At 63.2% G+C, this 57,671-nt stretch carries 55 protein-coding genes and 1 pseudogene (2 of these 56 cut by a window edge); 30 read left to right on the forward strand and 26 right to left on the reverse strand.

The annotated features are described in order from the left end of the window. The 3 genes from ACQPYR_RS22550 to ACQPYR_RS22560 form a co-directional block, all read right to left on the reverse strand. A protein-coding gene (locus tag ACQPYR_RS22550; RefSeq protein WP_433620932.1) for a hypothetical protein crosses the window boundary here: on the reverse strand, window positions 1-5 show its beginning. Its footprint begins 904 nt before the window's first position; the window shows 5 of its 909 coding nt (coding positions 1-5); its start codon is at window positions 3-5; its stop codon lies beyond the left edge, outside the window. A gap of 119 nt (window positions 6-124) precedes the next feature. Next, complete coding sequence (locus ACQPYR_RS22555; protein ID WP_433620933.1) at window positions 125-868, reverse strand: hypothetical protein; 744 nt, start codon at window positions 866-868, stop codon at window positions 125-127. 767 nt (window positions 869-1,635) lie between these two features. Next, a complete protein-coding gene (locus tag ACQPYR_RS22560) occupies window positions 1,636-2,040 on the reverse strand; it encodes a hypothetical protein (protein ID WP_433620934.1) in 405 nt (134 codons plus the stop codon). A 336-nt stretch (window positions 2,041-2,376) separates the two neighbouring features. Here ACQPYR_RS22560 and ACQPYR_RS22565 point away from each other — a divergent pair, with 336 nt between their 5' ends. Beyond that, window positions 2,377-3,072, forward strand: a complete 696-nt coding sequence (locus ACQPYR_RS22565) for a hypothetical protein (protein ID WP_433620935.1) — start codon at window positions 2,377-2,379, stop codon at window positions 3,070-3,072. Window positions 3,073-3,644: 572 nt separating this feature from the next. Here the strand turns inward: ACQPYR_RS22565 and ACQPYR_RS22570 are convergent. Beyond that, window positions 3,645-4,046, reverse strand: coding sequence for a VOC family protein (locus tag ACQPYR_RS22570; RefSeq protein ID WP_433620936.1), 402 nt, complete (start codon window positions 4,044-4,046; stop codon window positions 3,645-3,647). Between the two features lie 218 nt (window positions 4,047-4,264). Between ACQPYR_RS22570 and ACQPYR_RS22575 the strand changes: the two genes are divergently transcribed. Next, window positions 4,265-4,486 (forward strand): hypothetical protein, encoded by a 222-nt coding sequence (locus tag ACQPYR_RS22575; RefSeq protein WP_433620937.1) that lies wholly within the window; start codon window positions 4,265-4,267, stop codon window positions 4,484-4,486. 186 nt (window positions 4,487-4,672) lie between these two features. On the opposite strand, the gene ACQPYR_RS22580 is transcribed toward ACQPYR_RS22575, so the two are convergent. From ACQPYR_RS22580 to ACQPYR_RS22595, 4 genes are all read right to left on the reverse strand, one after another. Then, on the reverse strand, window positions 4,673-5,206 hold the full coding sequence (locus ACQPYR_RS22580; RefSeq protein WP_433620938.1) for a hypothetical protein: 534 nt from the start codon (window positions 5,204-5,206) through the stop codon (window positions 4,673-4,675). Between the two features lie 161 nt (window positions 5,207-5,367). After that, window positions 5,368-6,855 carry an N-6 DNA methylase gene (locus ACQPYR_RS22585; protein ID WP_433620939.1) on the reverse strand — a complete coding sequence of 496 codons (1,488 nt, stop codon included), beginning with the start codon at window positions 6,853-6,855 and terminating at the stop codon, window positions 5,368-5,370. Then, the gene (locus tag ACQPYR_RS22590; protein ID WP_433620940.1) at window positions 6,839-8,113 is read right to left on the reverse strand and encodes a hypothetical protein; all 1,275 of its coding nucleotides are present in this window, start codon (window positions 8,111-8,113) and stop codon (window positions 6,839-6,841) included. Before ACQPYR_RS22590 ends, ACQPYR_RS22585 begins: the two co-directional genes overlap by 17 nt. Then, window positions 8,110-10,863 (reverse strand): DEAD/DEAH box helicase family protein, encoded by a 2,754-nt coding sequence (locus ACQPYR_RS22595; protein ID WP_433620941.1) that lies wholly within the window; start codon window positions 10,861-10,863, stop codon window positions 8,110-8,112. The genes ACQPYR_RS22590 and ACQPYR_RS22595 overlap by 4 nt, the downstream gene beginning before the upstream one ends. 442 nt (window positions 10,864-11,305) lie before the next feature. Here ACQPYR_RS22595 and ACQPYR_RS22600 point away from each other — a divergent pair, with 442 nt between their 5' ends. The 5 genes from ACQPYR_RS22600 to ACQPYR_RS22620 all read left to right on the forward strand — a co-directional run bounded on the left by ACQPYR_RS22600 (window position 11,306) and on the right by ACQPYR_RS22620 (window position 18,462). Next, window positions 11,306-11,701 carry an SseB family protein gene (locus ACQPYR_RS22600; RefSeq protein ID WP_433620942.1) on the forward strand — a complete coding sequence of 132 codons (396 nt, stop codon included), beginning with the start codon at window positions 11,306-11,308 and terminating at the stop codon, window positions 11,699-11,701. Beyond that, on the forward strand, window positions 11,701-12,294 hold the full coding sequence (locus ACQPYR_RS22605; protein ID WP_433620943.1) for a type VII secretion target: 594 nt from the start codon (window positions 11,701-11,703) through the stop codon (window positions 12,292-12,294). The genes ACQPYR_RS22600 and ACQPYR_RS22605 overlap by 1 nt, the downstream gene beginning before the upstream one ends. A gap of 2 nt (window positions 12,295-12,296) precedes the next feature. Further along, window positions 12,297-17,666: a putative T7SS-secreted protein gene (locus ACQPYR_RS22610; RefSeq protein ID WP_433620944.1), complete on the forward strand. Its 5,370-nt coding sequence runs from the start codon at window positions 12,297-12,299 to the stop codon at window positions 17,664-17,666. Beyond that, the gene (locus tag ACQPYR_RS22615; protein WP_433620945.1) at window positions 17,663-18,079 is read left to right on the forward strand and encodes a hypothetical protein; all 417 of its coding nucleotides are present in this window, start codon (window positions 17,663-17,665) and stop codon (window positions 18,077-18,079) included. Before ACQPYR_RS22610 ends, ACQPYR_RS22615 begins: the two co-directional genes overlap by 4 nt. 98 nt (window positions 18,080-18,177) lie before the next feature. After that, window positions 18,178-18,462 carry a hypothetical protein gene (locus ACQPYR_RS22620; protein WP_433620946.1) on the forward strand — a complete coding sequence of 95 codons (285 nt, stop codon included), beginning with the start codon at window positions 18,178-18,180 and terminating at the stop codon, window positions 18,460-18,462. Window positions 18,463-18,548: 86 nt separating this feature from the next. Here the strand turns inward: ACQPYR_RS22620 and ACQPYR_RS22625 are convergent, their stop codons facing one another. From ACQPYR_RS22625 to ACQPYR_RS22635, 3 genes are all read right to left on the reverse strand, one after another. Continuing rightward, entirely contained in the window at window positions 18,549-18,749 is a 201-nt protein-coding gene (locus ACQPYR_RS22625; protein ID WP_433620947.1) for a hypothetical protein, read from the reverse strand. Between the two features lie 134 nt (window positions 18,750-18,883). Further along, window positions 18,884-19,807 (reverse strand): SUMF1/EgtB/PvdO family nonheme iron enzyme, encoded by a 924-nt coding sequence (locus tag ACQPYR_RS22630; protein WP_433620948.1) that lies wholly within the window; start codon window positions 19,805-19,807, stop codon window positions 18,884-18,886. Between the two features lie 65 nt (window positions 19,808-19,872). Further along, window positions 19,873-20,652: an aminotransferase class IV family protein gene (locus tag ACQPYR_RS22635; protein ID WP_433620949.1), complete on the reverse strand. Its 780-nt coding sequence runs from the start codon at window positions 20,650-20,652 to the stop codon at window positions 19,873-19,875. A 198-nt stretch (window positions 20,653-20,850) separates the two neighbouring features. Between ACQPYR_RS22635 and ACQPYR_RS22640 the strand changes: the two genes are divergently transcribed. From ACQPYR_RS22640 to ACQPYR_RS22710, 15 genes are all read left to right on the forward strand, one after another. Then, entirely contained in the window at window positions 20,851-21,189 is a 339-nt protein-coding gene (locus ACQPYR_RS22640; protein WP_433620950.1) for a hypothetical protein, read from the forward strand. A 7-nt stretch (window positions 21,190-21,196) separates the two neighbouring features. Then, complete coding sequence (locus ACQPYR_RS22645) at window positions 21,197-21,403, forward strand: hypothetical protein (RefSeq protein ID WP_433620951.1); 207 nt, start codon at window positions 21,197-21,199, stop codon at window positions 21,401-21,403. Window positions 21,404-21,423: 20 nt separating this feature from the next. Further along, window positions 21,424-21,675, forward strand: a complete 252-nt coding sequence (locus tag ACQPYR_RS22650) for a hypothetical protein (RefSeq protein WP_433620952.1) — start codon at window positions 21,424-21,426, stop codon at window positions 21,673-21,675. A 246-nt stretch (window positions 21,676-21,921) separates the two neighbouring features. Next, entirely contained in the window at window positions 21,922-23,043 is a 1,122-nt protein-coding gene (locus tag ACQPYR_RS22655; protein WP_433620953.1) for a Gfo/Idh/MocA family protein, read from the forward strand. Beyond that, a complete protein-coding gene (locus tag ACQPYR_RS22660; RefSeq protein WP_433620954.1) occupies window positions 23,027-24,265 on the forward strand; it encodes a methionine adenosyltransferase in 1,239 nt (412 codons plus the stop codon). Before ACQPYR_RS22655 ends, ACQPYR_RS22660 begins: the two co-directional genes overlap by 17 nt. After that, the gene (locus tag ACQPYR_RS22665) at window positions 24,259-25,218 is read left to right on the forward strand and encodes a sugar phosphate isomerase/epimerase family protein (protein WP_433620955.1); all 960 of its coding nucleotides are present in this window, start codon (window positions 24,259-24,261) and stop codon (window positions 25,216-25,218) included. Before ACQPYR_RS22660 ends, ACQPYR_RS22665 begins: the two co-directional genes overlap by 7 nt. Beyond that, window positions 25,215-26,210, forward strand: a complete 996-nt coding sequence (locus ACQPYR_RS22670; RefSeq protein WP_433620956.1) for a Gfo/Idh/MocA family protein — start codon at window positions 25,215-25,217, stop codon at window positions 26,208-26,210. The genes ACQPYR_RS22665 and ACQPYR_RS22670 overlap by 4 nt, the downstream gene beginning before the upstream one ends. Continuing rightward, on the forward strand, window positions 26,207-27,310 hold the full coding sequence (locus tag ACQPYR_RS22675) for a Gfo/Idh/MocA family protein (RefSeq protein WP_433620957.1): 1,104 nt from the start codon (window positions 26,207-26,209) through the stop codon (window positions 27,308-27,310). Before ACQPYR_RS22670 ends, ACQPYR_RS22675 begins: the two co-directional genes overlap by 4 nt. Then, complete coding sequence (locus ACQPYR_RS22680) at window positions 27,307-28,185, forward strand: AAA family ATPase (protein ID WP_433620958.1); 879 nt, start codon at window positions 27,307-27,309, stop codon at window positions 28,183-28,185. The genes ACQPYR_RS22675 and ACQPYR_RS22680 overlap by 4 nt, the downstream gene beginning before the upstream one ends. Then, complete coding sequence (locus tag ACQPYR_RS22685) at window positions 28,182-29,267, forward strand: Gfo/Idh/MocA family protein (protein ID WP_433620959.1); 1,086 nt, start codon at window positions 28,182-28,184, stop codon at window positions 29,265-29,267. The genes ACQPYR_RS22680 and ACQPYR_RS22685 overlap by 4 nt, the downstream gene beginning before the upstream one ends. A gap of 2 nt (window positions 29,268-29,269) precedes the next feature. Next, a complete protein-coding gene (gene add, locus ACQPYR_RS22690; protein ID WP_433620960.1) occupies window positions 29,270-30,301 on the forward strand; it encodes an adenosine deaminase in 1,032 nt (343 codons plus the stop codon). After that, entirely contained in the window at window positions 30,294-30,740 is a 447-nt protein-coding gene (locus ACQPYR_RS22695; RefSeq protein WP_433620961.1) for an NUDIX domain-containing protein, read from the forward strand. The genes add and ACQPYR_RS22695 overlap by 8 nt, the downstream gene beginning before the upstream one ends. Window positions 30,741-30,919: 179 nt before the next feature. After that, window positions 30,920-31,450, forward strand: coding sequence for a hypothetical protein (locus ACQPYR_RS22700; protein ID WP_433620962.1), 531 nt, complete (start codon window positions 30,920-30,922; stop codon window positions 31,448-31,450). A 231-nt stretch (window positions 31,451-31,681) separates the two neighbouring features. Then, window positions 31,682-31,870: a hypothetical protein gene (locus tag ACQPYR_RS22705; protein WP_433620963.1), complete on the forward strand. Its 189-nt coding sequence runs from the start codon at window positions 31,682-31,684 to the stop codon at window positions 31,868-31,870. 120 nt (window positions 31,871-31,990) lie between these two features. Then, window positions 31,991-32,419 carry a hypothetical protein gene (locus ACQPYR_RS22710; RefSeq protein ID WP_433620964.1) on the forward strand — a complete coding sequence of 143 codons (429 nt, stop codon included), beginning with the start codon at window positions 31,991-31,993 and terminating at the stop codon, window positions 32,417-32,419. A 27-nt stretch (window positions 32,420-32,446) separates the two neighbouring features. Here the strand turns inward: ACQPYR_RS22710 and ACQPYR_RS22715 are convergent, their stop codons facing one another. The 4 genes from ACQPYR_RS22715 to ACQPYR_RS22730 form a co-directional block, all read right to left on the reverse strand. Then, window positions 32,447-34,198, reverse strand: a complete 1,752-nt coding sequence (locus tag ACQPYR_RS22715; RefSeq protein WP_433620965.1) for a hypothetical protein — start codon at window positions 34,196-34,198, stop codon at window positions 32,447-32,449. A 172-nt stretch (window positions 34,199-34,370) separates the two neighbouring features. Next, entirely contained in the window at window positions 34,371-34,748 is a 378-nt protein-coding gene (locus ACQPYR_RS22720) for a GFA family protein (RefSeq protein WP_433620966.1), read from the reverse strand. A gap of 311 nt (window positions 34,749-35,059) precedes the next feature. Next, the gene (locus tag ACQPYR_RS22725; RefSeq protein WP_433620967.1) at window positions 35,060-38,146 is read right to left on the reverse strand and encodes a GNAT family N-acetyltransferase; all 3,087 of its coding nucleotides are present in this window, start codon (window positions 38,144-38,146) and stop codon (window positions 35,060-35,062) included. A gap of 162 nt (window positions 38,147-38,308) precedes the next feature. Further along, window positions 38,309-38,911, reverse strand: a complete 603-nt coding sequence (locus ACQPYR_RS22730; RefSeq protein WP_433620968.1) for a GNAT family N-acetyltransferase — start codon at window positions 38,909-38,911, stop codon at window positions 38,309-38,311. A gap of 447 nt (window positions 38,912-39,358) precedes the next feature. Between ACQPYR_RS22730 and ACQPYR_RS22735 the strand changes: the two genes are divergently transcribed. After that, window positions 39,359-39,784, forward strand: a complete 426-nt coding sequence (locus ACQPYR_RS22735) for an NUDIX domain-containing protein (protein ID WP_433620969.1) — start codon at window positions 39,359-39,361, stop codon at window positions 39,782-39,784. 142 nt (window positions 39,785-39,926) lie between these two features. Here the strand turns inward: ACQPYR_RS22735 and ACQPYR_RS22740 are convergent, their stop codons facing one another. The 3 genes from ACQPYR_RS22740 to ACQPYR_RS22750 all read right to left on the reverse strand — a co-directional run bounded on the left by ACQPYR_RS22740 (window position 39,927) and on the right by ACQPYR_RS22750 (window position 42,029). Further along, window positions 39,927-40,472 carry a hypothetical protein gene (locus tag ACQPYR_RS22740; RefSeq protein ID WP_433620970.1) on the reverse strand — a complete coding sequence of 182 codons (546 nt, stop codon included), beginning with the start codon at window positions 40,470-40,472 and terminating at the stop codon, window positions 39,927-39,929. A 243-nt stretch (window positions 40,473-40,715) separates the two neighbouring features. After that, window positions 40,716-41,546, reverse strand: coding sequence for a nuclease-related domain-containing protein (locus tag ACQPYR_RS22745; protein WP_433620971.1), 831 nt, complete (start codon window positions 41,544-41,546; stop codon window positions 40,716-40,718). A 240-nt stretch (window positions 41,547-41,786) separates the two neighbouring features. Next, window positions 41,787-42,029, reverse strand: coding sequence for a hypothetical protein (locus ACQPYR_RS22750; RefSeq protein WP_433620972.1), 243 nt, complete (start codon window positions 42,027-42,029; stop codon window positions 41,787-41,789). A 288-nt stretch (window positions 42,030-42,317) separates the two neighbouring features. Here ACQPYR_RS22750 and ACQPYR_RS22755 point away from each other — a divergent pair, with 288 nt between their 5' ends. Then, window positions 42,318-43,448, forward strand: a complete 1,131-nt coding sequence (locus ACQPYR_RS22755) for a hypothetical protein (RefSeq protein ID WP_433620973.1) — start codon at window positions 42,318-42,320, stop codon at window positions 43,446-43,448. Here ACQPYR_RS22755 and istB read toward each other — a convergent pair. The 4 genes and pseudogenes from istB to ACQPYR_RS22775 form a co-directional block, all read right to left on the reverse strand. Continuing rightward, window positions 43,379-44,161, reverse strand: a complete 783-nt coding sequence (gene istB / locus ACQPYR_RS22760; RefSeq protein ID WP_433620974.1) for an IS21-like element helper ATPase IstB — start codon at window positions 44,159-44,161, stop codon at window positions 43,379-43,381. The two genes, ACQPYR_RS22755 and istB, sit on opposite strands and share 70 nt — an antisense overlap. A gap of 131 nt (window positions 44,162-44,292) precedes the next feature. Beyond that, window positions 44,293-45,807, reverse strand: a pseudogene (gene istA / locus ACQPYR_RS22765) (IS21 family transposase); the annotation flags it as partial. 160 nt (window positions 45,808-45,967) lie between these two features. Further along, window positions 45,968-46,870 (reverse strand): transposase, encoded by a 903-nt coding sequence (locus tag ACQPYR_RS22770; RefSeq protein WP_433620975.1) that lies wholly within the window; start codon window positions 46,868-46,870, stop codon window positions 45,968-45,970. Continuing rightward, window positions 46,842-47,591: an ISL3 family transposase gene (locus ACQPYR_RS22775; protein ID WP_433620976.1), complete on the reverse strand. Its 750-nt coding sequence runs from the start codon at window positions 47,589-47,591 to the stop codon at window positions 46,842-46,844. The genes ACQPYR_RS22770 and ACQPYR_RS22775 overlap by 29 nt, the downstream gene beginning before the upstream one ends. Window positions 47,592-47,737: 146 nt before the next feature. Here ACQPYR_RS22775 and ACQPYR_RS22780 point away from each other — a divergent pair, with 146 nt between their 5' ends. Both ACQPYR_RS22780 and ACQPYR_RS22785 read left to right on the forward strand, forming a co-directional pair. Then, window positions 47,738-48,631: a hypothetical protein gene (locus ACQPYR_RS22780; protein WP_433620977.1), complete on the forward strand. Its 894-nt coding sequence runs from the start codon at window positions 47,738-47,740 to the stop codon at window positions 48,629-48,631. Continuing rightward, window positions 48,628-49,227, forward strand: coding sequence for a hypothetical protein (locus ACQPYR_RS22785; RefSeq protein ID WP_433620978.1), 600 nt, complete (start codon window positions 48,628-48,630; stop codon window positions 49,225-49,227). The genes ACQPYR_RS22780 and ACQPYR_RS22785 overlap by 4 nt, the downstream gene beginning before the upstream one ends. Before the next feature lie 347 nt (window positions 49,228-49,574). Here the strand turns inward: ACQPYR_RS22785 and proS are convergent, their stop codons facing one another. From proS to ACQPYR_RS22805, 4 genes are all read right to left on the reverse strand, one after another. After that, window positions 49,575-51,014, reverse strand: a complete 1,440-nt coding sequence (gene proS / locus ACQPYR_RS22790) for a proline--tRNA ligase (protein WP_433620979.1) — start codon at window positions 51,012-51,014, stop codon at window positions 49,575-49,577. A 166-nt stretch (window positions 51,015-51,180) separates the two neighbouring features. After that, window positions 51,181-52,035 carry a hypothetical protein gene (locus ACQPYR_RS22795; protein ID WP_433620980.1) on the reverse strand — a complete coding sequence of 285 codons (855 nt, stop codon included), beginning with the start codon at window positions 52,033-52,035 and terminating at the stop codon, window positions 51,181-51,183. A gap of 400 nt (window positions 52,036-52,435) precedes the next feature. Further along, the gene (locus ACQPYR_RS22800) at window positions 52,436-52,813 is read right to left on the reverse strand and encodes a hypothetical protein (RefSeq protein WP_433620981.1); all 378 of its coding nucleotides are present in this window, start codon (window positions 52,811-52,813) and stop codon (window positions 52,436-52,438) included. A gap of 18 nt (window positions 52,814-52,831) precedes the next feature. Beyond that, window positions 52,832-53,827 carry a hypothetical protein gene (locus tag ACQPYR_RS22805; RefSeq protein WP_433620982.1) on the reverse strand — a complete coding sequence of 332 codons (996 nt, stop codon included), beginning with the start codon at window positions 53,825-53,827 and terminating at the stop codon, window positions 52,832-52,834. A 579-nt stretch (window positions 53,828-54,406) separates the two neighbouring features. Between ACQPYR_RS22805 and ACQPYR_RS22810 the strand changes: the two genes are divergently transcribed. From ACQPYR_RS22810 to ACQPYR_RS22825, 4 genes are all read left to right on the forward strand, one after another. Then, entirely contained in the window at window positions 54,407-55,762 is a 1,356-nt protein-coding gene (locus ACQPYR_RS22810; protein WP_433620983.1) for a hypothetical protein, read from the forward strand. 11 nt (window positions 55,763-55,773) lie between these two features. After that, on the forward strand, window positions 55,774-56,463 hold the full coding sequence (locus ACQPYR_RS22815; RefSeq protein WP_433620984.1) for a methyltransferase domain-containing protein: 690 nt from the start codon (window positions 55,774-55,776) through the stop codon (window positions 56,461-56,463). Next, complete coding sequence (locus ACQPYR_RS22820) at window positions 56,460-57,380, forward strand: glycosyltransferase family 2 protein (RefSeq protein WP_433620985.1); 921 nt, start codon at window positions 56,460-56,462, stop codon at window positions 57,378-57,380. The genes ACQPYR_RS22815 and ACQPYR_RS22820 overlap by 4 nt, the downstream gene beginning before the upstream one ends. A gap of 74 nt (window positions 57,381-57,454) precedes the next feature. Continuing rightward, window positions 57,455-57,671, forward strand: partial view of a valine--tRNA ligase gene (locus ACQPYR_RS22825; protein ID WP_433620986.1) — the 5' end (the start) only. Its footprint extends 2,390 nt past the window's final position; only the first 217 of its 2,607 coding nucleotides appear in the window; the start codon lies at window positions 57,455-57,457; its stop codon lies beyond the right edge, outside the window.

Raw genomic sequence — 57,671 nt, forward strand, 5'->3', positions numbered from 1 at the left:
GTCATACATCGCCTCCTGACAGCGTTGGTGCCTGACGGCGCCAAGCCGGTAGTCGCAACTCCTCGACAGGTCGTTGTCGTGATGCCGACGTGCAGGGTGCACACCAGGCGCCTGCACGGGAAGGCTACGGCGCCGACCGCGTGCCATCCGGCGAGATCAGGCCCGGAGCGATCTTGTCGATAAGGCTTTCGAACTCACCATCGGGATCGAACGGCCAACCGCAGTACCGATGGACCAGCACCAGCGCGCTCTGCACCGAACCAACAGCGAGCCTGACGAGCTTTTCCAGTTCGGCCGAGGTGACCACGTTCTGCGTGCCGAAATGGTCACCGTGGGCGAGGAAACGCCGGCGGTCACGAACCGTCGAGATCGTCGGATGAGTTTGATTCGACAGATGGACGTGGAGTCCCTCGGCGACCTCGCCGTCGATCACTCCAGACTCGGCCCGACGCAGGAAATCGAAGAACCAGACCACCGTTTGCGTCAGGCCGAGGTTCCGCTGACCGTTGATGGTCTTTGGCGCGTTGAAATCCTGCCCGACCGTGTTCGGAAACACTGCCTTGATTTCGGCGCGTATCGCCTCGAACGCCTGTCTGGCGACCTCGTACTCGAGCGACTTTCCGCTCGCGATCCGTTTGGCGGCCAGCTGGCGGTCCACAGCACTCATGTCGTGGTCGATGTAGGTGCGCGCCAACCGACTCAACGCTGGATCGGAAACCAGCCCGGTGTCGATTAACCAGCAGGCACGCGCACAGTTCTCGATCACCGACCGCGCCAGCTGCGGCGGCGCGGCGATAACCTCACCTGCTTCACAGACAGCAGCAAGGGCAGCGCAGTTGTGCACTGCCAGTTCGAGATACGCGCACACCGTTTCCAGGACGAGGAGCTCGTCTCGGAGCTTGGCATTCGCGGAGAAGACGGCGATGTCGGCAGCCGCGACGGAACCCTCGGCGGGCGTCCAGTGGTGGTCGCGAGAGATCCGCAGGAAAGCCTCGCGACAACTCCGCAGGAGCTGAGCGAGTTCGGCCATCCGGGCGCGGAACTCCGGAGGCGACGTGTGACTGTAACGCACCCTCGGACAGTACGCGGCACAACCGAGACACCCCACCGAATTTCATCCCAGTGCGGTACACCGGCACGTCCGGGCATGGGCCACGCTAGAGCGGAATCGACCGGACTGCCGACCCGATGTCTGCCTATCAACCAGCGTCGAGCGAAGCGATTAGAACCTCAGCGGCTCCTGGGCTCAAATATGCTGTCGTACAAGACTATTGGTCATTGAGGCCGTGTTTGACTGGTGGAGCGCATGTAATCGAAGGCTGCGCTATTCGCCAGCGGACGACTATGACCTGCGGCCGGTCTCGTAAGCGCTACACGGCCTACGAGTGCTTTCCAAGAAGGACTGAAACCGCTCTGCCGGTGACGTTGCGTCCGATCCAGCCGACATGCAGCTACGGTGATCAGATGCCGTACTACGACAGTGCGCTCAAGATAAAAGGGCAGCTCACCCGCACCATGGGCGGCAATCTGCCGTACGACACCGTCGAGCGTGCCCATGCTTTCGTCCGTGGCGAGAACTACGCCCTGTGTGGTCGACTGGTCGCCGATTTGGACGATGTTCGAGAGACACAGACGCTAGATTTCTGGCCGCCGGTCTGGCTTAACGACGTGGCGTGCGCTCGGCGCGAATCCGAGACGCCGTAGGGCGACCACGCTGCATCCCCTGAGGGTGACATGGGTTATGGAGAACCCGTTCGGCATGGCTGGTGTGGGCAGGTCGGTCAGGTCGTGGGTGTGGCGGCGGAAGAACGGTCCGTCCTGCTGCGGTGTGTAGCCACGTCCGGTCAGTGCCGTGCCCTCATGGCTATCGTCTTCCATCACCAGGCAGGAAACCCTCGGCCCCGGGGCGATTGTCTCGAACCAGTCCAGCACCAGCGGCAGCAGGCTGGTCACGGCTGGGTCGATGAGCAAGTCCAGTTGTCCAGGCAGTTCCATCCACGCCCATGCCAGCACCACGCCGCGTTCCTCCCATACCGACACGCGGAAACTCCGCTGTCGTGTCAGGGAGCGAGTTCCAGGCCCATGCGATGTCGCCGATATGGAAGCGACGCTCTGGTGACCAGATGCGCTGCGCCAGCGATTACAGGCAACGAAGGGCTGCGGGATCGCCGCAATCTCGTTGATCGAGCCCTCGCTCAGCCGCGCACTTTCGACGCGGGCCGTATTGACTGGGGTCTTGCCGAACCAGTGGAGCGTGGCAGTCCACCAGGCTGCGGGGGCCTGCGATACGAGTCCACTCAAGAGCGTTGACACGTAGTATCTTTCGCGCAGCGGTACTGGTCGGAGAGCAGGCAGCTCTCGAAGATGGAGGCTGGCGTGGCTACTGGATGGCTGGGACTCGATTGGGGAACCGTGCCCGCGTGGACCAGCTCCCTGTTAACGAGCGGATCGTTGCTGGTTGCAGCCACGGCGTACCGGCGCAGTGTGCTCGACAAAGAACGTGAACATGCAACCAAGCTGGGTGTATGGGTCGGCCCAGAGAACGCCGAGCGAGTCCTATTTATCGAGAACCTGGGCGATGCAGCGGTTTACGAGGTTTCCGCAAAGCCGTTTCAGTCCGGAACTCTGGAGATCGGGAACGTACCAGCAGGGAGCGCGACGAAGAAGATCTTGCCTGCAGTTGAGCCCCAGCCCACCCGCACCGTCATGGCCCAAGCGGGCGTGGGCCCCGTCGACCTGGTGCTTACCAGGGACTCTCGGGGGCGTGAGCCCCTACCAGAGCTCTCGTTTCGTGATGCCGCAGGTCGTTGGTGGCGCCGCGACGGACGTGGGAACCTACGCCCGGCAAAGGCTCGAGAAGTGCTCAACTCCACAATCGGCCTGTATGCGTTCGGTATCTGCGTAGTCGTAGTCGTGTTCGACACCGAGACTGGCCGATGGAAGCCCACACGCAAGGCCCGGCGATTCGAAGGGAAGGAGAGCCCTTGGACCCACCTTGGACGAGGCGTGGTCGAGGCCGGCACCAGGAAATCGAAGAAAAGCCTTTCGGCAGATCCGAAAACAAAAGAATAGTTCGCGTTTCGTTCCGGCTGCCGGGTCATCGCCAGCTTTGTCGCCGAGCGAAGGCTGCTTGATCAACACTTGGCCAGCCCCAAGGCCATCGCCGCCAACGCCCGGCAATCGGCTACAGGATGACGGATCTTCCCGACGAAGGAATAGCGCAGGTTTCGAATATGGCCTGCTGCCAGCCGAGTGCGGCTACACGATCTTTACCCGACCCATGCGGCCTATCTGCCAGCACGATGCATTCGACGAGCGGCTGATCCACGAGCCCGAAATAGACTGAACCGCAGCACAAGCTGGGCCGTCCAACCCAATATGACCACTGAGCCGAGTCGGCCGCCAGATGCGAGCCGCCACTGCAGTCCTGCATGCCGCGCGGAATGCGCGCCAGCGAGGAGGACCCGCCCGCCTGGATCGGAATATCTCCGGCGAGCGCAAGTCCTGAAACCTAACGAACCGTAGTTCCCGATAGCGAGAAAGCGCAACCGGGACGGATCCGGAGGGCGGCCTCGGCACGCGCATGCGGGCGCTCATGGATTTGCGGGTGCTGCATTCGGCGCGGGCCGAACCTGGTCGAAGTGTCAGTCCCAGGACGGGCGCTGTGTCAGCAGGTGAGGGAATTCGGTTTGCAGTACACAGAATTCGTTGCCCCAGGGATCTCGCAGAACCCAGAAGTCGTAGCCTCGCTCCTGTTGGTGGTCCCACCTGGCTGCGCCGAGCGCCTCGAGGCGACGAACCTCGGCCTCCACATCGTCGGTTTCGATGTCGATGTGTACCCGTTCCTTGGACACCTTGTCGTCGGGGGTCGCTTGCAGCAAGATCCGAATCTCGGAATCGGGCAAACGTAGACGCCGGTAGACCCCGCGGCTGGCGGGGTTTATCGGTTCCTCGGTCGCGTCGAGGGCGCGTCCCCAGAACGCGACTGCTTGATCGAGGTCGGTTACGTCGATGACGATGTGGCACAGTCGACTTCGATGGCTCACGGCCCGAAGCGTAGTGGGGCCCTGCGGTACTCGTCGAGAAGGACGCCGATGCTAGCCTGGGGTGAGCGGGCACCCCGTCGCCCGCCTACGGCTCGGTCCGGACTGCCGGCCGGAGGACCGGCCTGATGTCGGCTGCAGGACTGGGCGCTGGTCGGTCGCGGTCCGCATCATGGCCGTTGTTCTGGTTGTCACGACGATTGCACCGTTGGCTGTTCGGGGTGTCGGACCAGTTCGATCAATGCCCAGACCTGCTTGAAGGTGAATGTTTGGCCTTCGACAACGAACTGGCGATTGCTGCTGCGGTGCCGGGCGCCCGCCAACTGGAGAAGATCGAAGACACTATCGAAATACTCCCCGTCGAGCTCGGATATCGAACGCTGTGCATCTCGCGGCGCGGAACGTCTCGGCATACCGTTTCCGATCGGCGGTCGCAGTGGTGATGCCACCGATCCCTGCCATCGGACGTGGACATCGCGCCTGAGCACCGCATGGATGGGTGTGTCTAGGGCTCCGGCGTATTTGCTGTCGCCAGGCGTTGCGCCAACGGTGCGTGCAGATAGGAGCTAATACGGCCTCAAATCTATACTTGGCAACGGCCAGATCATCCCCGCGTGTGTGGGGCAGCATCAAGTTCGACGGATGTTTGATGCAACCGGCCGGATCTTCAGAAGATACTCCGGGATAACCACTTCCGGCCGACTCGCCATCTGGTCGAGCGCTCTTTCAATCAGCGTTGTATCGCGACTGTCGACAAACAGCAGCGGGCGACGCAGGCGGAGGGACCAGGCGCCTACTCGCTTGTCAGGGAATGCATGCAACTGTGGCACGAGCTCTGCGAGTTCCACTCCGGTGCGATACGCCGTTAGCTGATGTATCTCCATGTCGCACCCTCGGGTGAAGTCGCGTCCTGCGATCGACACCGGAGACTCGTACGGCATGACAGGCGTCGTCGCGACAGCGGAACCGATCACTCGCGTCCGGTCGCGGTTGGGGTTGTGCCAGCATCCGCGCGTTGTGACGATGAACAACCGATCGCCGACCTGTAGCCGATCCACCTCAGGTCGCTTTGTTATCGGGAAGGCCATCCGGGAATGACGAAGCACCCACGCCAGAGCTTCTCGCTCACTAAGGATCAGTAGGTAGGCGGTCGGGGGCGACATCGCATCTCCATCACGGCGCACTTAGTTGACTCTAATGCTCGATAAGGGCGTATTAGCACCGGCATCAGGTGGATACCAATCCTCACGACGTGCTAAGGCGGTCGAGTGTGCGAGCGCCTTCGAATTAGAGATATACAAAGCGGCAGCGACAGCGATATTCATCATAGCGGCATTTCCGGAGACACTGACTCAAGTGCTGCCGATACTAGCTCGAGTTCAACCAACACGGCAGTCAGATCTTCAATAATTTCGCGAGCAATGAGATGAGGAGGTGGAAGATTGTCAGTGTTCTCAAGCGACTCGTCAGGAAGCCAGGTAATGTCAAGGTTCGTTCGGTCTCGACTGATTATTTCTTCGTAAGTGAAGGATTTGAACCGTTGGGACTCTTTCCGCTCAGAAATCGGTTGCCCTGGCGCAAAGCACTGCACAAATTCGCTGAGATGGCTGCGGCGAAGCGGGTTTTGCTTTAGCGTGAAGTGCTGGTTCGTCCGAAGATCGTAGACCCACAGCTTAGATGTCCACGGATGCTCAGCGGCAGGCTTCTTGTCGAAGAATAGCACGTTGGCCTTGACTCCCTGGGCGTAGAAGATCCCCGTCGGCAAGCGCAGCATAGTGTGTAAATCGAAGTCCTGCAGTAACCTTCGCCGCAGGGTCTCACCTGCACCGCTCTCAAAAAGAATGTTATCTGGCAGCACGACCGCAGCTCGGCCGTTTATGTCCAGAATCGTCGCAATGTGCTGAAGGAAGTTGAGCTGCTTGTTCGCGGTGGTTACGACGAAGTCTTGGCGCTCGATCTCGCGGTCGTCACGGATCTCGGATCCGTCAGCTCCGACCATCGTCAATGAGGACTTTCGCCCAAACGGAGGATTGGACAGTACAACTGACCAACGCCTGCCTGGATCAGCGATCAGTGCGTCACGCACCTCGATCAGTGAATCGCCAGCCGGGTTGCCGATGCCGTGCAAGAGCAGATTCATTGCTGCCAGACGGGCCGTCCCGTCAACAAGCTCATATCCGTACACAAGGTCATGTTGTAGGTGGTCTTTTTCGGTCCGAGTCATGGACTTGGAGTCTCGGGAGGCATACTCGTGTGCAGCGAGCAGGAATCCCGCCGTGCCAGCTGCAGGATCGACCACGGTGTCTTTCACCGTCGGCTGAATGCAGTCGACTATCGCCTGGATTACCGCGCGTGGCGTGAAGTATTGCCCAGCACCTGATTTTATGTCTTCGGCGCCTTTGGACAGTAAAGCCTCGTAGGCGTCACCTTTGATGTCGGTTCCGGTGGCGGACCAATTCTCTTTGTCGATGAGGTCGACAATGAGCCGTTTTAGCTTGGCGGGATCCTGGATCCGATTCTGCGCTTTTCGGAAGATTGTACCGAGCACCCCCGGGCTCTTTCCGAGCTCTTCAAGGATATGCCGGTAGTGTGTCTCCAGCTCATCACCCTTGGCGTCCAGTAGGGTTTGCCACGAGTACCTGGATGGAATAATTTGCTGCGGATTCAGGCTACGGGTAGCGCGTTCGTTCGCCATCTTGAGGAACAGCAGATATGTAAGTTGCTCTGTATACTCAATCGTGCCGACACCATCGTCACGCAGAACGTTGCAATACGACCACAGCTTGTCTACGAGCCTACGTGTGTCCGACACTAGTCAACTCCTCCTCGATATCGATGTTAATCCTTTTTTCGGTCAGGATGCCATTACATGCTGCGCGTAGGACGAGTTTCTTGAGTGTGCGAATCCGCAACTGAGATTTCTCGATCACTTCGAATGCTCGAGTTGCAGACGTTGAGACATCTGCCATAGCATCTGAAATCTCCACTTGCCTACTCAAACTCGGCAATGGAATCTCGATTCTGGCCAGCCCTTTCTGGTTGACCTTGTAGATTCCAGCCGTAGTCCTGGCGATGGATTCTATCTGCCGCCGTACCACTTCAGAATTCCACACCAATGCGAAATATTCCGGGTGGACGAGGTCATTTCTGGTGCGAACACGTACGAGCGTGTCAGGGAAAGCGACAGGCGAGTCAAGCGAATGAACCATTCCGCCGCGGCCAACAAGACGAAGGCTGCCATTTCCTCTAACAACAAGGAAGTCTCCAACCGCAACATTGTACGGTGACGCTTCGCTTGCCGTCCATGCGCCAGGCTTCGCTTGAGTTATATCTACTTTGCCGTCCCTGGTAATTGAAGTAAGGCGAAGCACCGGGAACCCTCCCTCTCTTGTCGGAACCGAGCGGCCATTGACAAGAGGAGTGGCAAGCAATTTATCGAGAAGAACGACCTCATTCTCGGACTCGCCGAGGTGCATCCGGAGGGAAGATATTACCATTGTCCTGGTACGTGCAGACACTGTAGCGAGGTTGCGGGCGATTCCATCCAGCCTAAAAAGTTGATCGTCGACCAACGAAATTATTTCCTTCTGGACATCCAACGGCGGGACTGGGAACTCAACCGTCTTGAATCGCCGTGCCGACAGATGGGCGATATTTGTAGTAATCCGGGATTCTTGGCGATATCGGCCAGAGTGCATATGATGGCGGAAGACAATCAGCGCCCACTCGGGCAGGATTTCCGGGCCCGCGCGAAAGCGTATCAAGCTATTTGTGAATGCGACGTCGGGTGGACTACCGCGGTAGATTGCGGGTCGCCCCAGTAGCTCAGGCGTCTGCCCTTCATTGAGGAGAAGGTCACCTGGCTCCAGTTTAAATCGGTCGAATATGCCGGAGAAGTCCATCTCCTTCACGTCGGTCGTGTCGATTCGATCCTCGAACACATTCGCGACGCGTAGGTAGGGCCGCATTTCTGGACCGTTATGCCAGTCTGGGTGCCGTTGCCTGCCGAGATCGACGGCACCAACGTCAGCGACCGTCGCCCAACGCCAGCCTTCAGGAAGTTCGATCACGCGGGAAGCTCCCTGTTGAGTGTGTTGATCAGAGTGGTGGCGTTGTAGCCGAGATCTCGAAGGGCCCCGTCGGTACCCCCGCGCTCGGTGAAAGGAGGACGGTCCAGGTCATCGGGGGTAATTCCTGCTGACGATGCCACTACCTCGACCATGCGGTCTAGCCACCACCTCTCAGTCTCGGTGAACATGACGCCAGCTTGCTCTTGCTGGGTAAGCCACGCAGCGTATCGCTCGCGGACCCGATCAGCGTACGGGACCAATTCATCATCTTCGCCAATGGTGAAGCGCATCAAGGAGACCAAGTCGGTAAGGGTGTGTCGATCGCTGCGGCGTACACGACTGGATTCGATGGATTCGTAGGCAGACCAGATCACAGCTGGAGTCCAGTTATAAGGCGGCCTGCTGATGCGGTCAGCGAGTTCCTTGATGTCGTCGAACGCGATGCGTCGTTCGCGCGCCTCGGTCATCAGCTGGATCGCTGCGATCTCATCCCGATGGTCGGCGAGATACTGCGCCCAGGACCCAATCAGGGTCCGAGCGCGGTCGGTGTCGACTAAACCATGCGCGTCGATGAGAACATCGATACTTACCTCATCGATTACGTGGTCGTGGGCACGTCGCAATTCGAGGATTCTGTTGCGCAACTCGGGGTTTGCCGCGAATGGTCGCACTGCGCGGTCGAGCAGCTCCTGTACCGCGACGTCCGTCTCGGCCACACCCTCGATGAGCTGGGCCTGCTTGTCAGGGTCTACCGCGTCCACGAGATCGCGGATGATCGACCGAACGGAAGACCCGGCGACCTGATCCAGTTCAGCCCTCTCGGCTGGCGTCAGCTGCAGTTCCAACGCCGCCATGCGTGAGGCTAAGGTCGCGGTCTCGTCCTCGGTCAGCGTCAGCGTAGCGGCTTTGTCCAGCAGCTTCTTCAGACTGATTCCCTTTTTCCGGTTGAGGGGTGGGTCGACGAAATCGTGCTCGGTAACGCCCACAGCATCGACAATCACGAAGCGTGTTTTCGCTGTGGCGTCGGGAGTGACGGCCTGAAAGTCGGTGGACGAAATCGTCCGTGCGCCACGGCCTTTCATCTGCTCGAAGTACTGCGCTGACCGAACATCGCGCATGAAGAAAATGCACTCCAACGGCTTGACATCGGTACCGGTGGCGATCATATCGACAGTGACTGCAATCCGCAGGGACGGCGAAGTGCGGAATGCTTGGAGCTGGCCTTTAGGGTTCTTCGCCTGATAGGTGATCTTGGCGGCGAAGTCATTTCCCTTGCCAAATACCTCCCGCACAGTAGTCACGACCTCCTCGGCGTGATTGTCGTCCTTGCAAAAGATTAGTGTCTTGGGCACGGTCGAACGGCCGGGAAATATTTCAGGAAGCTTGTCGCGGAAAGTTTCCAAAACCAACCTGATTTGACTCGTCGATGTCACTGCTCGGTCCAGCTGTCTGTTGGAGTAGATAAGGTCTTCGTCGAGCGCCTCAAGACGTTGAATGCGAGTGCGCCGGTCGACGATAGGAACGATGGTGCCTGCTTCGATCGAGGAGCCGTGTGCGGTGATTTGAGTTACAATCCGGTACAAGCTGAAGTCGACGTTGACGAGGTCAGCCACGGATTGAGCATACGTATATTCGGAAACGAGATTCCCGCGGAAGAACCCAAAGGTTTGCCTTCCTGGTGTCGCTGTCAAACCTACAACGTGGGCGTCGAAATACTCCAGCACTCCGCGCCACACACCATATATAGATCTGTGCGCTTCGTCCACGATTACCAGGTCGAAGGTTTCCGGAGGCATCGACGAGTTATATGCGACTGTGACTGGCGCGTCAGGAAGGTAGCCATCCAGGCTCTGGTCGTCGCCCTCAACCAGTTCCTCGTTCTTGAGCACCTTGAATACCCGCTGGATCGTGGAAACCACGACGTGGCTCGACTCCAGCATTCCCGCGCCGGTGAGTCTGTCGACGTTGTAGATTTCCGTAAACCGTCGACCGTCGTCTGGTGCGCGGTAACTCCGGAACTCCGCCAATGTCTGATCACCTAGGTTGTTGCGATCCACCAGGAATAGCACTCGATTGAACCCACCATGTTTGAGCAGTCGATACGATTCGGTGACCGCTGTATAAGTTTTTCCTGCACCGGTGGCCATCTGGACTAGCGAGCGATCGAACCGCTGCTCTGCCAACGATTTTTCGATTCCCTGGATTGCAGCAACTTGCGCTTTGCGCATTGGCTGTTCATCGAGCGATGGCAGCGCCTGAACCTTTGCTCGCCATGTTGGCCGGATCGGGTCGCGGTCTGCGTCACGCACAATCCGCGCGAGCGTCTCGGGCTTCGGGAAATTGAATAGCCGCCGGGCGCGAGGGTGAGGATCATAGCCGTTCGTGAAGTGAGTCTCAGTACCGCTCGCCTCGAATACGAACGGTAGTCGGCCATCAACAGTCAACGCTTTGAGCCGCACCTCAGGCGGGAGGCCCTCGGCGTACATCGCGGACTGCCATTCCACGCCGGATAGCGTGGTGCCGACAGGTTTTGCCTCAATAACCCCGACGACCTTCTGGTCGACATAGACCAAATAGTCGACACGACCGTGCCCCTTCGCCATGGTCATTTCTCGAACTACAACCCCCTGGCTGGAGAACAAGTTGATCTGCTTCCGGCCCTGGACCGACCAACCGGAATCGACCAACTGCTTGTCGATCAGCACTCGCGCCCGCTCTTCGGCCGCGAACCTAGCAACGTCGTCTGTCACCTCACCATCCCCCTGCGCTACACCATCGTTATTGGTAGGGCCATCTTCTACCATGGGTACGACAAGCCAACGTCAAACGAAGCTGAAACGGACCAGCCAACCTCGGGTGTTTGTGGTTCGCCCAGGTAGTGGTGGCTGGTCATCGCGCCATCGTCGGGCCCCGCCACCGGGGACGCCACTCATTTTCGGCGAGCACCGAGGTCGGGCGACGGAGGCGAGCGCCTGGGTGCGCACGTCGGCCTTGGGCCAGGAACTCCGAAACTCGACTATCTGCGCTCGCGTGATAGCCAGCCGTCATCTGAAGCCAGCGCTGCAGCGGTCTATCACTAGTCGACATGACTGAGAACGTCTGTTTGGAGGCGTTGTGGTCGGTGGTCGTCGGTATGCTGCGAGGACTGACCTGGTGGGTGGCCGATGGATCGCGAGCGGGGGTTGTCGAGCGATGTCTGATCTCGACGGTAGTCACGCGTTGCGGTCGGAGATCGCGGCGTTCTATGCGGGTTTCGGGCAGCCCGAGGTGCTATGCGCGGCGTTTGAGCAGGCGCTACTGGTGGTGCCGTTGATCGATCAGGACAGGGTGTTTACGTCCCGGGCTGGTGGTATCGACTGGATTTGTGCGTTCACCAGCGTCGAGGCCTACGCCCGCTACATGAGTGCCCGCGGTGTCGAACCGGACCAGCAGTACCGCTATCACACACTGCTCGGCAGCCGCCTCGCCGAGTACGCGGCAAGCCGATCCGAGCCGACCGGAGTTGCTGTCGATATGGCGGGCACAGCCCCAATGGCGTTCCCGCCGAACGTTTCCGAGACCTCCCTCGCTGGTGATGGGAACCGCTGATGGCTGAGCAACTAAATGTCGATCCGGCGGTGCTGCAACAGGCAGCCGATGGGATCACCGGCGTTATCAGTGCACTGTCCGATCTCGGTGTGGGCGAGACGGGGGCGATGGGGCGAGGGTTTTCGCTGTTGACGTTGTCGCCGATGCAGGCGGGTAAGTCCTCGGTGCAGAATGCGTTCGAGACGTTCACCGAGCGGTGGTCGTGGGGTGTGCGGGCGTTGGTGCAGGCGGGCAACGCGATCGCGGAAACGTTGGGGTTGGCGGCGGGCCGCTATCACACTATGGATGAGAAGTTCTCGAACACGTTCAAGGAGATCACGTCCCATCTGATCGGCAACCCGCATCTGTCGAATGAGGAGATCGACAAACGGTCGTGGGGAGAGACTCTGGCCGATAACCAGTACAACCAGATCCGCAACCGTGACTACAGTGCCGAGTCGTTCGAGAACGCGTTCAACCAGATCAGCACGAACATCGAGGTCATTCAGGCGGTGGGCCCGGACGCACTCGCTGGCGCAGTGCCCGGGGTTCACTGGAATACCGGCGCAGCGGAGCGGGCCGCTGAGATTCGTAACGGGCAAGGGGGGCAATAGCTTTGGGTATCGGGGATTTCGTCAACTCGGTTGGTGACGCGATCGAGCATGGTGTCGAATCGGTCACCCAGAAAGTGGGAGAGCTCGCCGATTCTGGGTTGGACGCCGCCGCCACGCTGGCCCGCAACCTTGGCGCGGACGGTGTCGCCGAAGGGTTGGACGATCTCGGCGACAAGATCGCCGACCTGGCCGGCGGTGAAATCGGTGAGCGTGAACTCGGACAAACCAAGGATCCGAAAGAGCTGATCCGGGGTGACCCGTCAGCGATCCACGACGCCGCCGAAGCATTGGGGAAGATGGGGGATTCGATCGGGCAGACCGGCGACGCCCTGCGCACCGTCAACACCGCGGACTGGACTGGGACCGCTGCGGAGGAGTTCCACACCGAGTTCGCCAAACAGCCCAAGCTGTGGTGGGAGGGCTCGGACGCGATGCACAAGGCGTCGGATGTACTCAACAGTTGGTATTACGAGGTCACCGCCGCCCAAACCAAAGCCGCCGACGCGATCGCGCGGTGGGATGCCGCCGATACCGAGGAAACCAGCAAGAAGACCCAGTGGAATGCGCTGTCCGATGAGCAGAAACGCAAAACCCCCCTGGTCGACACGTGGACGTCGATACGCAACGAGGCCCGCGAGATCCTGCGCGGCGCCCGCGCCCAACGCGACAACGCCGCGACCTCAGCTGCAACCGCATTGGCGGCGGCGACAGAGTCCGCGCCGACCGAGCCGCCGTTCACCGAACGCTGGACCGACAACCTCTCGGACCTATCGGGGGCATTCGATCAAGCGAAACTGAACTTCACCTCCGGGTTGTTGACCAGTTTCTCCGGGATCGTGCAGTTCGTGCGTCAGGTCAGTCCGATGGACGCCTACAACCTCACTCATCCGGCCGAATACTTCTCGGGGATGTCGGATCTGGGCACTGGCCTGGTGGTGGCTGCCGCTGATCCCGGGGCGACGACGTCGGCGATCCTGTCCGGTGCCCGCAAGAACCCGTCGGAATTTTTGGGCTCGCTCACCGGGGACCTGATCACCACCGTCGGGACCGGCGGTGCGGGCGCGGCAAAACCCGCGCTGTCGGCGTTGGACAAGGTCGGCGACGTCTCCAAAGTCACCAAAGCCACCCACACTGTGGCCAGCGCGGCAGAACACGCTCCACACCCATCGGCCGGCACCCACACGCCGAGCGCTCCCACATCTCACGCTCCTTCGTCGACACCGCATGAGCCGGGCGCACCGACGGGCACCCACCCAACAAGCGAGGCATCGTCGCCGACCTCGACCGGGCACGAGCCGGGAACGCCGACGGGCACCCACCCGAGTACGACCGAGCCGGGCACCCACCCCAACACGGCGACCGAATCCCCAACCCAGCCGGGAACCGCCGACCCCCATCCCGGCGGCGACACCACGTCCCAAACCCCCTCGCACACTACAGAACCCGCCGCACCCCGACTGGAGGACTCGGCTCCCAACCACACACAGCCGGAGTCACCATCGGCGGCACCGCATCCGGACACGAATCCGGCTCCTCACAACACTGATTCGCCCACCACAACCGAGCACGGCGGTGACTCTCCACAGCAGACCCATGACCCGAACCCGACCCACACGGACGGACATAGAGGGGACGGTACGACCCCTGGCGGTCACGGCAGCCCGGATCATCAACAGTCTCACCACGACCAACCGGTGGACAACACACCGCAGGGTCGCGCCGAGGCCGACCAGGGTGCCGGTGACACGGCGCGCGAAAACGGCGCTGACAGCAACCAGACCCCGAACGAGAAAACCTGCGACCGAGATCCCGTCGATGTCGCCAGTGGCGAATTCCTGCTTCCGGAAACCGATCTCGAGCTGCCCGGAGTTCTGTCGCTAGTGTTGGAGCGCACTCACCGCTCGAGCTACCGGTATGGCCGCTGGTTCGGTCCTTCCTGGTCGGCGACCCTCGACATCCGTTTGGTCGTCGAGCACGAAGGTGTGACCTTCCTCGGGCAGGACGGGATCATGCTGGTCTATCCGCACGCCGCGGCTGGTGTGGCGGTGGAGCCGATCACTGGTGGGCAGCGGTGGACGTTGACCCGCACCGACACCGGCGGCTATCGGCTCTGGGATCAAGGTCGCGAACTGATCTGGCATTTCGCTCCAGAACCAGTACTCGGCGACCTCGAATCCCGGCTGGGGAACTACGCGATCTCGGCGATTACCGACCGGCACCGTAACCGAATCCGCTTCCACTACAACACCGACGGCACACCGATCGAGGTCTCGCATTCCGGCGGATACCGAGTCCTCATCGACACCGCGGCGGGCCGGGTGACCGGACTGTCGGTCAGCAGTTCCGGCGACAACCGTGTTGAAACTGCCACGCAGGTGCGGGAATTCGCCTACGAGTTCGGTGAACTCGCGATGGTCACCAACGCCGTCGGCGCCACCACCCGTTACAGCTACGACACTGAACACCGGATGACCTCGTGGACCGATTCAAACGGCAATCAGATGGTCAACACCTACGACGAGTCCGGTCGCGTCACCTACCAGCGCGGCACCGCCGGTGTGATGAACTGCGACTTCGACTATCTCGAATTCCCCGACGGCACCGGCAGCCTCACCACCGTCACCGACTCCTTCGGTGCGGTCACCAGCCACGGCTTCGACCGGGACCGTCGCCTCCGCGACCTTGTCGACCCGGTAGGTGGTCGTACCCATATCGACTACAACGCCGATCGCAACCCGCTGAAAGTCGTTGCTCCCGATGGTGGAATCACCCGCTACAAGTACACCGCCGAGGGCGACGTCGCCGAAATCACCCGCCCTGACGGCCACACCGTCGAGATCGCGTACCTGTGGCGCAACCGCCCCACCAGAGTCATCGAGGCAGACGGCAGTGTGCGACAACAGGAATGGGACAAGACCGGCAACCTCGCCGCCGTCATCGACCCGGCGGGCACCCGCACCGAATACCGCTACCACCCCAATGGCGCTATCGCCCAGATCACCAACGCCGACGGCGCCCGCACCACCATCGAGGTAGATCCGGCCGGTCTTCCCATCCAGACAACCGACCCGAACGGCGCGATCACCCGCATAGAACGCGACCACTTCGGCAGACCGATCCGAATCATCGACCCCCTCGGCGGCCACACCTGCTATGCGTGGGCTCCCGATGGAAAACTGCTGCAGCGCACCGACCCCGACGGTCACACCGAATCGTGGACCTACGACGGTGAACGCAACCTGCTGACACACACAGACCGCGCAGCCAACCTCACCCGCTTCACCTACGGTGCCTTCGACATGCTGACCTCCCGCACCGAGCCCGACGGGTCGACCACCCGCTACACCTGGGACGCCGAACGCCGCCTCACCACGGTCACCAACCCCCTGGGCCATACCTGGACCTACGAGCACGACCTCGCGGGCCGCCTGATCGCCGAAACCGACTACACCGGTGCCGCCACCCACTACACCCACGACCGCGCCGGCCGCGTCGCCACGATCACTCCCGCCACCGGCGTCACCCGCCATTACACCCGCGACATCCTCGGGCGTCTTACCGAAATCACAGCCGACACCGGCGAATGGCTCCGCTACACCCACGACCCCGTCGGGCGCATCCTCGCAGCTGTCTCCGGCAGCGGAGGGGATGCGATCCACACCCTCGAATTCGGCTACACCCCAACAGGCCACATCGCCACCCAAACGCTCGATCATCAACCCCCGATGCGGCACGACTACGACCAACTCAGCCGCCGCACCCGCCGCATCACCCCCACCGACGCGACCACCGACTGGCACTACGACTTCACCGGCCGTAGCCGCGCAATGACAGTCGACGGCAACCACGTCCAGTTCACCCACGACCCACTCGGTCGTCTAACCTCTTGGCGCATCGGTGAAATCGCGATCACCCGCGCTCTCACCGCGGTAGGGCATCTCACCCACCAGGACGTCACTGCCTACCCCGGCAGCTCACTCGACCTCGGCCCGTCTACCCGCCCGAGCCCACACCAGCTCCGGTACGACGAATACACCTACCGCCCAGACGGATACCCCACCAGCCACATCCTCACCCACCTCGACAGCGACCCGGTGCATCGCGAATACACCCTCGATCCCGCGGGCCGCGTTACCACCATCACCCGCAACGGCGCCCTTACTGAGCAATACACGTACGACCCTCTCAGCAACATCACCAGCACCCTGCCCGCGCAGGCCTCGGGCGAAAGCGCCGTTGCTCGCACCGCTTCAACAACACCGGCTACCACTCACGGTTCACATCCCACACCGGAGACCAACGATCACCGCGAATACCACAACAACCTCCTCATCCGAGGCGGCCGCACCCGCTACCACTACGACGAGTCCGGCCGCCTGATCCGCAAAACCACCACACGCCTGTCCCGCAAACCTGACATCTGGCGGTACCGCTACAACGCCTTCGACCAACTCACAGACGTCTGGACTCCGGACCACCAGTGGTGGCACTACACCTACGATGGCCTCGGTCGCCGCACGACCAAACAACACCTCGCCGCCGATGGCGCCATCCTCCACCGCGCCGACTACACCTGGGACGGCACCCACCTCATCGAACAGACCACCGACGACAGCTCGAAACGGTGGCAGTACCAACCGAACTCCCACATCCCGATCACCCAGACCACCGACCAAACCCGCGTCGACCGCGAGTTCTTCGCAATCATCACCGACCTCGTCGGCACCCCCACCGAACTCATCGATCCCGCCACCGCGACCAACGTCGCCACCGCATACACCGATCTATGGGGCAACACCACCTGGCCAGAACACGCCGGAACCCCACTCCGATTTCCTGGTCAGCAGCACGACGCCGAAACCGGTCTGCATTACAACCTGCACCGCGTCTACGACCCGCACACAGGGCGGTTTCTCACAGCAGATCCTATGGGTCTCGCACCTGGCCCAAACCCGATGGGCTACCCTCGCAATCCGGGGCTGTGGACCGACCCGTTGGGGCTGGTGCCCTGTCGTAATGAGGATGGATCGTTCCAGTTCCGTGAGCCGAATCCGGCTCACCCGCCGAATCCTCAGCTCGATGATTTGATGCACAAGAAATATTCGGAAAGCTACGACTGCTCAGAGATCGCGCAGGACATGCTCTCGAGAGCCGATGGGGTTGGGAGCATCATTCGTTACGAACCAGCAGACGGGAGCCTCCTCCTCACGCCCGAGAACACCGGGCGTGTAACCCAGGAGTACGTATTTCATGAGGTATATACAGATGGTCGTTACGTTTACGATCCAAGGCTATCGGTAACTCCGATTCCTTTAGGCGACTTCGAGAGAGTGATCAAATACCTAAACCCAGGAGTGAGGTGGTCGGGATGACCAACGCAGCCGATCGGCCATCCAAACGCATACTCTCCACGCTTGCGATTCTCGGCGAGGTCGAATGGGCTCGAATTGATATGGGCTTCGACGACTTCACCCCCCGAAGGACTCCGCCATTCATAGTTTGGCGCTACAAGTCCGAATCCAACGATACACCCGACGTAATCCAATCTAGCGTGCGATCCTATCGCGGCGAGATCGACTGGAACGTCGATAAACCGGGTCGCAACTGGATCATCCAGCCGATCCGAGTCGCCTCGGATACCTCGGAATTCCCGGGGCTGGAGGGGCGCGAACTGTTAGACGCCATCGCACAGAGCGATCCAGAGTATTGTGAATCTTCCATCCGAGATTTCCAAAACTTGTTCGAATATCTGGCCCGTCTATGGCAAGGTAGTAACCATGAATAAGGATGAGGTGGTTACTGCGACTTCTGGCAAGATTTCTTTTATAATCGTAACAAATCGTATACGGCGCTCCTCGCAAAGTTTCGCCCACATTATCATAAATGCGCCCAACCCCTGAACGAACGGATGTCAAAAGTCCGGACGTCGAACGGATCGGCCGCCTTCTCGCCGAATGGTTGCCCGACCGGAAAGCAATCACAGTGGTGGAATATATCGAACGCGCCAATCAAGTGGTTTGTTTCCTCGGCGGATGCATAATCGCGATACGCGCGGCATTCTGGTTCGGCCGATGTCAGCACAACGAAATGCATCTGGTCTACATGGGAGAAAAGCGGGTTCTGTCACTGTACGAAGGATTTGAACCAGCTATTGTCGTGCAGGTATAGGAAAGACCCCGACGAGCCGCCATGCAGCTATGTCGCGGGGACGCTATTGCCGCGAGCGGTCAAGAATTTCGTCGATATGACCCGATTCACGCGAGGACTTGCCGGTACTTCGTGCCGAGCACCTGATTGCTGTCGGGGGCAAGCACCTCACTGATGTAGTCCATTAGCTGGTCGCGGATCGGATGGTGTGGGTCGGCACAGATCGACTGCCAGTAGCAGTCGGGGGAAAGCACACACCACCAGTCGACGAATACCACGTGGCGGTGCGCCGGCATCCGCTCCGCCATGCTCATTTCTCGAAGCCCATGTCGATGTCCATGCCGGTACGCCACTGGCTCTTCTTCAGGAATTGCGGGTGGATGTGTTCCTCGGCCTCAATGACTCCGGCCGCGGTCGACGTCACGCGTGATCTGACGGTCGACTAAACTGTCTCGCTCACGAGATTTCCTGTGACGCAACGGAATCCGGTGTCGTCGTCGAGCATCCTGCGCGTGGCATCGTTGAATGCTGCTGGTTCGCCTCGGTCGAAAGGGCTGGTGAACGCCGAGCCTTTGAGCTCGAATCGGTCGGTGGCGGTCTCGGTGGCGGTCCATTCCCAGGTGTTTCCGACGAGATCGTAGATGCCGAATGGACTGACTCCGCTGGCGTAGGTAGATACCGGCGTCATGGTGCCGGGTCCGGAGCCGCGGACATTGCATTTGGCCGGGGTCGGCTGGTTGCCCCACGGCCAGGTGTTGCCGCGGGTGCCTCGGGCGGCTTTTTCCCATTGTTGGCTGGTCGGCAGAGCTTTGTGGGCCCATTGGGCATAGGTGTTGGCGTCGTCCCAGCTGACCCAGACCACAGGGTGGTCGGCGATGTCGCGGGCCGGGGTCGGGCCGTCCCAATGCTGGGGCGTGGAATGTCGGTGGGCGGCAACGAATCGCGCGTAGTCGGCGTTGGTGGTCGGGAAGACATCCATCCAGAATCCGGCCACCCACACGGGTTGGTCTTGTGGTCCGGCGAGGAAGATTCCTTCGGGCACCCAGGTCATCAGCTTGCCGTCGGCGGGATGGCGGGTGTTGGTGCGTTGCTGGACGACGTCGGTGTCGCGAGCGTCGCTCAGGGCGGTGGGAGATATCGCTTCGACGAATCGGGCGAGTTCGTCGTCGTTGAGGCGCGACAAGATTGTGTCGAGGGCTGCTTGGTTCACAGGGCGGGGGCGGATGTTCGCGCCGCCGGCTTCCCAGCGGGATATCACACGGGGGTTGACGCCGATATGCGCTGCGAATTCGATCAGACTCATCCGCCGGGCGTCTCGCAGTGCGGCTGCTTCGGCTCCTGTCCAGCTGCGGACCACGATGGCCATCGCGCGTGTCCTCCCTTCCCGAGCGGTGGGGTCTGAGCCTAGTCACAGCGGTGGCATGGCGTGCGTCAGATGCGTTGCGGGGGAATGGATTCGTATTCCGCGCGGAGCCGGTCGATCATCTCGTGGTCGACGGGAAGGTCGATGTCGTCGATGCGGGCGATTGCACGCACACCGACCGCGGCGTTGGTCGCGACGGCTGCATCGATATGCGGCAATTCGGCCAGGGTGATGGGCTTGACGACGACTTCCTCATCCAGGGTCTGGCTGAGCAGGCGCATCGTGATGCCGGGCAGCACCTCGGCCTGCGGCCAGATCAGCTGGCCGTCGGAGATGACGCCGATGTTGGACGTCGCGATCTCGGTGATGGTGCCGTCGGCGTTGGTGAACAGGACATCGTCGGCACCGTCGCGTTGGGCGAGGCGGCGCTGGTAGAGGGCACCGAACAGGCCGACGTGCTTGGTTTTGGGTAGGTCGCGGGTGTAGACCGCCGACCGCAGATTCATCGGGGCTTGCGGGACCGGGGGCGCTTCACGCCAGGTCACGAGGACATGAGGGTCGGCTTCGGCGCCGGGCCTGCCGAGGGCGATGCGCGGGTCGAACACCGTGATCCGCACGACTACCGCAATGTCGGTGTCGGCCACGGCGCGGCGGATGAGGTGGCGCACGCGCTCGGGGTCTAGTTCGGCGTCGAACACGGTGCGGCAGTCGCGGGTGAGCCGGTCCATGTGCTGGCTGAGCCCGCGCACAGCGCGATTCTCGACACGCATGGACGTGAAGTGCCCGTACCCGACCAAACCCAGCGCGGCGAGCTCGGACTGACTGATCGGCGACCCGTTGAGTTCCATGCGGCCAGTGTGTCACCGAGGGCGTGTCTGGAAAGCGTGGCCCAGCGCCGAACGTCAGTGAAAAGTCAGTGCAACGACCTACAGCGACAGTTCCGGGCAGGCCGTCGTGCACCGATTCTGAGGTCCATGAAAAGCACGGATCGCGGCAGCCGGGGTTTTCAGTTCGATCAACCAACCAACCGCAGGGACCGAACCATCATGAGATCACCCGCAGCAATGGGCTACATCCGTCGTGACGAATCCGGTACACGCCAACCGTGGGACGAGACCGAAATCCGGCGTGCTGCACAGGACTTGGGCTACAACCTGATCAAAACAGTCGTGTTCGGCGACGACACGGACCATCCGGCGATGCGCCTGCGGAACGTGGCACGCAACATGACCCGGGTGCGCGGGGTGGAGATCTCGGCCGTGCTTACCCCAAACCTGAAGCATCTCGACGGTGACGTGGGGCCGGTCATCGAGTGGTGTGACGAGGTGATCACCGTGGAGGACGGTGCAAGCTACAGCCGTCTCGGATCACATGCCATCGCCTGATGCTGGGGTGGCAACTAGGCCGGTCATCGTGGTCACGCTGCTGTTCGCTGGAGCGATATCCGGGGCCGGGTGGCTGATGTACCAGGGCCGGGCCGATGACGAGCCGGGCAGTCAGAGCACAGCGCCATACGACACCGCCGCCGCCGTCCTCGGTGTGAGTGCAGCCGAAATTCTATCCAGGCTCGGACCTGAGTACGACGACCCAGACGACTAGTGACCAAAGGAGCTACTTCGATGCCAACATCGCATGACGCGCCACCGCAGTGGCGGAAGGTCGTCGATGCCGAGATACGGCCGTGGCTGGACGAGCACTGCGCCTGTGAAGCCGTCGAAGGCGGCACGATATCGCGGGCGTGCGGCGCGAAATGGTGGCTGCTGCAACAGCGGCAAGCACGCGGATTGACGTTTCCCTATGTGGCTTCAGCTGATTGCGCAGCGTCTCGGCTGGGCACCAAGCAGCATGAGGGGGCCAGCCATGCGGGCTGAAGGATTCGGTGGTTCGAGGCATTGGAGGCTCCTCCGGTCTACGACGGGGGCGGCACAGCAGCAGCGGGCCGAGGTGTATCAGGTCCGGAATCCCCTAAGGTCGTCCCGCTGCCGGGGTGGTTATGTCCCCGGGCATCGGGCGTTTCCACGGGGGGCGACCACGAGTGGTGAACGACCGCTGTCGGCGCTGCTGGACACCGCCTTCACCCTCGCGGCCGCGCGGCACTGCCCGAACGGAGCGGCGTGATGGAGCGGCTGCGGATCGCGGTGATCGGATGCGGCGTCGCCGCGCAGACCCGGCACTTGCCGGCGTTGGCTCGCCTCGGCGACCGGTTTCGGGTGGTCGCACTCTGCGACACCGACACGCGGGCGCTGGAGCGGGCGGCGGTGTGGGTGAGTGGTTCTCGCAGGTTCGCCTCGGTGGGAGAGTTGTTCGCCGCGGCCGAGCTGTTCGACGCGGTGCTGATCACCACCAGCGGTGACCATGTCGCCGAGATCCAGGGTGCGGTGGCATCGGGGAAGTCGGTGTTCGTCGAGAAGCCGCTTTCGCTGTCGCCGGAACAGGCCCGAGGGTTGGTCGAGGCTATCGAGTCCGCCGGGGTCGGCTGCGTCGTCGGATACATGAAGCGCTACAGCACGGCGGTGACGACCGCGCTGGAGCAGGTCGGGATCGCGTCGGGCCTGCGCACCGTGGCCGCGGATCTGGTCCATCCACCGGAGGACCGCTACCTGCATTCGGTGCTCGGTCGAGCGCGACCGCCCGGCGGGTCGCTGTTGGAGTTCGTGCACCACCAGGTCACCGATGGAGCCAGCGCTGCGGCCATCCGGCGGACCGTCGGAGCAGATGCTCCCCTCGCCGCGCTGACCGCCTATTTTCTGTTGGCCACCAGCGTCATTCACGACGTCAACCTGTTGCGGACCGCACTCGGCGGCCACGTGCGGGTCGTGAACGCCGCATTCTGGAACGACGGGCTGAGCGGGCAGGCGACCCTACGCAGTCCCTCGGGGCGGGTCGGGCTTGTGTCCTACACCTTCGTCGCGGCTGGCCGGTACACCGAAACCCTGGCACTGGTCGGCGACACCACCCGGTGCGCGGTGTCGTTTCCGTCGCCGTATCTGCCACACGCGCCGATCGCGCTGGACACCGAGAACGACGGTGATGCGGTGACGCGGGAGTTGATCTACGACGACGTGTTCGCCGCCGAACTGATCGCCTTCCACGACCAGATCGTGTCCGGCAAGGCTGCGGCGACCGGCCCGCGTGAGGCATTGGCCGACCTTGACCTTATTGCCGAAATCGTACGGTCAGCGCGGACCGTCGAGCGCGATACCACCACAGAAGGGAATCGTCGTGTTGGTTTCTGTTGATCTGGCCGACCGCTTCGTCGATGCCTACGGGTTCGACATCGTCGAACGCAAGGGCATCGGTCACCCCGACTCGCTGGCCGACGGGTTGGCCGAGGAGCTTTCGCGTGCCTATTCGCGACTGTGCCTCGAGGAGTTCGGGGCGATCTTGCACCACAACACCGACAAGACCGCCCTGCTCGGCGGCTCTGCCACCGTCGCGTTCGGTGGTGGCAGCATGGACGGGCCTATCACCGCTTTGGTCAACGGCCGGTTCAGCGAGACTTTGGGTGACCGGAAGCTACCGGTGGGGGATTTGATCGAGACCGTGTCCCGCGATTTCCTGTGTTCCCGGCTGCCGCTGCTGCGCCGCGATGACATCGAGGTCCGTATGCGGCTGAACCCGGCGTCGAGCCCCGGCCACGTCCGAAGTGACACCAGTTCCCGCGACGGTGGGCGGCTGCACTGGTTCGCCCCGCGCAGCCTCGACGATCTGAGCGAGCGCCGCCGTCTGCACGCCAACGACACCTCCGCCGGTGTGGGATATGCGCCGCTGAGCGTCGCCGAACTCGCGGCCCTCGATATCGAGGGCTGGCTCAACGGCTCCGAATTCACCGCCGCGGCACCGCATTTCGGGTCGGATATCAAGGTGATGGTGTGCCGCGACGGAGGTGATTTGCACGTCACGTTGTGCGTGCCCCAGATCGATCGGTACACACCGGACCTGGCCACCTACATCGACCGCAAACACGACCTGTATGAGCTGGTGCTGAAGCGGGCGCGTGGTCTGGCCCCCTCGGGTGAGGCGACGGTGGCGTTGAACACCCGCGACGACCACGACGCCCTGGAGCTGTATCTGACGGTGACAGGGTCCTCGATCGAGAGCGGCGACGAGGGCGTGGTCGGGCGAGGCAACCGCTGCAACGGTGTCATCTCGCTGATGCGGCCCATGAGTATGGAGGGCGCCAACGGTAAGAACCCCGTCTATCACGTCGGCAAGCTCTACAACGTGCTGGCTCAAGCCGTCGCCGAGCGACTGCACACCGTAACAGGGCTGCCGATGACGGTGTGCCTGGTGTCGCGGTCGGGCGGCGAGCTGACCTGCCCGCAGTTCGTCGGAGTCCAGCAGTCCGGCGGCGGCGCCGCCGTGGACAGGGGGTACGTGACCGCGGTCGTCGAGGACGTGATGGGGTCGCTGCCCAGCCTGCGCGACGAGTTGATCGCGGGGAGGCGAGCGCTGTGCTGACCGAGTTAGCAGCCCGCGACGGCGGTCCGGGCCTGCCGGTGTGTATCAACCCGGCCTGTTTTCGGTGGGGCACTTCGGTCAGCGAGTTCCTCACCGTCACCAGGAATGCGGGATTCGAGCGAGTGGAGGTGTCCATCCAGCAGATCCTGGCCCTGGCCGAGGGCCTCGGCGGCTTGGGCGCTGTCGCCGCCCGAATCGTGGATCTGGGGGTGCGGGTCGAGGCTTTCAGTGGCCTGCTTCCGGCAGGGCCGGTACTGCCCGCGCCGCTGCTGGTCGACCAGGCCGCATGGAGTGCCGCCGAGGCCACCCTGGATGAACGGCTCACCGCCGCAGCGACGTTGGGCTGCGCACGGGCGGCGATCGTGTGCAATCCACGCACCGATCTGCCGCCCGCCGACGCCGTCTTGACGGCGGTGGAGCGGCTCGGGCTGCTGGCCGACCGTGCCGAACCCTACGGTGTGCGCCTGGCCGTCGAGTTCATCGGCCTGCACGCGGGGCTACCCGCGACGCTGGACGGAACCCATTCGTTCGTGCGGGATCTCGCGGACCTGATGGGTCTGCTCGACCAACTGCGTCACCCCAACATCGGGCTGCTGCTGGACACCTGCCATCTGTTCGCCGCCGCCGTGCCTGAGGCCGAGATCCGGGCTCTGCCGCCAGGATCGGTCGAGTTCGTGCAGGTCAGCGACGTCCCTGCTGGCATCGACCCGGCGGCGATGCGCGACGAACTGCGCTGCCCACCAGGCCAAGGCATCCTTGACCTGCCCGGCCTTCTCGCGGTCATCGCCGACACCGGATACAGCGGCCCCGCCTCGATCGAACTGTTCTCACCGGCCGTGTGGAACCTCGATCCGGGCGAGGCCGCGCGCCAACTGTTTGCGGCCGGACGGCACGGTCTGGCCCCCGCGCAGGCAATTTCGTCCGGGCACACCCCGATTGGAGAACGGACATGACGCTGCGTGTCGGGTTGATCGGCTGCGGCCGAATCGGCACCGAGGGACACCTGCCCGCCTACGCCCTCGGTGAGGTGACGGTGAGCGCGGTCTGCGACCTCGACATCTCCCGTGCACGAAGCGCGGCCGAATCCTGCGGGGCCGCTATCGAATCAGACGCTGTCACCCTGGCGCGACGTGGAGACGTCGATGTCGTCGACGTCGCGACCCGCCCCGGCGACCGTGCCGCTCTGATCCGCACGCTGCTTGATGTCGGTAAGCCGCTTCTGGTGCAGAAGCCGGTCCTCTACGACCTGGCCGCAGCGCGTGAGTTGGCGCAGGAGGTGCGCCGGGCGGGGGTGCCGGTGGCGGTCAACCACAACGCCCGGTGGGCGCCCACGCACGCGCGGGTGCGCGGCTGGATCGAGGCCGGGCGCGTGGGTGAAGTCTATGCGGTGCATCATGCGAACAGGTTCAACGAGGATCTGGCCGCCTGGTACACCGATCACCCGGACTACCTGTTCCTCGACCACGGCCTGCACTACCTCGACCTGGTCCGCCACCTGACCGGCCGCACCCCGACGACGGTGTCCGCGCGGGCATGGTCCAAACCCGGCCAGCACGCGTCGTGCCCGCTCGCCTACGCGATCACGCTCGGCTTCGAGGACACAGCACCGTTGACCGCCAGCCTGTCGTTCAACAATGCCGTGCCCGCGCCCGGCGGATTCCACTACCGCCTCGACATCGACGGCTCCTTCGGCAGCGCCGGGGCCGACCTGGACCATGCCTGGCTCGTCTCCGGCGACGGCGTGCCCGTCGAGAACGAGAAGTGTCCCGGGGCGTGGGTGCCCGACGGCATCCTCGGCGCCTATCGTGCGTTCGCGCACGCCCTGGAAACCGGTGCGGCGCCCCCGCATTCGCTCGACGACCACCTATGCAGCCTCGCCGTCGCCACCGCAGCCGCGGACTCGGCCCGCACCGACGGCGCCTGGACAACCGTGGAGCAGCCATGAACACCGTGCCGCCCGAGGTCGGTGTCGCGGTGATCGGCGCGGGCACCCGAGCGCGCACGCTCTACGGTCCACTGCTGAAGATGCTTCCCGGGGTCCGGCCCGCAGGGATCTGCGGACGCGACCGCCACCGCAGCGCCGAGGCCGCTACAGCCTTGGGCACCGTCGCGTATCCGGACCTCGATGCCCTGCTCGACGCGCCGGGCGTGGACGCGGTGATCGCATGCGTCACCTGGTCGCAGAACCCCGAGTTGTATCGGCGACTCGCGGCCTGGGACCGCCCGGTCCTGCTGGAGACACCGATGTCGGCGGACCCGACCGAAGCAGCGGAGGTCGCGGTGGCGCTGGCTGGCCGCGACAGTTACACCGATGTCGCCGAGCAGTACCACCGCCGTCCGATCGAGACCGTCAAACGCGACCTGATCACGCGCGGCGTGTTCGGTGAAGTCCGGACCGCCTACTGCGACGGAGTCGGCCACGAATACCACGGTGTGAGCCTGCTGCGTTCCTACCTCGCAGCACCCGCCGCGCCGAAGCGGGTGCTGGCGGTACAGCGGGATCTGCCGATGGCCGATCACATCACCCACCGTGGCGTCTTCTTCCCTGGAGAACGCGTCCAGCACGCGGTGATCGAGTTCGACAACGACACCCTCGCGACCTACCACTGGTCGTGGCTGAACTACGAGTCCCCGATCCGCGCCCGCCGCCACGCCGGTTTCACCGGCACCCACGGCGCGGCCTGGGGCGAGGAGATGGTCGCCCTCGCAGACCCCGACAACCCCCACGCCCAGCATTACCGCATCCAGCGGCGCACCCGCGTCGTGCACGGCGTCGAAGTCCTCGCCGAGATCGCCGTCTTCGCCGGCGACACATGTATCACCAAGTGGCACAACCCATTCCCGCTGCTACCGCTGGACGAGGAACGCATCACCACCGCGGCGTTCCTCACCAACCTCGCCGCCAGCGTCGCCGACCCCACCATCGCGCCGCTGTACCCGCTAACCGAAGCCGCCGCCGACCACGCCACCCTCGCCGCGATGTACCAAGCGATGGCCGACGAGTCCGGCAGTTGGACCACCCCGCCACCGGGAGCCGTTGCATGACGATCAGCGTGTACCTGGAAGGTCTACCCGGCGCGGGCAAGACCTCCATCATGGTCACCCTCGCCGCCACGCTCGGCGAGGACTGCCTCGCCGTCCCCGAAACCAACCCCACCACCACCGACCGGGAAGCCTTGCACGACAGGCCCTCCCAGGAGATCACCACGTGGTATCTACGGCGGGAGTTGCGCCGCGACCGGCTGGCCTCGCGCCTCGCCGACGCACGGCCCCCGGCGGTGGCGGTGTTCGACCGCAGCTACCTCAGCGTGCTGGCCTACTGCTGGGCCACCGCCGCCACTAGCGGCGACCGCGACCTGTACCGGCACGCCCGAGCCGTCTTCGACCGCGACATCCGGCCGCACCTGAGCCCGGCGGCGGCGATCGTGCTGCTCACCACGCCGATCGCCACGTCGCTGCACCGCCGACGCGACAAGGCCGACCGCGAATTCGAACACCAGTGGTATCGCGGCGACTTCCTCGACGCGCTCGCCGAGTTCTACCACCTCGAAGCCCCCACACTGGTCGTCGGTCCACTACACAACCTGGACACCACCGGCAGGCCCGCCGACCAGATCCACACGGCGCTGCTGCCCGTCCTCGACCCGACCGGACGCCGCACCGCCATCCCGGTTGAGCGCTTGGCGGCACCCCTGGTGCCGCGGCTCCACGGCCGACACCTGTGTCGACCCGGTCTTCGCCGCTACTACGAAACACACGGCGGCGTCCAGGTTCTCGGGCAACCGCTGGGCGAGCCGATCAAACACCACGCTGGAGTCTGCCAGTTCTTCGAGCGGCACGCGGTGCTGCTCGAGGAGACCGGTGCCATCGTCCCCCTCGATCCCGCCATGACAGTCGACGACCTTATGGAGACACCGTGACTGCGCCGCTGCGATTGGGTGTGCTCGGCTGCGGCATGATCGGCAGCGCGTACCTGCGCCAAGCCCACACTGTGGCCGGGGTTCGCGTCACCGCCATATGCAGCCCATCGGCCTCCTCCCGGGATTCAGCGTTGCGGTTGTGGCCGACCGCCCGCGCCCACCGCGACCGCAGCGCGCTACTGGACGACCCAGCGGTGGACGCGATTCTGGTCTGCACCCCACATGCACACCACTGCGCCGACGCGGTGGCAGCGCTCGAGGCCGGCAAACACGTGCTGATCGAGAAACCGATCGCGACCTCGCTTCGCGAGCTGGATCAACTCGAACTCGCCGCCGCCCGCCACGATCGAGTCGTAGTCGCACTGCCACTCCTCGACCGCCCAGCGCTCACCGCGGTGGCTGAGCTGGTCGGCTCGGGAATCATCGGCCCGCCAATGGAATTCACCTCCATGCTCGACGTCCCGGGGCCGCCACGATCGAACTGGTACTACAGCCGCGAGGCAGTGGCAGGCCCGGCGCTGGACACCTTGCCGTATGCGCTGTCGCGGCTGCTGGCCCTCACCGGCACGCCGAGCGTGGCCACCGCCTCGGTGACCCAGGCTATCGTTCACCGGCGATGCCTCGACGGCGCAACACTCACCCAGCAGGTCGAGGACCACATGAGCATGCAGTTGACATTCCCGACAGGACAGCAAGCCATGGTCAAGTCGTCGTGGTGCCTGCACCGGCCCGAGGACTACCTCATCGTCCGCGGCCGATCCGGCGACATGCGACTCGACTGCTGGCGCAACCGCATCCTCGTCCGATCCAACACCCCACCCGAGCAGCCGCACTACACCGCGACCTGGGACGACACCCCGGCCTTCGGCGTAGACCTGCCGAGTGCCGATCCCGAACATGCCAAGCTCACCGCGCTGGTCGCCGCAGTGACGAGCAATATCGACATCCTGGCCGAATCGTCGTTCGCGATGCGGCTGATCCTGACTGGACTGACAACACAGACAGGCGCCGTCGAGGTCCCGCCCGCCACCGGCGGACCACAGCCGCTTGTCGATCTGCGGATCGGACAGGAGTACCTGTAGGCATGACCGTCACCGTGAAACGCTCCACGCGTCTGGCGACGCTGCCGAAGGCGCACCTGCACGTGCATCTGGAAGGCGCAGCCCGCGCCACCACCATCGCTGAGTTCGCGAATCGACACCACCGGCCGACGCCTGCCGTCACGGCTTTCAGCGACCTTCCGGCGTTCATGCACTGCTTCCGGCAAGTCACCGACGTCATCGCCACACCCGAAGATCTAGGACGGGTCATCTGCGAGTTCGTCGCCGACGAAGCTGCCGAGGGCGTGCGCTACAGCGAACCGATGGTCGGACCGTGGCTCTACGCCGACCGATTCGGCTGGCCCGTGCCCGACACCCTCGCATTCATCGACGACACCTTCCTGCAAGCCGCGCGCCGCCACGACATCGAAGTGCGCTACCTGCTCGGGGTGAACTGGGCACGTCCGCCCGGCTGGATCGAACAAGCCGCCCGCTTCGCCGTCAAGTACGCCGACCACAATGTGGCCGGGCTCGGACTGACCGGGCAGGAACCCACCGACGGATTCGAGCGGTACTCCCGGGCCGCCGCGATCGTGCGCGCACACGGCCTACTCGTCGTGCCGCACCTCGGGGAAACCCAAGGACCACAAGCGATCCGCGCCGCCATCGCCGGCATGCGACCGGATCGGATCGCACATGGCGTGCGCGCCGCCGCAGATCCGCGCCTACTTGACGAACTCGCCGAGGACCGCATCGTCTGTGACGTGTGTCCGACATCCAACGTGCGCCTCGCCGTCATCAGCGATTTGGCCAGCCACCCGCTGCCGAGGATGCTGCGCCACGGCGTTCCCGTCACGCTCAACGCCGACGACCCCACGCTGCTAGCCACCACCCTCACCAGCGAGTATCAGCACGTCGGTCGTGCCTTCGGGCTCACCGATCCTCAGCTGGCCGACCTCGCCGCCGAGGGAACCTCGACAGCTGGTATGACCGAGACCACATGCGCCGCAATGCGGTCGAGCATCCGGCGATGGCTCGCCGACGATCAACTCACCACGGAAGGACACCATGGATAGCGACGCCACCAACCAGTTCCAGATCCAGGTCACCGCACGCGCGCTCGTCGCCAGGGGTGAGGATCTGCTGCTGGTCTCCAACGACGGCCGGATCTGGTACACCCCCGGCGGTCGCCTGCAACCCGGCGAATCGCTGCACGACTGCATCCGCCGCGAAGTCCACGAAGAAACCGGCCTCCATGTCACCGCAGGGGAACTGGTGCACGTCTTCGAGTACTGGGAGGCCAAACACCACCGCCACAAAGTGGAGTGCTATTTTCTCGCGCGCCTGGAATCCGGTGAGCTGGACCAGGATTGGGCCGACCTCGACGGCCCGGTCGAACACATGCGGTTCTTCACCCCAGCCGAAGTACACGCCACCGAACACATCTACCCGCAATTCCTGAAGAAGGGCCAGTGGCGTACCGGCAAGGACATCTACATGGGCTTCGAAAAATGAACACCGCGGATCGGATGCCACCGCGCCGCCGCGTGGTATTCGTCGACTGGTGGGGTGTGCTCTCCCGCGACTTCTACTGGCAGTCCATCTGCGCCGACCCACACCATCCGATCCGCGAACAGCTAATGGACTACATCGGTGAGATACTCACCCCCAACAGCATCCCCGGGGACGAATGGATGCGCGGGATCCGGTCAAGCGAGCAGGTCATCGCCGCGATGAACCTGACGCCCACCAACGGGCTTGACGAGAAGTTCCTGCTCGACAGGCTGATCCAGGACTGCGCAGCCATGTCGGTCAACACCGAACTTGCGACACTGCTGGCCGAAGTGCGGGCACACGCTTTTATCGTGGTCGCCACCGACAACATCGACTGCTTCGCCGACACCTTCCGTCGCGTGCAGCGCACCGCCGCACCGTGGTCCCGTGCAGCGGCGACGCTGACCGACGCCGTCGGGCTGTTCGACGACCTCATTTGCTCCAGCGACGTCGGCGTCTGCAAAAAGAACGATCCGAACCGGTTCTTCGGCGGGTGGCTCGATGCTCACGGCCTGACGATCGCCGAGGCCACGCTGATCGATGACAAGACCACCAACTGCGACGCATTCGACCTCAACGGCGGCACCGCCGTGCGATGGGATGCCAACCGCGACAGCATCGCTGAGCTGCGCCACACGCTGGCGGGGTGGATGACACATTCGCTCAATTGACCGCAAGACGGGCCGAGACGCACCTCTCGGGTCTCGCGTCGGCAACCGGGCATGGATGTGCGCGCACCGTGTTCTCGCACGGCCGGTGGCAGTCGAGGCGCCTGATGGTCTCGTGCCAGGAACCGCCGTCGGCGGGGTCGACACGAATGCGGGCGGGAGGAACGAGGGCGCGAACGCGGCATCGAACGGGAACGTGGATGAGTACCAGAGCGGAAGTGAGGAGTAGAACGGATGAGTTCCCATACGGCTGAGTCGCGGCGGATACGCGATGACATCGCCGCACTCACCGAAGAAGTTGTGGCACTGGTGGATCCGGGGCCTCCCGCAGTCTCGGCACCGATGCAGGCGGGTGATGAGCTGGCAGCGACCGCACTTGCCGGTGCGCCCCATAGCTACGGCGACCGACCAGAGCGGGGGTGAGCACCGATGTGTGTGTTGTGTGATGACGAGCATTGCCTGACGCGGTTCTATGCGACTCCACGTCCGAAAGAGTCGAGGATCCTCCGGACCTGGGATGAGGACGAATACGATGCGCCGACGTTGTCCGATCATCTCGAGGACTCCAAACCGGCCGGTGTCGAGGCACGCGAACTCGACGATGCGGCATGGTTCGTGGGTTTCGACAGACTGAAAAGCGATCCGCCACCGCCGATCCGATGGCGTATCGCCGGACCGCTGGAATTTCCCGAATACTGCTTCGGCGATCGTCCTGGCGTCGTGGTGGGGCCGATCCGCACCGCATGGGAGCTTGCGGCCTTCGCGGAACGGTTGATGACCGGCCACGAACACGACGACGGCGGCACCATCGCCGAATGCCTCGTCGGCGCGGTGCCGTTGCGGCAGGAACAACACTGCTGGTTCCTGCCGAACCTACGGGTGATGGGACCCTGGCAGGAACGAGTCACCGATGATGGCGCGGTGTACCGAGTGCGTGAAGATCTTCCAGCACCACCACCGCCCCGACTGTAACTGTGGTGGACCTGTAGTAAACAGAGTTCAGGACTTTTGCGGTCGGTGTGCGGCGATCCGCAGCAGATGTGCGGCAAGGTTGTGTTCTATATGGGGATGAGGGTTGTGATCTTCATCGTCCGCTGGTTGGAGGTCGGGAAGTTGTTCGGCGATCTCGGCAGCGACCCTTTCGACCGGGAGCCAGGAGGGCACTTCGTCGAGTCCGTGCTTGATCACACCGGGCGCACCGGTCCGGGACAGTTGTACTGCTGATTGGACGATCGCGCGAAGGATCGGGAACAGCAGCTCCCGGTCGTCGTCGAGGGCTGCGGTTATCGCGGCCGATATCGTGTTGTCATCGGTGACTTTCGCAGCGGTCAACCCGAGTAGCCGCTGCATGTGGTGGGCGTTGTCTTCCCACACCGCTCGGTCGGCCCAGTCCGCGTTGGTGAGCAATTGTGTAATTTGCGCGGCCGCATCCGATGCTGCTGCGTCCCGCCCGGAGCTTTCAGCGATCGCTCCCAGGGCTGACAGCAACTCCACCGCGACAGCGAGCGGACGGTTGGTCGCTGCCTGCTCGAGCAGTGCGGAGAAGGTCGCTTCGTCGGCGTTGCGGGCGACATCGGCGGCCAAGTCGGCGGTGGCCGCCAGGTCGATGGCCAGAGCCGTGGGCACCCTTGGAATGTACAGAGCGAACGCGGCTGTTTCGACCAGCGCCTCGTACAGGGCTGGGTCGTAGGCGCGATGATTCACGCGCGCCCACGGTCGCGCCGAGTCCAATACCTCGGTGTGCTCACGCAGGGCGCGCTGGGTCGGCGTCTCGACCGGCTCGGGCGCAGGCGGCGCCGGTGCAGGTGGCTGCTCGGCGAGGTCCCCGCGCCACGCTGCGCTCAACGCGGCGCTGGCTCTACGCAGCTGCTCCAACGCGGCATCGAGTCTGTCATCGTCGCCCTCATACCCAGGAGCAGGCCAAACCGATGAAGCGACAACGACTTCGGAGACCGCCTCGTCCGTCCACCAGATCCATCGCGACAACGTTGCGTTGACCGCGCCCACCGCCTGCAACTCGCCCCGCACAGCGCTGGCTAACGGCTCCAACCGCAGTCGCGCGGCGTCGAGTTCAGCGACGACAGCGTCGGCGAATTGCCGGGTATCACGGGCCGCCGGTTCCACCGCGAGCCGATTTCCGTCTCCGTCGAACACCGGCATCGACGCGGTCAACCTGGCTCTGTACCGGTGCCATTCAGCGGAAATCTTGGCGGGTCCACGGCGCATCCGTCGCGCGATGTCGATCAGCAATCCGACCGCTCTGGCCGCACCGACAATCGCGCTCGCGCTAGCGGAAGCGACTCCGTAGGCATACGCATCCGAGGAAGCCTGTCGAACTTCGGCGACCTCCTGCGGTGAGAGGAGCCAGCCCTTCTGCAGCCGCTGGTACTCGGCGAGCTGTGCTGCTTTCCATGCGCGCAGCGTCTCCGGCGTGAAATGGTTGGGTGTGGCGTCGATTTCTCGCGCGTGTGGCTCACAGAGCGGGATCAAATTGGAGGCGTCCCGGTTGTCGGCCTCACTCATCTCCGCATTCCAGCGAGGACCATTCTCGCTGCGAGCATGGATATGAGCGACCAGGCTGTTGAGCAAAGTCTCACCGGTGTCGTCATTGACCCGATACAGCGGCTTCAGACACGAAGGCACACCGCACCGATACGCCGTCGCGTACAACTGCTTGTACGTCGCATCGGTCGGTGGACGGTGCTGAATCGGCTTCCGTACACCCGAATCGGCATCCTCAGCGGTCGCCACTCCTACCTCATTCATATTCAGAACCCGGCGGTATCGTCGCCCCGAGCATCGCAAAGCTGCACCATCGCACCTACCGAGGAAGAACGACACTGCGTGCCTGGTGTATTTGTGCCGCGCATGGTGATGCATCCGGGCGTGCAGTTAATCGCCGGACAGGGTTGAATTTGGGAATTCAGTCCTGTGCGCCGACGATCGGAAGCCATGGGACAGCGTTGGGGCGGAAGCTCTGTCGCTCGGGTATCAAGTCGCTGTGGTCGTCGAGGCTCATCATGGTGACACCTACCAACTCCGCGTCACCGTCGTCCTGGGCGGCGACAGAGCTCCCGCATATACCGCAGAAGCCGCGCTGGGAGTCGGGGAAGGTGTTGTACCAGGTCGGCTCTCCGCCGGGGCCGGTCCACTCGAATCCTTTGCGTGGGAAGTCGACCCACGACATGACCGGGCTGCCGGACAATCGTTGACAGTGGCGACAGCTACAGAGGTGCGGGAACGAGAGCTTGCCTGACGCCTGATATCTGATGTTGCCGCACAGACAACCACCTTCATGCATCGGACTTTTCCCCTTTCGTTAAATGCCTTTGGCACCATTGAAGTTCAACGTTTGTGTAGCGAGCCGCGACCTGGCCGTTCAGTCACGCTATGTCCCGCCATCGTCCAACAGAATCGACCATGGTACCGACAACTTTGACGGATCGGTCAGCGCCGCAACCGTTCTGACATCCAAACTTCCGACTCGGCGGGACAGCGAGCGTGCCGACGCAGCTTGAAAGCGGGGACTTCGCTGCTGGGTCAGCGGGGCAGTTTCGCGCGAAGCACCCGATAGCGCTGGACTGCCTCAGCAGCCGGACCCGTTCCAGGCTTCTACAGCAGTCGACTCATGATGATCGCATCCCAGAGTTCACCGTTGCGCCGCTGGAAGTGGGCGCGCAATGTGCCTTCGGTTTCGAAGCCGGCGCGGTGGTAGAGCTTGATGGCGGGGAGGTTGTGCGGCCAGACTTTCAGGGTCGCTTTGTGGGCGTGGTGGTGTTTGCACCAGTCGAGGAGATGGTCGAGCAAGGTGCTGCCGACTCCGACGCCTCGGTGGTCGGCGGCGATCATCATGGTGATCTCGGCGACGCCCGGTGTCGTGAAGTTGGCGGTTGCGATAGCTATGACACCGGCGGTGTGGTGGTCGCCGACGAGGACGCCAGCGGTGTCCGAGGCGATCTGCTCGGACAGTCGGGCCGCGGCTTTGTCTTCGTCTATGGGAGGTTCGGCGCCGATCCATTTCTGTTCGGCCGCCACTGCGACGCGCAACCGGACCAATGACGGCACGTCCTCGACGCGGGCGGGCCGGATCACCACCTCCGCACTGGTTTTCGTGGTGTTCGTGCGGGTCGGCACTAGGCCGGTGATGACGTTCTTCCCGATGAGGGTGGCTTTGAGACTGCGCAGGATCAGTTCATCGCCGATGTCGGAGAGGTGGATTCCGTCGGCGAGCCATGGGCTGAGGTCACCGCCGCGTCCGCGTAGTAGGGCGGCGGTGGTGACGAACGCGCCCCAGTAGTCCACGAACATCGCGCCGATGTCGTGGGCTGCCTTCTGTGCGGCGAGGTTGTAGGCGAACAAATCCTCGTTGATCGACACCGCGTCCAGACCGCATTCACCGCCGACTGGGGGTGCGGCAAGGCAGATCACCCGCCGTGCCCGCGCGCGTAGGTGCTCGAGGATCGTTCGATAGTTTCGCGTGAACTCCTCGATATCGACAGCTTCGTGGTCGCGGCCTTGCGCGCGGCGGAGCACGTCGTTGGTTCCGCACTCCAGCAGTGCCAGATCCTGGTCGAGGTCTACCCCGACGACGTCCGCGAGTAGGTCTCGGCTGGTGGCACCGCCGCGGCCGTGGTTGTGAATTGTGAACGCCACGTCGGGAAGCTTTGTTGCCAGGACGGTTTCGAGGCGAGCCACGAACCCGTCGTTGTGTCGACCATCGACGCTCACCGTGTCGCCGGTTACCGGCAGGTCAGCGAGGTCGGTCAACCGGGACGAGGTCGCGACCAGGTGCTCGGTGTGGCTTGTGCCCCAGCAGCGCAGCACCACAGGCTGCCCGGGCGGTGCCACCTGTGGTGGCCGCCCGTCGGTGCCGGGAGCGAAGGCCGTTGCGATCAGCGGTGAGCCGTTCGCCACGGTCTGCTTCGGGGAGTGCGGGGTGATGTCGGTGTAGATCATGTCGACGATGTCTTCGAGTATGTGGGTCGCGTCGATGCGTACCTCGTCGACGAACCCGAGAGGGTCCCACCCGTGGTACCACTTGCGCATATCGTCGCGGTCGAACTCGGCTGTCTTGGCGCGCCGTCCAGAGTGACGCTGCACGGTGTCGGCGAAGGTGAGGTCGAAGGCGTAGAAGCATGCCCGCTCCGCTGTGGTGGCGAGCTGTTGGAGCATGGTGCCGTAGCGGCGTGCGGTGAGGATGCCCTCCACGACAACGGTGAGTCCCCGTTCGAGGCCGAGCGTGGCGATGTCGCGCAGGAGGTCGATGTTGTAGCCGCCGCTGACATCGGATTCCCGGAGGAACTCCCGTCGCACGGCATCCTGACCGATGACCAGGCACTGCCCGCGGTCGAACCGTCTCTGCAACTGGCGGGCCACTGTTGTCTTTCCGGAGCCGGAGTTCCCGCGAATGACCACCAACCGGCCGCTTTTCGCGGAATCGCCTCTGATGCACGACTGCAATGGAGTGCCCGCTGAACCGGCCGGTGTCCGCGCCGCGAGGGCGGTGCGGATGCGGTCGGCCAGTGCTGCGAGCTCCGGTGGCGAGTACGCGACAATGCCGTTCTCTGCCGCCACAGCGTGGAACTGCTGTTCCCGGTAGGGCACACCGGGCGGCAACGGCGCGATGTGCCAGTGAATGTGCGCGTTGCCGTCAGCCGACCCCATCGAGAACAGATACAGGCGTTCGGGTTTCGCCGCGTCGGCGACACCCTTGGCCACGGTGTGGACAGCTGATTGCAGTCGAAGATATTCCTGCGGCGTCAGGTCCCGGGCGAGGTCCTCGACGTGTCGGCGGGGCACCACCAACACATAGCCGGGCAGCGTCGGGTACCTGTTCAGGAAACCCACGTGTTCGCCGTCGTCATAGACGGTCTCATGCTCGAAACCAGCTGTCCCGGCGAGGAATTCACAGATGAAGCACCCTCCGGTGCGCACCCGTGTCTCATAGCCCGCGATGTCCATCGGGACGCGTCGCCGCCGCATCTGCGCGGCGGTGTCGGTTGACGCCTCGGGTTTGGTGGCGATCAGATGGAAGAACCGAGCGACCTCCAGGTACGGGCGGCGGTCGGCCACAGCGTTCTCCAACCGCACCAGCTTGTCGAAGAACACGGGGTCGTGTTTGGCTTCGTCGTCGGCGATCAGGTCGCACACGGCACGGACCCCGTAACGCAGCGGCGGGTTCATCCCCGCACCGAGGACGTATCCGACGACTTCCTCTGCTGTGCGGGAAGCGTATTCCAGACCGTAGGTGACCGACTCGCGCTCGGTGGTGTTCAACAGGCGTAGCGCCTCGTCGAGATCGCTTCGGCGGACCGCGGCGGCCAGTGGGTCGGATGAGGGATTCGGCGCCAGAATCGATATCAGCCCACCGACGCTGAGCAGTCCCACCAGCTCCCCGATCACCGACGCGGGTTCGGCGAGGTACTGAACGACGTTGTGCAGCAGGACGATGTCGTATTGCCGGTCACGCAGATCCCATGCCGCCCGGCGTACGTCGCTGGCATGGCATTCGATTCGGTCTTCGACACCGGCTTGCGCAGCGCGTCCGCGTGTGGCCTGCAACGACCGGGTCGAGGTGTCGACGACCGTAACGTGGTGACCCGCTCGGGCCAGCCGCACCGCATCGATACCGTTGCCGCCGCCCGCGTCCAGGACTCGCACCCGACGATCCGGCAAGTGCCGGGCCAGGTTAGAGAACACCTGCTCATACCGCAGTCGACCCCACGGCGTCTCCTGATACGACGTGAAATCATCCAAATGACGGTCGAACTCCGACAATGCCCCTGCCTCCCGCCTACAGTTGCCGGCCGTGGACGCGCCCCGGAACCGACACGTCCTGCATCGACTCCCAATGGCCCCGAATCAGATCCAGTAGCGTCGGATCAGCGTCCCGTCACTCCACGGCTCAACCGATTCCAGTGCGCCGCCACAAGATTCGATGATCAGGCGGCTTCCATAGTTGCCCTGATCGCACGTGATGAACACACGCTCGATGCCCATCCAATGCGCGAGGTCCAGACTCTGCCGAAGGATAGCGCGGCCATGGCCTCGGCGGCGGTGTTCGGCAAGGACGGCGTAACCGATGTGTCCGCCTCTGCGAGCCAGGTAGTCGTTGAGCGTGTGCCGAATGTCGGCGCGGCCCACGATTTCGTCGTTGACGGTGGCGATCAGAAAGGTCGCGGGAACGATGCCCTCCGGCAAGTTGCGGCCCCGATGGTAGTCGTCGAGCATCTCGAGGTATTGCTTCCAGTCCATCGCCGGTTCCAGACCGAGAGCGAAGTCGAAGCCGTCCTCGGCAGCCATCACCTGGTGGGCTGCTCGTACGACCTTCTCGTCGCCCATGCGAGGGGAGCGCAGAATCACGTTACCGATGCTGAAACCGTTGATGGACATGGCTGAACGGTAAGTCCACACGATTGCGGAGTCGATCGCTTTTCCCTCCGGCACATGATGGTTCGCTGCCATGACGGGCCGCCGGTCTGCGACGCCCACAGGGCAAGGCCCGCGCCGCGCACGAGAAGGATGCTCTACGCAAACCCCGCACGGCGCAAGAGCACTTGAAAGAACTGACCGAACAGCTACTTCAGTTCGACGAACTCGCTGAAGCCGTGGAATACCACCAAAGCACCACCATTGCCCGGAACGCGCGCCCGACGTAAACGGGCAGCCCGATCACTACAACTCGCCCAGCCCCTGGGACTGCGCATGGCAACTGTGGAAAGGTTGACGGGGTCGGGAATCGAGTTAGATGCGATAAGGTTGAATCTGTTTCTAGCGGTTCGCATTTCACACTTCCAGCGATACCAGTCAGGTACGTTCATCATCCGACAGGCCGCGATATCGGCCGCGGTAAGCAGACCGGAAATCGTCGATCTACCATACGAGAGCTGTCTGACGTTGGGAGCTCTCCAGATGCGCGTCGCAACAACCGAACTGATCGCGCGAGCGGTCATCGGGTCCCCCGACGGGTTGCTAGTCGCTCGCGAACGCGGCAAGTCCTACGTCTTCTTGCCCGGTGGCCACGTCGAACCTGGGGAACCGGTCGAAGACGCCCTCGTGCGGGAACTGAATGAAGAAATCGGAGCCAGCGCCAGCATCGGTCGACTGCTCGCGGTCGTCGAACACGGCTATCTCGACGACACCGACACCATCCGCCATGAACTGAACCTGATCTTCACCGCCCACATCACCGGTGAACCCGTCAGCCAGGAAGCCCACCTCGAATTCCTGTGGCTACCCCTCGACCAGCTCCCCCTCGCCGACCTGCGGCCCTGCGCGCTCAAAGACGCACTCGCCACTAACCATGCCAACACATTCTGGCGGCGGTGGAACCGCTGAATTCTTCGGAATTGTCCTTTCGATATGACGTCTGCGGTGCGCGAATCGCGTTGTCACATCTGTGATTCCGGATCGACCGTCTCCGTTGAACATAAACGAGAACAGCGACTTCGAGCGCCGACCTCGACGTTGGGAGATCGAATCAGTTCACGGCACGTTCGAACCATCCGCCAGGTGCGAAGTCCGGAACTACGCGTGGCACCTCGCGCGACTTCGCCCCGGTGTCCGCGGGCCACAGCACTTCTGCGCCTTCGGCGGCACGCCGGAACGCTTCGGTGTCGAGTTCGACGCGCTGCTCGGCGATCCCGGCCGCGGGCCAAGCGGCGATCACCGTCAGCGGACCGGGCGGCGGCAGCGGTGTCAGGTAGTAGGCGGTGACGCTGATTCCCTCGCTCGAACCACCGCCACCGCCCATCAGGATCGCGGTGTCCGCCCCGTCGTCGAGGCGCCAGCGATCGATATTGGTCGCTGTGCGTCCGTCGGAGAATTCGACACCGATCAGAAATTGGTCCTTGTCGCCACCGGGATAGCCATGGAAGCTACTGAACGCTGAATGGTCGCTTCCCGGTCGGACGTACAGGTAAAACGACAACTCGATTCCCTCGCGGTAGGCGCGCGCCCCGACCAGCGCCGCGACTACATCCTCAGTGCGCACCAATACCCGCTCAACCGGCATCGCTACTGGCATCTCATTCGATGGTCTCGTGCGCGTACGGGTCACAGGACCGGAGCTGCTTATGCTTGGTTGTGTCGAAGTCGGTTCGCTCATTGTCTTTCTCTCCTCGTCGTGGGTGTCGCTTGGTTGAACAGCAGTGGCCCGTGCGCCGTGGCGGTGGGCTGGTTCTGGCAGCTTTGGCCCTGTCACCGTCCGGCCGCTATCCGCCCAGTACGTCTGGAACATGGGGCTGAATTCGGCCGGAGCTCGATCGGATCACCGTGCTCGGCGTCGACTGGCGTGGAAGTGATGGTCGCGCTCGACCAAGGCGACAATGTCCTCGCACGTGTTCTGGCTCAGTGGTGTCGCGAGACCACCGAGGATGGTGTCGGTGAGTTGCCAGGGATCGGAACCGACGAAATCCACCCCAGGGGTTACGCATTCGACGAGTTGAGCATGCTCATGGATCATCATCACCGCAGTCCGCACGCCGAGGTGATGTCCTTGCCGCTCCAACCTTGCGGCCAGATCGTGCGCGACCTCGCCGACCTGGCGAGGCCAGCTACGGCCGCCGCCGTCGACCGCCCACTCCGACTCGCACACACGGCCCTGTGCGCTGATCTTCTGAAACCACCATTGGTCACCGACGGCGTGCAGCAGAACCCGGCGGCGTTTGACCTCGACCGCCCACACTCCCGCCGGGCCGACCAGTACATGGTCGGTCTCGCCGCGTCGGTTGCGGTAGCCGCGGAGCATGACCCATTCATCCGGTAGCAGCCCAGCAAGACTCCAGGTGAGCAAATCCTCGCCGTATACCCCAGCGCCTTTCTGCTGGACCCGGTTATACGCCCGCTGCACCTCTTCCTCGGCCGAATCCACCTGCCGGGAAACGTCACCGACCCGCACCCGGGCAGCTTGTTCGTCGGCGGTGGGCACAGACAGCAACCGCTTCCACAGCGGCTGCGTCCGGCGAGTAGCCTCCAACTCGCCGTATGCGTGAGCGTAATAGCCTTGCCACGCGGCATGATCGGCTGCGGCACCCTGTAACTGCTGCTCGGACAGGTGAAGCTGCTCACCTCCGTGATCGGACAAAACCTTGACCCGCATCGTGCCCCACCTCCTCCACGCCCCCACCCGACACCCAGCATGCCCGAACAGTCGAAGACACGGATAAGAATGAGCCACAGGGCATTTCGTATGTGTGGCGCCCGACGCACCAGGAAGCCAATGGCGACCCACCGTTGCCTCCCAGTAGGAGTTGACGCCACATGCTGGCGTGTACAGTCATCTTCCGCATGCGCGGGGCGACGATGCGGGCTGATTCGAGTCCGGCGGGGCAAAACATGACTATGTCATCCGGCGGCCGTGACTCATCGCTTCCAAAATGACCTGTCGGAAACTCCTGCGCTCGGCCGGGCTGTAGCGCGGATCGGCTAACTCGTGTTCGATCACGGTCAATATCTCTTCAACGGCAAGTGCGCGGCCATATGCCGGATTATGGGTGTGTGTCGCGTTGCGTACAGCTTCGGCGAGTAGTTGTCGAAGGTCAGGCCCCAGGCGGTCCATATCGGCGACGATACTCCGAACCATCGAACGTATGTTCACTCCGTGGATTATCTGTGCAGCATAGTTGCGCTGTCGACGGTTCGACCAGCCATACCGGGTGGCTACCGTGCAGGGCTCGATCCGGCGGCTACCGATGCGGTCCACAGCCCAGCTATAGGAGTTCGAGCAATATTGTGAATGGTGAAACGTTTCGCATTCAGTAATTCTGAATCCCTCCGCGTATCGGCGTGTCCAACGTCGATGCTTTCTTTGGGCAATTTCTTCGGAGTACTGTGGCGCTTCCTGAAATCCGGATGCTGTGGAGGAAGGTACGTGACAAGTACGGCTTCGTCAGGCTCGGTATTGCCCGTTGTTGTCGCTATCGACTACGGGACGTATGGCAGCGGTTTCGCCTGGGCGATCGTGAACGAGCAGAACGCCGACCCGGCACGTCGACAGATCAGCCTGTTCACGCAATGGCCATCACAGGCGGTGGCGTATCCAAAGGCGATGAGCTGCCTGCTGGTCAATCGTCAAGGACGCCCGGTCGCGTGGGGGCACGAGGCTTATCGACTGTGGCGCGGGCGCAAGGCCGATCCCGACATCGAGGGATTCAAACTAGTCAGGGGCTACAAAATGTCGCTCAATCCTGAGCGCAAACCGCCGACTACGCGGGGGTTGGTGGCTATCGACGATCGCGAGAAGCGGGCCGACAAACTGATCGCGTGCTATCTTCGCGAGATCTACGCCATTGCCGTGCGCGAGATCGGTAAATGTGGTTACTCGGCCGCTGATATCCGTTGGTGTATCACCGTGCCAGCGATGTGGGACGATTACGAGAAGCAGGTGATGCGCCGCGCAGCCGAGGCTGCGGGTATCCCCGGAGACAGGCTGTCGCTGACGTATGAGCCGGAGGCCGCGGCGTATTACGCGCGCGTGGCAGGCGTGAGGTTCGCCGGCCGGACCGACAACGATGATGTGCCCCCTGCCCTGGACTTGCCAGGCTGCAGATTCATAGTCGCGGACTGTGGCGGAGGCACAGTCGATCTCACCGCATTCCGGACCGACGACGACGGCGGTTTCAGCGAGATCAGTCGTTCCGAGGGCGCAGCCGCGGGATCCTATTATCTGAATGAAGCCTTTCGGCGAGACATCGTGATTCCCAGGCTCGGCGGGAAATCCGAGTACAGCAGGCTCTGCAAGGAGTGCCCGCAGGAAATCGAGGACCTGATCGATACATGGGAGAGGATGAAGGTCGACATCCCTGCGGAGCCTATTCGTCCCATGCTGATTCCATTGTCACATGCGCTGTTCAGCCAACTGTGTCGACGTTCACGTAATTCCCGGTGCCCGCGCTCGCGGAATTCCGCAGGTGGTGGGTCCTGGTTGATGTTCTACCCGATGGCCTCCTTCGGTGGGGTCTTCGGCGCGTTCTTGGTGACGGGCCGTTTGTTGGGCCGGTAGGACGGTCCGTTCATGAAGACTTGGTGGCTGGTGTTGATGAGTCGATCCAGGAGGGATTCGGCGACAACGGGGTTGGGGAACAGCGGATACCAATCGACCGGGGACCGGTTGGAGGTGAGCACCATGGAGCCGCCGTTGGCGGCGCGTTCGGAGATCAGTTCGTAGAGGTCGTCGGCCTGGGTGGCGGTCAACTCGCGCATGCCGAAGTCGTCGAGGATGAGCACGGCGGGCCGGACGAACTCGCGCAGCCGTTTGTCCCAGGTGCGGTCGGCGTGACCGCCGGCCAGGGTGGCCAGCAGTCGACTGGTTTTCATGAACCGGACCTCGGCGCCCTGGCGGATCGCGAGATGCCCGAGTCCTTGGGCCACGTGGGTTTTCCCGACTCCGACCGGTCCGTAGAGTACGACCGATTCACCGACGGGCAGCCAGCGCAGCGCCGCGAGGTCGCGGATCTGGGCGGCGGGCAGTTTCGGGGAGGCGGCGAAGTCGAACTGCTCCAAGGTGAGTTGTTGCTCGAATTGGGCGCGGCGGATGCGACGGGCGATCGATTGGGATTCCCGGCGGGCGATCTCGTCGTGGCAGAGGACCTGCAGGAACTCGATATGCCCGAGGTCACCGGCACGAGCCTGCGCGAGACGAGATTCCAGAGTCTGCAGCATCCCCGACAGCTTCAACGTTCGCAGGGCTTGTTCGAGGGCGACGTCGACGATCATGCCGACACCTCCTCGCCGCGGTCACGGTCCCCGCTGTCATTGCGGGCGGCGTCGTCCCGGTCGCCGTCCATGGTGGCGGCGATAGCGGCCGGGCTGTTCGGGTTGGGCAGGGCCACGACGTTGCGAAACAGCCGCGAAGGACCATGCAGGAACGCCGCGGCTCCTCCGTCACCGGTCGATGGCGGTGGCGGGTCAGCCTCCAGCCCGGCGACCAGGATGCCCTTTATAGTCCGATAGGACGGGTCCCCGACGGCGATCGCCTTGGCGCAGGCCAATTCGAGCCGCGCGGCCCCGTGCTTGTCGGCCAGGCCGAGCACGCCCTGGGCGGCCCGCAACCGGAAAAGCGCGTTCTCGGAAAGTAATTCGGTGATCACCGCGACGGTCGCGTCACCGATCTCGGCGGCGCGGTTGCGGCACCAAGTCGGTCCCCGCATGGCGAAAGCGATCTTCTCCGGCGGGTAGTGCGACAGATCGGACTGCTTGCCGAACGGTTTGCGCACATGGGTGGCGATCAACTCGCCGTTGTCGAAGATCTGCACCATCGAATACGTCGACCGGACATCCACTTTGCGTCCGATATGGCGCCACGGCACCGAATACAACGCCTTGCCGACCTTGACATGGATATCGGGACCGACGGTTCCCGTTGTCCAGTCGGCGAGCACGAAGTCCTTGCCCGGCAACGGGTTCAACGCCTCGGCCTCGACCGCCGCGAACACCGAGTTCGGTGAAGCGCCATCCAGCGGCCGGCAGGACCGGGCACCGGCCACCTCCCGGCACCACTCGATCGCCGAGATCTGCATCTGCTGCAGCGAAACCCATTCCCGGCCCCGCCAGAACGAGTCACGGATATAGGGCATCGGCCGCTCCACCCGAGGCTTGTCCTTGGGCTTCCCGCGTCGCGCCGGATCCACCAAAGTGCCGTAATGGTGGGCTAATTCGGCATAAGAGCGGTTGATCTTCGGGTCATACAGATCCGGACGCGCGACCCCGGTCCGCAGATTGTCGGGCACCAGACGGGCCGGGACCCCACCGAAGAACGCGAACGCCTCCACATGCGCTTGGGTCCAGGCCTGCTGGTCCATCGTCAGCACCGGACGCACGAACATCATCCGAGAGGCCGCCAGCACCATTACGAACGCCCAGATCCGGCGCCGACGCCCACCGAGCGGATCGACCCACGAACCCAAATATCCGTAATCGATCTGCGCTTCCTCACCCGGCGGCGGATCATCACGCAGCACGGTCACTCTTGCCCGCTGGTCTTCCTCCGGAAGGTTCGCTTCCACATACCTTTTCAGCGACGACACCGATGCGGTCAGGCCCTGCTCGTCACGCAGCCGCTGCCAGATCGTCTGCTTGCTCACCCCGGCCTTGAGCATCGCCACGATGTAATCGCGATGGGCCTCGATCTGCGGCCATGTCGTCTGCCGCAACCTCGTGTCGGCCAAATGCGGCAACCACTCCCGCACCAGCTCGCCCCACTCCGCCGGCGACCGCGCCGGACCACCCGGGCACAGCCCAGCCGCCACGGCTGGATCCACATACTTCTTCACAGTCTTGCGGTCCAACCCCAGGCTGGACGCGATCTGGCTCTGCGACCGACCCGCATGCCAGTGAATCAAGATCTCGACGATATCGACCACGTCGAACGTTCTCCTCGCCAATTCTGGCTCCCATCACCAACAGATGGGAGCAGCCAACTCCTGCGAGGACCTCACCGCCGCGCTCGCGTTCCCGCTGGGGAATTACGTGAACGGCACCCTGGGGAATTACGGGCTCTGGCGACGATCATGTGACGGTCGTTCAGGCGGCGAGAAGTATCTGTGCTCTGAGGAGATCGAAGTTCGCCCGGCCGTAGCCGTCGCGCTTGAGTCGTTTCACGCGCGTGACGTTGCCTTCGACAGCGCCGGAGCTGTGTTCGGTGGTGAGTCCGTTGATGATGGCGGTCAGGTCGCGGCGCATACCGATTGCGAGGCTGTGCAGTTCGGGTAGGTCATCGGCTTCGACGGCGTCGAGCCAGGCAGGTAGTTCGAGGCCGCGCCGTTGGGTCATGATCTTGGCGAAGGTGCGGACGTGCTGCTGGAGGTGTTCCAGATGGACGCATTCGGTGGTTGCGTTCTTCACGATCAGTGCGTCCTGCTCGGTCAAACGGTCGGGATGGGTGAGTAGCGCGCTGCTGATCTTGCGTGGCTTCGGGACTGCTGCAGCGGTGGGGGTGGGCTTGCGCCGATGTGGGTCCGGGCGGCAGCGGCTGGTGCCGGGCATCCGGAAGGGCTTGAGGTAGCGGCGCACCGTCTGGACGTCTCCGGTGAATCCCAGAGTCCGTAGTTCGCAGGTGATGGTCTGCGCGTTCGTCACGCCCTCGTTCCAACGCCGGTTGACCAGGTCGATGTAGGGGTCGAGCTTGGTGAGGCGGTGCTCGGCCCTGCCGAGCAGTTCCTCCATGCAGGTGGCGTTGGCGAATCGGCGTACTGTCTGGCGGTCGAGGTTCAACTCCCGTGAGATGGCCGAGCGGGACAGTCCACGGGCGAGGCACTGCTGTACCGCGGTGTATCGCTCCCGGGTTCGCTCGGCCAGCCGGTAGCTGCGCTGGGGCGCGGCGATGAGCTCGGCCGCGGGTGCCGGTGCGGGCGTGGAAGGCTCCGGTTCGCCCGGGATGGCTTGGGCCGCAGCGGCTTTACGCAGACAGGGGTGGTGGGCGGACACGGTCTTCTCCACCGCCTCGCACAGGGTTCTTCCACAGATGGAATCGGTCCGCGACTTGAATCGCCTGCGGGGCGCCCGAGCGGATGCCCTCGGCGTAGGCCCCAGCTCTGTCGCGGCACACGGTCCGGATTTCGGGGTGCTCGCGTAGCCAGGCTGCGAGCGTGCCGGCCTCACGGTCGGGCAGCACGTCCACGGGCCGATGATTGTCCATGTTGATCAAGATGGTGTTGTAGGAGCGGCGGCGCCGAACCGCGAAGTCATCGACACCGAGCACTTCGATCCGTCCGGGGTCGGGCAGTGGCTGGGCGCGGATCAGGCCGATCAGCACGTCGCGGCAGCATGGCATGGCGAGCCTTGCTGCGAGCCTTGCTCCGGGACGGCCGGCCAGCGCGAGCGCGACGCGGACCAGAGCCTGGGTCAATGGCGGGGTGCGGCGGGCGAACGGTGTGGTCAACCCTTCGATCTGCTCGGAGAACGTGGACTGCGAGCATTCGGGGTTGACGCACTTGAACCGGCGGACACACACGACTACCCGCACCCTACGGCCACCCAGCGGGATGTCGGCGAGTTGCCGCTGGTAGCGGGCATGGACCCGGCCCGAGCGCCATCGGCAGCCCGAGCAGGGCGCCTCACCTGCCTTCGCCCGCACCCGGAACGTCACCAGATCCCCATCCAGGTCGACACCATCCACAGCCACCGCCGCGAAGTGCGGCAAGAGCACATCAATACACTGCGAAATCCACGCCCGACATCATCTTCGGCAGCCCCCGGACCTCACGCACGACACGCCGGAAGCGGTTGCCGGGCAGCCGATCCGATTCCCACCACTCCAGGAGACTTACCCACACTCCGACCAGCGCACGTCACATGATCGTCGCCAGAGCCGAATTACGTGAACGAAAACCGGCTCAACCTGGGGATTTCCGTGAACGCCGACAACTGCACCCGGATACTGTCGCCAGGCTTCCCGAGTTGCAGAATGGGCACGCGCACGGTATTGCCGTAAGCCCGAACGAGATTCGGGACCTGTTCGAGATGGTTCTGCATGACATGCTCAGCCTGGTGGATCGGCAGCTTGCCGAGATTGCAGATGGCGATGGTCACGACGAACTGGTGCTACTTGTGGGAGGGTTCGCGAACTCGCCGTACCTGCAACAGCGGATGGTGGCTCATCTCGAGGGCCGTGCCACGGTACTGGTCGTGCCGAATCCGGCGGCGGCGGTTCTCATTGGGGCCACACATCACGCCTACGACCCCAGTACCAATAGGCGGCGCACAAAGTTCACGTACGGTGTCGACGTCTGCAAACCATTCGAGCCCGATAGGGACCCGCTGCGGCTGCGCACCGAGTCGTGGGACGGTGAGATCCTGTGCAACGACAGATTCAGCGTCTTCGTGCGGGCCGGTGACTCCATTGGTGCAGCCGAGGTCAGGAAGCAGTCGTATTTGCCTGTTCAGGCAACAGACGCCGAAATGGAGTTCGACATCTACAGAACGCGTGAGCGCGAACCACGCTACATCGATGATCCTGGATGCGAGCGGATCGGCGTGATGCGTTTGAGCCTGCATGACGTCATGCATCTGGATGTCGACAAGCGAAGTGCCGGTCTCGAGATGCGGTTTGGTGACACCGAGATCACCGCGATCGCGACCTTGCATGGGAACGGGCAACAAGTCACCGCGACAGTCGAATTCAACCAGGACCGACGACGCTACGGCAGTTCGGCAACCGCCATGTCACCCGAGGAAGACAAGGAGTGAAGCCGCCCCTGACCCCTTGGTTCTCCCACGCGGCCACCACCGCGACGAACTGGGCCGCAAAGGTGCTGGACAGGGCCAGCTACATACCGGTCCGCGAGCCGTCGATGTCGGAGTCGATAGATGTTGCCACCCACGCGGAAACCGCGGCTCGTTTCCGGTGTCTCGCTGAGCAGGATGTACAGCACCTTGCTCTTCTGCTTTGCCGTGCTGCGGGGGAATCGAGTAGGTATTCCGCCGCCCATCGAACAGGACTGCTGTGCAGAGCCTTGTGTCTTGGGCAGGGCGCGCTTCCTGTCGATGTGGGTTCCGGCCGTGACGTCGTCGATCTGGCGGCCGACGTGGTGCATCGCCTCGCCGAGGTGCTCCGTGAAGCTCGGGCAGCGGGCGGGCGGGTGTGGTTCGACTTCGAGACGTCTACTCAAGGGCCGCTCACCGATGCGCAGGAGCCGTGGACGCTGTGCGATCCTGACCTGCCAGTGTCGCTCGTTGCGATCCCGTCCTACGTCGTCAACGGGATGCGCATGAGTCATCAGATCGTGTTCACCGGAACACCGGATGGGGTGCACGATGCCCCCCGCGCGGCTGCGTGTGGCTAAGCCGGGAACCGATCCGCTCTAGAACACCCAGCGGTTCCCGCGTTCCGGCGAGGTGTTGATGGCTGCTTTCGGGCAGTCGACTGATCGTGGCAGACACTTGATCGTGTCCTCCGCAGGACTATTCCTGTCGATGTCGGCTGTATCCGAGGCCACTACGGCCATGGGTGATCTGGTCGTATCGCTTGTCGAGGATGTCGCCTGCCAGCCTGTTGGGACGATCTCGGCCTGCGGGACTACAGAACACCTGGCACCCGCTCACAACAGCGGCTTGACGAACGGCCGGATGCGGGCCCGCATGTCCGGTGGTGTGAGTAGGAGGGCAAGGAGACCTGGCACCCCTACTCGATTCAGTAGGCGCGGGAGAAGATCACCCGCTTGCCGTAGATGGCCGGTACGCCACAACGCACGCACCGACCCGTCTCCGGCCGCCCGTCCAGTGGCACGCACCGCGGCGTCGCCGAGGTCACCGCTTTGATGTCGTCCTCACACGCCGGTTGCCCGCAATGCAGCGCTCGCACCCATCCCGTCGCGACAGCGGTCTCGAACGCGGACCAGTCCTCGACATCGGCGGTGTGGGTGTCACGGAAATCGGCGGCCCGAGCCAGCAGGAACGCCTGGAACTCTTCAAGGATGCTCGGCATGAGTTGCGGCAACGTATCCAACCGCACCGACTGCTTACCCTGATCGCCCAGACGGCGCACCAGCACCGCGGTCCCGGCCGCGAGATCACGCGGCCCCAGCTCGACCCGGACCGGGACTCCCTTGAGTTCCCAGTCATTGAATTTGAATCCGGGACTGAGTTGTTCGCGGTCATCGACATGCACCCGCACACCCGCAGTGCGTAACCCCTGGGCCAGCGCTTGGGCAGCCGCCACCACATCCGCGCCATCGCCGCGGGTGATCGGCACGATCACCACCTGATACGGCGCCAGCCGAGGCGGCAGCACCAGACCCCGATCATCGCCGTGCGTCAGCACGATACCGCCGAGCATTCGGGTACTCATCCCCCACGACGTGGTGTGGCACAACTCTTCTCGCCCATCGGCGCTGGCATAGCGGATACCGAACGCTGACGCGAAATTCGTGCCCATGTAGTGCGATGTACCGGCCTGCAGCGCCTTGCCGTCACGCATCATCGACTCGATCGTCACCGTCGACACCGCACCCGCGAACCGCTCACCAGCGGTCTTCTCACCCGCAACCACCGGCATCGCCGCATACTCACGCGCCACCTCTTCATAAATACCCAACGCGAGCATCATCTCCGCACGCGCCTGCTGCTCATCAGCATGCGCGGTATGGCCTTCCTGCCACAGAAATTCGGTGGTGCGCAAGAACATTCGCGGCCTCATCTCCCACCGCACCACATTCGCCCACTGATTCAGCAGCATCGGCAGATCCCGATGCGAGGAAATCCACTTCGCCATCATCTCCCCGATGATGGTTTCCGAAGTCGGTCGCACCACCAGCGGTTCTTCGAGTTCTTTGCCGCCGGCGTGCGTCACCACCGCCAGTTCAGGGGCGAAACCATCGACATGATCGGCCTCGCGCTCGAGGTAGCTCTGCGGAATCAACAGCGGAAAGTACGCGTTCTCATGCCCGGTCGCCTTGATCCGCGCATCCAGCTCGGCTTGCAGCAACTCCCACACGCGATAGCCATACGGTCGGATAACCATCGTGCCCTTGGCCGGACCCCGGTCGACGAGGCCAGCCTTCACAACCAGCTCGTTGTACCAAGAAGCGAAATCCTCGCTCTGGGCGGTCACCCCGCGCTCATCGCGTGCCATACCACCAGGCTAATGTCCCAGTGAACGGTGCCGTGACCTACCTCACTCGCATAAGCGGGAACCATTCCGCGCGCTGCGATTTCACGGACAGGACCGCCTTCGACGTCTCGCGTCGCGGCCAGGAGCCCGACAGTCTCAATTCGGTGACTATTCCTCGGGAATCGTGCTATCCCGAAGCGGTTGCTCGGTCGTGGTACAGCCATGCGGCATGTTTCGCATAGAGCATCTGAAGCCGAAGATTGACAGCGAGGAGTCCAGGGTTGCTGGTGAGTTCCAGGCGATCGGTGTTGGACTCGTCCGGCGTTGCCATGACGGTGAACTCGTTTGTCCATAGGTGGCCGTGGGCGACGCCACTCTGGATGCGCCACATGGCCCGGCCGAAGCCTCCGGGTGTGGTTCGCAGAGTCCGGTCGCGGGTGTCGAATATCGCGTGTGCCTCAGTGACTATCGTGGCGATGTTCAACGCTGTCAGAAGGTGATTCGCGTTGCGGCCGCAATCTGTAGGGCAGATCAAGGTATGTATCTCGTCTACCCCGTCGCGCAGGTCTCGGATCTCACCTTCGAACCATTCGGGCTTCTCGATGTCGGTGTGGGTACCGAGGTCGTCCATGCTCTTCAAGATGTTGACGCGTTCCTGCAACGCGCACAGCTGCAAACGTCGAACGCGTTCGCTGCTGGCGTCAGGAGCCAGCAGCCACAGGATCCGGCTGATCGTTTCGTGCGCACTGCGCAGCAACGTAAAGGGGGAGAACATCGGGACACCAAGATCACTTCCGATGAGTTCCCTGACTGCACACAAGTGGTCGGCGACACTGAGGAAATACATCGCCAGCATCGCGTCTGCGCTGCTGGGGAATCCGAGGGTTGCGCGGTCTTGCTCGAGATCGCTGCCCGGCTCGGCCTCTCGCCAATTGCGGGTCCAGTCCACAAACTTTTCGATTTCTGCCGCGACACGGCCGAGATGGTCCTTAATGTCGGCGGACACCTTATCGTGGTGCCCCTCGGGGGGCATAGCCGTCACGAGTCAACAATACGGAGACTCACAACTGGTTTTGGAATGTCCCAAAGTTCGGTCTGCCGAGCGTGACTCGTAGCTCCACGTAGGACCCGTTTGGTGGAGGGGTAGAGCCCGGACAGGGATTGATCTGCGCGGTTGATTGCATCCGGGCGTTGTCGTGGATCGCGTCGAGGCGGTCGACTTCGTGCTGGATGAGTCAGGCACATTGGCGCACGGTGCATCTGGTGTGCTGCTGTCGAGAGGTTGTCGGCTGGGCATGGTGTTGCAGGGCGGTCGTGTGTTGGGGGTGACCTGGTGTGAGACAAGTAGCAGGGCTGCGCGTTGGCGTCTTTGGCGCCTATCGATAGTGCTGTCAGCCCGCGCCTGGCGGGATCGCCCTGGAACAAGGCATGCCTGTGGAAAACTACTGAGTTGTCGCGGCGATCGACGATTCGATGGCTTCGAAGATGTGTGAATCAACCTTGCGTTGCCAGTCCGGCATGTCTTCCCAGTCGGCGATGTAGGACGGTTTCGGGTCGGGAAAGTGCTTATGGATCTGCCCGATCCAGCACAGGGCGATCCAACGCCCCTTCTGCTCGGGCGTGAGTTTGGTGGCATTTCCGTCGGTGACGGTGATGAACTCAGCGACCTGGTCGTAGACCGCGGTCGCGGCTGCCTGCTCCCATGCGGGCATCTCTTCCCAGGGCGCGATGTAGCCGGGCTTCGGCTCCCCCGGGTAGTGCTTGGCGACACCAGCGATCCAGGCCGCGCGAAAGACGCGCCCGCGGTCGATGTCCTGCAACGTTTCTCCTAAGTGGTTTCAGTGGAGTTGTAGTCCCGCGATTTGTTTGCTGAGGTGACGTACGTGGGGATCGTGTTGGACTGGCTCGAGGTGTCGGCGCAGAAGCTCGAGTCTGCGGCCAAGATATCCGGAGTGGGTTCGATGCGCGATGTCGAGCGCAGCACTTCCGTACGCCACCAGTTGGATCGGGTCTCGATGGAGTGCGGCGACGGCGGCGAGGTCGACCAGGACGCCTGCCCTGCGTCGGGTCGAGAGGGGACGGTCAAGAACCGGGCGCAGTACATGTTCGGCTTGATCCGGTCGTCCGAGCTGCACGTAGCAGGCGCCGAGGTCTTCATCGAGGCGAGATCCGTCGAAGCGCAGCCAACCGGTGTGGGGTGGGCCGGTCATATCGAGCGCTGCTCGAGCGGAGTCGGCGGCGCGTTCACAGCCGTTCGCGTCTCCGATTCCAGCGAGTGCCTGTGCGTGCACCGTGTCGACCCAGAACCGGGTGGTCATACTCGGGTCACCGTTATGCGCGATTCGGCTCGCTGACTCGAGCAGTGGGATGGCCGCGCCGAACTGGCGGTCGAAGATGCTGATGTATGCGTGCCTGGTCATGGCGCATGCCCATAGGTCCATCGCGCCTGCGTCTTTGCTGAAGGCTGCTGCGAGGGTGTAGCAGTGTGATGCTGTGCCGTAATCGGCGTTGTCGAAGAGGATCTCGCCTGCCAGTTGCAGAACCTCACCGGTGAGGGTGCACAGTGATTGTCGGACTGAATCGTTGGCGGGCCGGCGCAGCCCGTCGATCAAGGCGTCGAGGTGCTCGCGGACCGCGGGAAGAGTCTCGGCTTTGGTCGCTGCTCTGGAATAGCTGAACCATAGTGCGTGATTGATGTCCGCGTATTGGTCAGCGGTTGCAGTGTCGATGCGGCCGGCACCGTTGGTCGCGGCAAGGATTCGGTCCCAATCAACCGGCGCCGTCAGTGCGGCGCTGGAGATGCTCAACACTCTCAGCAGCTCGCGGCGGTTCATGTCGGTGATCTCCATGGCGTACGGACCGCACGGTGCGGAGGGGCGATCAGGATCGTCTATGTCGAGCTTAGTCGTCGAGTCCGGTCCGGCAGTACGGTGTTCATATTGACGCAGTTCAGCGCAACGCAGACGGAATAAATCGCGCTGATCGTCGGTCGCTCGCGCGAGGGTGGTATCCATGATCGCCGCGTTCGCCGCGCGCAGCGTCACTGTCTGTCCACGCCGCTCCCACTTTCGGAGCGCTTCGAAATGCACTCCGGTGATTTCGCAGAAGCCGGGTCGTGTTTCCCGGAGGGCGTCACGCAGAGCATGCACTTCAAGGCCGGTCCACCTCAGTTGCACAACCATCGTGGTACTCACCCCCGCACCAGATTTCGTGCCAGAAGTGTACCCCTGTGATACCTGCGCCGTACCCCTAACGTTGCTTCCCGGCCCGCCCACAGGCTGAGACCGTTGAATATCGCATCACCGATCAGTCGCCGAAATCAACGGCACTGCAAGAGCTTTCGCAGGCCCTGTCCAGCTCGCCGCGTCGGAGCCAGGTCGCCGGTGGTGCGGCATCGACGACGGGAGAACTCTATGGGCGTCCACCAACTGGTCGTGATCGGCTTCGACGAGATCGTCCGCAACAAGTACATGCCTGTTATCCGTGCCGCGATCGGGGACGGTGATCTCGATTCGTGGTCGATTGTGGATCTGGAATCTGAGCGTGAAGCCATCGAAACGCGGCTCATCGGTGTCGATCCGCAGCCGCGGATGAAGCTGTTCGTCTCGTCGGACCGGGGTGACGCCGCACGGGCGCTGGAGACCGCGCAATCAGCTCTGAGGTTCTTGCGGATACCGGGGCTGCCGATGAAGGCGTACATCGCCACCGAAGTTGGCTCGCATGAGCAATACCTCCGTCGTTGTGTGGAGGAGGGAGTCGACTCGCTGGTCGAAAAGCCTGTACTGGCGCCGATGATCGGCGACACGTTCGAGCCGTCGCTGATCTCCACCACCATGGCCGAGTTGATCGCGACGGCTGGGCGGCGAAAGGCCAATCACTCGGTGATGACGTTGAGCCGCTACCACAGCATCTACAACGACCGAGTCATTCGCGGTCTGCGGGAGCGGATGCTCGCGTGGAAGTCGCCGCTGACGTCATTCCACCTGCGAGCGGCCGGTGGCGTGTGGAACCTCGAGCACGAGTTCGTGACCCGTGACGATCATCCATACCGCTATGGATACGGGATGCTGATGCACGGTAGCTACCATTACATCGATCTCGCGGCGCAAGTGCTGTCGTTGAACAAGCTGCTGCTGCGAGATCGGCACCTGCGGTTGCAGGTGTGCTCCTTCGGTGCCTACCCCGCCGACCAATGGCAGCGACTGTCGCGGCCAGCGACAAAGATGCTCGGCGGCGATTCCCGCTGCATCGTGCTCGCACGCGAGCCGCACCGCTACGGCGAAACCGACATCACCTCGACCTTTCGTCTCCTCGACGCCGAATCCGACACCACCATCACTCTCGGAACGCTGTCATTCGAGCAGACCACACCCTCCATTAGGAATTGGACGACGTTCCCGGACGGGGTTTACAACAAGAACGGCCGCACCTCCAGCGTCGACCTCGAGGCACAGCTGTCGACGCTGTATTCGGTCCATGCCACCTGCTACGACGTGCCTCGCGGGCCGGATGCCGACAAAATCGGCGCGGTCGCGGAGATCCTCACCCGTGCAAATGCCTCGTTGCTCACTGACGATGAGTATGTCTCCCGGGAAACCCATGACGGACTGTTCCACAGCGACAGCAACCGCGCGCTCATGCGGAACTGGCTGCGCGGCACCGAAACTCGTAGCCGTCTGCATGAGCACCTCCTGCCGATGCGCATGACAGAGGCACTGGCGCTGTCGCTTCGCATCCCCGGCCAGACCGTCGAGATTGATGGATTCTAGGAGCAGCCCACATGTGCATCGTGCGATCCCAACGCGAGCTCCGCGAGTTCTACCTCAACGCCATCGCCGACGGGGCACAGACCGCCGAGCGGCTGCGCGCTCCCGTCTCGGAACGGTTCGCCCGGTTCCTCAACGGCATCGGATACGACGCCCCGAGAGCCGCGCTGGAGTTGGGGTACGGAATGGGTACCTATACTGTCGCACTGGCACGCAGCGGCTTCGACGTCGTGGCTGTCGACCAGGTACCCGCACGAATCCTGCGGTCACGGCTGGCCGAAAGCTCGGACTGGGCACACCATATCGACATCGTCGAGCAGCGAGTCGAGAACTATTCTGTAACAAACAATTTCGGCATTGTCGTCGCCAAGGACGTGTTGCATTACCTGCGTCGGGACCAAGTCCGGGAGGTACTTACCCGGTGCATCCAGCGAGCACCGGCCGCCGCCGGACATTTCCTGGAAATGTTCACCGACATCACGCGCACCGACCGTCAAGGTCGCCGTGTGCTGATCGAGGGCGAAGCCGCCTACACCGCAGCGGCCTTCTGTGATGTCATCGAGCACCTCTACAACGGATGGACCGTACAGATATCACTGATGCCGCACGCCGAACGAAACACCGACTCACCGCGAAACTACTTCGAGGCCAACAGAATCACCGTCTCCGCCTACCGGCGGACTCCAGCCGGAGTTGCTCGATGAGCCAGATTGATGGAATCAGCATCGTGCTGCCCTGCCACAACGGCGGCGAACTACTCACAGACGCTGTCGAATCAATTGTCCAGCAACCACTTTCGGTTCCCCTGGAAATCATCGTGATCGACGACGGCAGCACCGATCCCGACACGCTTGTCGCGATCGATAATTTGACCGACTGCGCAGCGGTACGCGTCATCCGGCTGCCGACCAATCGGGGCGCCCAAGCCGCTCGCAACGCTGGACTCGACGCCGCACACTACGAGTACATCCTGCCGTTGGACTGCGACGACCGACTCGCTACCGACCGGCAGCTGCTCGCTGGCGGCGGCTACCTCCAGTCGGCGGTTCAGATTCTCGACTCACGCCCGGAGGTCGCGTTCGTACACACCTACTCGCGCATGTTCGAAGGCTTCGACGGATTGACGATCTCTGCCTACCCGTGCCGAGAGCAGCTGTTGGTGCGTAAACATCACGCGCCGCTGTCGATCGTCTACCGACGCGCCGACGCGTTGGCCGCAGGCGGCTATGACCGCCGCGTCCGCAAGTGGCAAGACTGGGCGTTCGCGATCGATCTTCTCGCTGCCCGGCACCGAGCTGGAGCGGCAAACGAGATCGCCTGTGTACCAGGCCCTTTCCACGAATATCGAATCCACACCCGCTTTCCGCGCTTGTCCACCTCGCAGGTCGACGAGCAGGAAATGACGCGATTGAGCGTGGAAAAGAACTTGGACTACTTCCATGCCGTCCTCTACGACAACCGACCCGCGGCCGGGCTGGCAGCTTTCGTCTGCGCCAGCAAACCCGACCGGATGACCGACCTGCTACATATGGCAGCCACCGACCTTGACCAGGCACTCGCGGTGGCACGTCAACGCCGTGCCAGCCTGGCCAGCCCGACTGACGTGCTCGGAATCCCGTGAGCGACCCGAGTCGATCACAGCCAACTTCCGGTACCGGCGAGACCGGACATGGGCAGGCAATATGCTGGGCGACTGTGACCGAAACCCACCCCGAAAACAGCATCGACCCCACAACCCTGCCGACGACGTTCGTACCGGTAGAGCTGGAAGGCGAGCTGTACGTACGGTGGGTAGATCGGGGTTACTTCAAAGCTGACGAGCACAGTGACAAACCCGCCTACACGGTCGTTATCCCACCGCCGAACGTCACCGGCCGACTGCACATGGGCCACGCCTACGAGCACACCCAGA

It is taken from the genome of Nocardia sp. CA-120079 (assembly GCF_050955745.1).
Classification (GTDB): domain Bacteria; phylum Actinomycetota; class Actinomycetes; order Mycobacteriales; family Mycobacteriaceae; genus Nocardia.

Excerpts from the sequence above, each read along its gene's own strand:
- ACQPYR_RS22810 (WP_433620983.1), top strand. The coding sequence starts at position 54,407 with ATGGGCGTCCACCAACTGGTCGTGATCGGCTTCGACGAGATCGTCCGC.
- ACQPYR_RS22720 (WP_433620966.1), bottom strand. The coding sequence starts at position 34,748 with ATGCATGAAGGTGGTTGTCTGTGCGGCAACATCAGATATCAGGCGTCA.
- ACQPYR_RS22625 (WP_433620947.1), bottom strand. The coding sequence starts at position 18,749 with ATGGCGGAGCGGATGCCGGCGCACCGCCACGTGGTATTCGTCGACTGG.
- istB (WP_433620974.1), bottom strand. The coding sequence starts at position 44,161 with ATGATCGTCGACGTCGCCCTCGAACAAGCCCTGCGAACGTTGAAGCTG.
- ACQPYR_RS22655 (WP_433620953.1), top strand. The coding sequence starts at position 21,922 with ATGGAGCGGCTGCGGATCGCGGTGATCGGATGCGGCGTCGCCGCGCAG.
- ACQPYR_RS22740 (WP_433620970.1), bottom strand. The coding sequence starts at position 40,472 with ATGCCAGTAGCGATGCCGGTTGAGCGGGTATTGGTGCGCACTGAGGAT.
- ACQPYR_RS22680 (WP_433620958.1), top strand. The coding sequence starts at position 27,307 with ATGACGATCAGCGTGTACCTGGAAGGTCTACCCGGCGCGGGCAAGACC.
- ACQPYR_RS22580 (WP_433620938.1), bottom strand. The coding sequence starts at position 5,206 with ATGTCGCCCCCGACCGCCTACCTACTGATCCTTAGTGAGCGAGAAGCT.
- add (WP_433620960.1), top strand. The coding sequence starts at position 29,270 with ATGACCGTCACCGTGAAACGCTCCACGCGTCTGGCGACGCTGCCGAAG.
- ACQPYR_RS22805 (WP_433620982.1), bottom strand. The coding sequence starts at position 53,827 with ATGAACCGCCGCGAGCTGCTGAGAGTGTTGAGCATCTCCAGCGCCGCA.
- ACQPYR_RS22605 (WP_433620943.1), top strand. The coding sequence starts at position 11,701 with ATGGCTGAGCAACTAAATGTCGATCCGGCGGTGCTGCAACAGGCAGCC.
- ACQPYR_RS22815 (WP_433620984.1), top strand. The coding sequence starts at position 55,774 with ATGTGCATCGTGCGATCCCAACGCGAGCTCCGCGAGTTCTACCTCAAC.
- ACQPYR_RS22735 (WP_433620969.1), top strand. The coding sequence starts at position 39,359 with ATGCGCGTCGCAACAACCGAACTGATCGCGCGAGCGGTCATCGGGTCC.
- ACQPYR_RS22675 (WP_433620957.1), top strand. The coding sequence starts at position 26,207 with ATGAACACCGTGCCGCCCGAGGTCGGTGTCGCGGTGATCGGCGCGGGC.
- ACQPYR_RS22820 (WP_433620985.1), top strand. The coding sequence starts at position 56,460 with ATGAGCCAGATTGATGGAATCAGCATCGTGCTGCCCTGCCACAACGGC.
- ACQPYR_RS22750 (WP_433620972.1), bottom strand. The coding sequence starts at position 42,029 with ATGGTTCGGAGTATCGTCGCCGATATGGACCGCCTGGGGCCTGACCTT.
- ACQPYR_RS22695 (WP_433620961.1), top strand. The coding sequence starts at position 30,294 with ATGGATAGCGACGCCACCAACCAGTTCCAGATCCAGGTCACCGCACGC.
- ACQPYR_RS22700 (WP_433620962.1), top strand. The coding sequence starts at position 30,920 with ATGCGCGGGATCCGGTCAAGCGAGCAGGTCATCGCCGCGATGAACCTG.
- ACQPYR_RS22630 (WP_433620948.1), bottom strand. The coding sequence starts at position 19,807 with ATGGCCATCGTGGTCCGCAGCTGGACAGGAGCCGAAGCAGCCGCACTG.
- proS (WP_433620979.1), bottom strand. The coding sequence starts at position 51,014 with ATGGCACGCGATGAGCGCGGGGTGACCGCCCAGAGCGAGGATTTCGCT.
- ACQPYR_RS22705 (WP_433620963.1), top strand. The coding sequence starts at position 31,682 with ATGAGTTCCCATACGGCTGAGTCGCGGCGGATACGCGATGACATCGCC.
- ACQPYR_RS22640 (WP_433620950.1), top strand. The coding sequence starts at position 20,851 with ATGAGATCACCCGCAGCAATGGGCTACATCCGTCGTGACGAATCCGGT.
- ACQPYR_RS22730 (WP_433620968.1), bottom strand. The coding sequence starts at position 38,911 with ATGGCAGCGAACCATCATGTGCCGGAGGGAAAAGCGATCGACTCCGCA.
- ACQPYR_RS22745 (WP_433620971.1), bottom strand. The coding sequence starts at position 41,546 with ATGCGGGTCAAGGTTTTGTCCGATCACGGAGGTGAGCAGCTTCACCTG.
- ACQPYR_RS22650 (WP_433620952.1), top strand. The coding sequence starts at position 21,424 with ATGCCAACATCGCATGACGCGCCACCGCAGTGGCGGAAGGTCGTCGAT.
- ACQPYR_RS22670 (WP_433620956.1), top strand. The coding sequence starts at position 25,215 with ATGACGCTGCGTGTCGGGTTGATCGGCTGCGGCCGAATCGGCACCGAG.
- ACQPYR_RS22780 (WP_433620977.1), top strand. The coding sequence starts at position 47,738 with ATGATCGTCGCCAGAGCCGAATTACGTGAACGAAAACCGGCTCAACCT.
- ACQPYR_RS22620 (WP_433620946.1), top strand. The coding sequence starts at position 18,178 with ATGCGCCCAACCCCTGAACGAACGGATGTCAAAAGTCCGGACGTCGAA.
- ACQPYR_RS22635 (WP_433620949.1), bottom strand. The coding sequence starts at position 20,652 with ATGGAACTCAACGGGTCGCCGATCAGTCAGTCCGAGCTCGCCGCGCTG.
- ACQPYR_RS22615 (WP_433620945.1), top strand. The coding sequence starts at position 17,663 with ATGACCAACGCAGCCGATCGGCCATCCAAACGCATACTCTCCACGCTT.
- ACQPYR_RS22600 (WP_433620942.1), top strand. The coding sequence starts at position 11,306 with ATGTCTGATCTCGACGGTAGTCACGCGTTGCGGTCGGAGATCGCGGCG.